The 56,431-nt window shown below is 71.3% G+C and carries 51 protein-coding genes and 1 pseudogene (2 of these 52 only partly in view); 18 read left to right on the top strand and 34 right to left on the bottom strand.

Annotation, left to right across the window (positions count from 1 at the left end):
• Window positions 1–273, top strand: partial view of a helix-turn-helix domain-containing protein gene (locus AB5J87_RS04495; protein WP_369374159.1) — the end only. 864 nt of this gene lie to the left of the window's left edge; the window shows 273 of its 1,137 coding nt (coding positions 865–1,137); its start codon lies beyond the left edge, outside the window; the stop codon is at window positions 271–273.
• A 104-nt stretch (window positions 274–377) separates the two neighbouring features.
• Here AB5J87_RS04495 and AB5J87_RS04490 read toward each other — a convergent pair whose 3' ends face one another.
• The 9 genes and pseudogenes from AB5J87_RS04490 to AB5J87_RS04450 all read right to left on the bottom strand — a co-directional run bounded on the left by AB5J87_RS04490 (window position 378) and on the right by AB5J87_RS04450 (window position 6,425).
• Window positions 378–998, bottom strand: a complete 621-nt coding sequence (locus AB5J87_RS04490) for a hypothetical protein (protein WP_369374157.1) — start codon at window positions 996–998, stop codon at window positions 378–380.
• Window positions 986–1,828, bottom strand: coding sequence for an SAM-dependent methyltransferase (locus AB5J87_RS04485; protein ID WP_369374155.1), 843 nt, complete (start codon window positions 1,826–1,828; stop codon window positions 986–988). Before AB5J87_RS04485 ends, AB5J87_RS04490 begins: the two co-directional genes overlap by 13 nt.
• Window positions 1,829–1,866: 38 nt before the next feature.
• Window positions 1,867–2,370: a GntR family transcriptional regulator gene (locus AB5J87_RS04480; protein ID WP_369374152.1), complete on the bottom strand. Its 504-nt coding sequence runs from the start codon at window positions 2,368–2,370 to the stop codon at window positions 1,867–1,869.
• Between the two features lie 20 nt (window positions 2,371–2,390).
• Window positions 2,391–3,257 carry a hypothetical protein gene (locus tag AB5J87_RS04475; protein WP_369374150.1) on the bottom strand — a complete coding sequence of 289 codons (867 nt, stop codon included), beginning with the start codon at window positions 3,255–3,257 and terminating at the stop codon, window positions 2,391–2,393.
• Between the two features lie 101 nt (window positions 3,258–3,358).
• Window positions 3,359–3,955 carry a class I SAM-dependent methyltransferase gene (locus AB5J87_RS04470; RefSeq protein WP_369374148.1) on the bottom strand — a complete coding sequence of 199 codons (597 nt, stop codon included), beginning with the start codon at window positions 3,953–3,955 and terminating at the stop codon, window positions 3,359–3,361.
• Between the two features lie 343 nt (window positions 3,956–4,298).
• Complete coding sequence (locus AB5J87_RS04465; protein ID WP_369374146.1) at window positions 4,299–4,520, bottom strand: hypothetical protein; 222 nt, start codon at window positions 4,518–4,520, stop codon at window positions 4,299–4,301.
• A 36-nt stretch (window positions 4,521–4,556) separates the two neighbouring features.
• Window positions 4,557–5,210: a hypothetical protein gene (locus AB5J87_RS04460; RefSeq protein WP_369374144.1), complete on the bottom strand. Its 654-nt coding sequence runs from the start codon at window positions 5,208–5,210 to the stop codon at window positions 4,557–4,559.
• Between the two features lie 130 nt (window positions 5,211–5,340).
• A pseudogene (locus AB5J87_RS04455) lies at window positions 5,341–5,889 on the bottom strand (transposase).
• Entirely contained in the window at window positions 5,886–6,425 is a 540-nt protein-coding gene (locus AB5J87_RS04450; RefSeq protein ID WP_369374142.1) for a winged helix-turn-helix domain-containing protein, read from the bottom strand. The pseudogene AB5J87_RS04455 and the gene AB5J87_RS04450 overlap by 4 nt, the downstream one beginning before the upstream one ends.
• 180 nt (window positions 6,426–6,605) lie before the next feature.
• On the opposite strand from AB5J87_RS04450, the gene AB5J87_RS04445 reads away from it, so the two are divergent.
• The 5 genes from AB5J87_RS04445 to AB5J87_RS04425 all read left to right on the top strand — a co-directional run bounded on the left by AB5J87_RS04445 (window position 6,606) and on the right by AB5J87_RS04425 (window position 13,225).
• Window positions 6,606–8,003: a Tat pathway signal protein gene (locus tag AB5J87_RS04445; RefSeq protein ID WP_369374140.1), complete on the top strand. Its 1,398-nt coding sequence runs from the start codon at window positions 6,606–6,608 to the stop codon at window positions 8,001–8,003.
• A 75-nt stretch (window positions 8,004–8,078) separates the two neighbouring features.
• Window positions 8,079–8,564 (top strand): TrmO family methyltransferase, encoded by a 486-nt coding sequence (locus AB5J87_RS04440; RefSeq protein ID WP_369374138.1) that lies wholly within the window; start codon window positions 8,079–8,081, stop codon window positions 8,562–8,564.
• Between the two features lie 676 nt (window positions 8,565–9,240).
• Window positions 9,241–10,551, top strand: coding sequence for an aspartate--tRNA(Asn) ligase (aspS, locus tag AB5J87_RS04435; protein WP_369374136.1), 1,311 nt, complete (start codon window positions 9,241–9,243; stop codon window positions 10,549–10,551).
• Window positions 10,552–11,642: 1,091 nt separating this feature from the next.
• The gene (locus AB5J87_RS04430; protein ID WP_369374134.1) at window positions 11,643–11,840 is read left to right on the top strand and encodes a helix-turn-helix transcriptional regulator; all 198 of its coding nucleotides are present in this window, start codon (window positions 11,643–11,645) and stop codon (window positions 11,838–11,840) included.
• Window positions 11,837–13,225, top strand: coding sequence for a tyrosine-type recombinase/integrase (locus AB5J87_RS04425; RefSeq protein ID WP_369374132.1), 1,389 nt, complete (start codon window positions 11,837–11,839; stop codon window positions 13,223–13,225). Before AB5J87_RS04430 ends, AB5J87_RS04425 begins: the two co-directional genes overlap by 4 nt.
• A 162-nt stretch (window positions 13,226–13,387) precedes the next feature.
• Here AB5J87_RS04425 and AB5J87_RS04420 read toward each other — a convergent pair whose 3' ends face one another.
• The 3 genes from AB5J87_RS04420 to AB5J87_RS04410 form a co-directional block, all read right to left on the bottom strand.
• A complete protein-coding gene (locus AB5J87_RS04420) occupies window positions 13,388–14,911 on the bottom strand; it encodes an aldehyde dehydrogenase family protein (RefSeq protein WP_369374130.1) in 1,524 nt (507 codons plus the stop codon).
• A gap of 115 nt (window positions 14,912–15,026) precedes the next feature.
• Window positions 15,027–16,292: a GAF domain-containing protein gene (locus AB5J87_RS04415; RefSeq protein WP_369374128.1), complete on the bottom strand. Its 1,266-nt coding sequence runs from the start codon at window positions 16,290–16,292 to the stop codon at window positions 15,027–15,029.
• A 127-nt stretch (window positions 16,293–16,419) separates the two neighbouring features.
• Window positions 16,420–16,995: an N-acetylmuramoyl-L-alanine amidase gene (locus AB5J87_RS04410; protein WP_369374126.1), complete on the bottom strand. Its 576-nt coding sequence runs from the start codon at window positions 16,993–16,995 to the stop codon at window positions 16,420–16,422.
• Window positions 16,996–17,270: 275 nt separating this feature from the next.
• Here AB5J87_RS04410 and AB5J87_RS04405 point away from each other — a divergent pair, with 275 nt between their 5' ends.
• Window positions 17,271–17,831, top strand: coding sequence for a hypothetical protein (locus tag AB5J87_RS04405; RefSeq protein WP_369374124.1), 561 nt, complete (start codon window positions 17,271–17,273; stop codon window positions 17,829–17,831).
• Here the strand turns inward: AB5J87_RS04405 and AB5J87_RS04400 are convergent.
• Together AB5J87_RS04400 and AB5J87_RS04395 are read right to left on the bottom strand one after the other, a co-directional pair.
• Entirely contained in the window at window positions 17,809–19,119 is a 1,311-nt protein-coding gene (locus tag AB5J87_RS04400; protein WP_369374122.1) for an SWF or SNF family helicase, read from the bottom strand. The two genes, AB5J87_RS04405 and AB5J87_RS04400, sit on opposite strands and share 23 nt — an antisense overlap.
• The gene (locus AB5J87_RS04395; protein WP_369374120.1) at window positions 19,116–22,094 is read right to left on the bottom strand and encodes an SNF2-related protein; all 2,979 of its coding nucleotides are present in this window, start codon (window positions 22,092–22,094) and stop codon (window positions 19,116–19,118) included. Before AB5J87_RS04395 ends, AB5J87_RS04400 begins: the two co-directional genes overlap by 4 nt.
• A gap of 320 nt (window positions 22,095–22,414) precedes the next feature.
• Here AB5J87_RS04395 and AB5J87_RS04390 point away from each other — a divergent pair, with 320 nt between their 5' ends.
• A complete protein-coding gene (locus AB5J87_RS04390; RefSeq protein WP_369374118.1) occupies window positions 22,415–22,594 on the top strand; it encodes a hypothetical protein in 180 nt (59 codons plus the stop codon).
• A gap of 241 nt (window positions 22,595–22,835) precedes the next feature.
• Here the strand turns inward: AB5J87_RS04390 and AB5J87_RS04385 are convergent, their stop codons facing one another.
• The 4 genes from AB5J87_RS04385 to AB5J87_RS04370 all read right to left on the bottom strand — a co-directional run bounded on the left by AB5J87_RS04385 (window position 22,836) and on the right by AB5J87_RS04370 (window position 25,842).
• Complete coding sequence (locus AB5J87_RS04385) at window positions 22,836–23,354, bottom strand: SAM-dependent methyltransferase (RefSeq protein ID WP_369383351.1); 519 nt, start codon at window positions 23,352–23,354, stop codon at window positions 22,836–22,838.
• 77 nt (window positions 23,355–23,431) lie between these two features.
• Window positions 23,432–24,445 (bottom strand): hypothetical protein, encoded by a 1,014-nt coding sequence (locus tag AB5J87_RS04380; protein WP_369383350.1) that lies wholly within the window; start codon window positions 24,443–24,445, stop codon window positions 23,432–23,434.
• A 476-nt stretch (window positions 24,446–24,921) separates the two neighbouring features.
• Window positions 24,922–25,191 (bottom strand): hypothetical protein, encoded by a 270-nt coding sequence (locus tag AB5J87_RS04375; protein WP_369374117.1) that lies wholly within the window; start codon window positions 25,189–25,191, stop codon window positions 24,922–24,924.
• A gap of 126 nt (window positions 25,192–25,317) precedes the next feature.
• Window positions 25,318–25,842: a PadR family transcriptional regulator gene (locus AB5J87_RS04370; protein WP_369374115.1), complete on the bottom strand. Its 525-nt coding sequence runs from the start codon at window positions 25,840–25,842 to the stop codon at window positions 25,318–25,320.
• A gap of 371 nt (window positions 25,843–26,213) precedes the next feature.
• Here AB5J87_RS04370 and AB5J87_RS04365 point away from each other — a divergent pair, with 371 nt between their 5' ends.
• Entirely contained in the window at window positions 26,214–26,903 is a 690-nt protein-coding gene (locus AB5J87_RS04365; protein WP_369374112.1) for an alpha/beta fold hydrolase, read from the top strand.
• 34 nt (window positions 26,904–26,937) lie between these two features.
• Here AB5J87_RS04365 and AB5J87_RS04360 read toward each other — a convergent pair whose 3' ends face one another.
• Entirely contained in the window at window positions 26,938–27,537 is a 600-nt protein-coding gene (locus AB5J87_RS04360; RefSeq protein ID WP_369374110.1) for a class I SAM-dependent methyltransferase, read from the bottom strand.
• Between the two features lie 252 nt (window positions 27,538–27,789).
• Between AB5J87_RS04360 and AB5J87_RS04355 the strand changes: the two genes are divergently transcribed.
• Both AB5J87_RS04355 and AB5J87_RS04350 read left to right on the top strand, forming a co-directional pair.
• Window positions 27,790–28,203: a roadblock/LC7 domain-containing protein gene (locus AB5J87_RS04355; protein WP_369374108.1), complete on the top strand. Its 414-nt coding sequence runs from the start codon at window positions 27,790–27,792 to the stop codon at window positions 28,201–28,203.
• 189 nt (window positions 28,204–28,392) lie between these two features.
• The gene (locus AB5J87_RS04350) at window positions 28,393–29,496 is read left to right on the top strand and encodes a DUF6397 family protein (RefSeq protein ID WP_369374106.1); all 1,104 of its coding nucleotides are present in this window, start codon (window positions 28,393–28,395) and stop codon (window positions 29,494–29,496) included.
• 57 nt (window positions 29,497–29,553) lie between these two features.
• Here AB5J87_RS04350 and AB5J87_RS04345 read toward each other — a convergent pair whose 3' ends face one another.
• From AB5J87_RS04345 to AB5J87_RS04335, 3 genes are all read right to left on the bottom strand, one after another.
• Window positions 29,554–30,693, bottom strand: coding sequence for a hypothetical protein (locus AB5J87_RS04345; protein ID WP_369383349.1), 1,140 nt, complete (start codon window positions 30,691–30,693; stop codon window positions 29,554–29,556).
• Between the two features lie 168 nt (window positions 30,694–30,861).
• A complete protein-coding gene (locus AB5J87_RS04340) occupies window positions 30,862–33,138 on the bottom strand; it encodes a discoidin domain-containing protein (protein WP_369374104.1) in 2,277 nt (758 codons plus the stop codon).
• Between the two features lie 355 nt (window positions 33,139–33,493).
• Window positions 33,494–33,982 carry a hypothetical protein gene (locus tag AB5J87_RS04335; protein ID WP_369374102.1) on the bottom strand — a complete coding sequence of 163 codons (489 nt, stop codon included), beginning with the start codon at window positions 33,980–33,982 and terminating at the stop codon, window positions 33,494–33,496.
• A 399-nt stretch (window positions 33,983–34,381) separates the two neighbouring features.
• Between AB5J87_RS04335 and AB5J87_RS04330 the strand changes: the two genes are divergently transcribed.
• Window positions 34,382–35,935, top strand: coding sequence for an MFS transporter (locus tag AB5J87_RS04330; RefSeq protein WP_369374100.1), 1,554 nt, complete (start codon window positions 34,382–34,384; stop codon window positions 35,933–35,935).
• A gap of 55 nt (window positions 35,936–35,990) precedes the next feature.
• Here AB5J87_RS04330 and AB5J87_RS04325 read toward each other — a convergent pair whose 3' ends face one another.
• From AB5J87_RS04325 to AB5J87_RS04315, 3 genes are all read right to left on the bottom strand, one after another.
• Window positions 35,991–36,887, bottom strand: a complete 897-nt coding sequence (locus AB5J87_RS04325) for an RNA polymerase sigma-70 factor (RefSeq protein ID WP_369374098.1) — start codon at window positions 36,885–36,887, stop codon at window positions 35,991–35,993.
• A gap of 304 nt (window positions 36,888–37,191) precedes the next feature.
• On the bottom strand, window positions 37,192–38,010 hold the full coding sequence (locus tag AB5J87_RS04320) for a serine hydrolase domain-containing protein (RefSeq protein WP_369374096.1): 819 nt from the start codon (window positions 38,008–38,010) through the stop codon (window positions 37,192–37,194).
• 85 nt (window positions 38,011–38,095) lie between these two features.
• Window positions 38,096–39,187: a phosphatidylinositol-specific phospholipase C domain-containing protein gene (locus AB5J87_RS04315; RefSeq protein ID WP_369374094.1), complete on the bottom strand. Its 1,092-nt coding sequence runs from the start codon at window positions 39,185–39,187 to the stop codon at window positions 38,096–38,098.
• Window positions 39,188–39,618: 431 nt separating this feature from the next.
• Between AB5J87_RS04315 and AB5J87_RS04310 the strand changes: the two genes are divergently transcribed.
• A complete protein-coding gene (locus AB5J87_RS04310; protein ID WP_369374092.1) occupies window positions 39,619–40,458 on the top strand; it encodes a neocarzinostatin apoprotein domain-containing protein in 840 nt (279 codons plus the stop codon).
• Between the two features lie 103 nt (window positions 40,459–40,561).
• Window positions 40,562–42,517 (top strand): APC family permease, encoded by a 1,956-nt coding sequence (locus tag AB5J87_RS04305; RefSeq protein WP_369374090.1) that lies wholly within the window; start codon window positions 40,562–40,564, stop codon window positions 42,515–42,517.
• Here AB5J87_RS04305 and AB5J87_RS04300 read toward each other — a convergent pair.
• The 4 genes from AB5J87_RS04300 to AB5J87_RS04285 form a co-directional block, all read right to left on the bottom strand.
• Window positions 42,507–43,835: a hypothetical protein gene (locus tag AB5J87_RS04300; RefSeq protein WP_369374088.1), complete on the bottom strand. Its 1,329-nt coding sequence runs from the start codon at window positions 43,833–43,835 to the stop codon at window positions 42,507–42,509. The two genes, AB5J87_RS04305 and AB5J87_RS04300, sit on opposite strands and share 11 nt — an antisense overlap.
• Window positions 43,836–43,862: 27 nt before the next feature.
• Window positions 43,863–44,645, bottom strand: a complete 783-nt coding sequence (locus AB5J87_RS04295) for a GntR family transcriptional regulator (RefSeq protein WP_369374086.1) — start codon at window positions 44,643–44,645, stop codon at window positions 43,863–43,865.
• Between the two features lie 128 nt (window positions 44,646–44,773).
• Window positions 44,774–45,250 (bottom strand): cupin domain-containing protein, encoded by a 477-nt coding sequence (locus AB5J87_RS04290; protein ID WP_369374084.1) that lies wholly within the window; start codon window positions 45,248–45,250, stop codon window positions 44,774–44,776.
• A gap of 62 nt (window positions 45,251–45,312) precedes the next feature.
• Complete coding sequence (locus AB5J87_RS04285) at window positions 45,313–45,540, bottom strand: hypothetical protein (protein WP_369374082.1); 228 nt, start codon at window positions 45,538–45,540, stop codon at window positions 45,313–45,315.
• A 311-nt stretch (window positions 45,541–45,851) separates the two neighbouring features.
• On the opposite strand from AB5J87_RS04285, the gene AB5J87_RS04280 reads away from it, so the two are divergent.
• From AB5J87_RS04280 to AB5J87_RS04270, 3 genes are all read left to right on the top strand, one after another.
• On the top strand, window positions 45,852–47,075 hold the full coding sequence (locus AB5J87_RS04280) for a carbohydrate-binding protein (RefSeq protein WP_369374080.1): 1,224 nt from the start codon (window positions 45,852–45,854) through the stop codon (window positions 47,073–47,075).
• 202 nt (window positions 47,076–47,277) lie between these two features.
• Window positions 47,278–47,754 carry an SsgA family sporulation/cell division regulator gene (locus tag AB5J87_RS04275; protein WP_369374078.1) on the top strand — a complete coding sequence of 159 codons (477 nt, stop codon included), beginning with the start codon at window positions 47,278–47,280 and terminating at the stop codon, window positions 47,752–47,754.
• Between the two features lie 254 nt (window positions 47,755–48,008).
• The gene (locus tag AB5J87_RS04270; RefSeq protein ID WP_369374076.1) at window positions 48,009–48,932 is read left to right on the top strand and encodes a carbohydrate-binding protein; all 924 of its coding nucleotides are present in this window, start codon (window positions 48,009–48,011) and stop codon (window positions 48,930–48,932) included.
• 56 nt (window positions 48,933–48,988) lie between these two features.
• Here the strand turns inward: AB5J87_RS04270 and AB5J87_RS04265 are convergent, their stop codons facing one another.
• Entirely contained in the window at window positions 48,989–50,071 is a 1,083-nt protein-coding gene (locus AB5J87_RS04265; protein WP_369374074.1) for a DUF6528 family protein, read from the bottom strand.
• 373 nt (window positions 50,072–50,444) lie between these two features.
• Between AB5J87_RS04265 and AB5J87_RS04260 the strand changes: the two genes are divergently transcribed.
• On the top strand, window positions 50,445–51,926 hold the full coding sequence (locus AB5J87_RS04260) for an MFS transporter (protein WP_369374072.1): 1,482 nt from the start codon (window positions 50,445–50,447) through the stop codon (window positions 51,924–51,926).
• Here the strand turns inward: AB5J87_RS04260 and AB5J87_RS04255 are convergent.
• The 4 genes from AB5J87_RS04255 to AB5J87_RS04240 all read right to left on the bottom strand — a co-directional run.
• Window positions 51,913–53,034, bottom strand: coding sequence for a M4 family metallopeptidase (locus AB5J87_RS04255; RefSeq protein WP_369374070.1), 1,122 nt, complete (start codon window positions 53,032–53,034; stop codon window positions 51,913–51,915). The genes AB5J87_RS04260 and AB5J87_RS04255 overlap by 14 nt on opposite strands.
• Before the next feature lie 284 nt (window positions 53,035–53,318).
• Window positions 53,319–55,121, bottom strand: a complete 1,803-nt coding sequence (locus AB5J87_RS04250) for a M4 family metallopeptidase (RefSeq protein WP_369374068.1) — start codon at window positions 55,119–55,121, stop codon at window positions 53,319–53,321.
• Window positions 55,122–55,451: 330 nt separating this feature from the next.
• Window positions 55,452–56,297 (bottom strand): tyrosinase family protein, encoded by an 846-nt coding sequence (locus AB5J87_RS04245; protein ID WP_369374066.1) that lies wholly within the window; start codon window positions 56,295–56,297, stop codon window positions 55,452–55,454.
• Between the two features lie 16 nt (window positions 56,298–56,313).
• Window positions 56,314–56,431, bottom strand: the end of a protein-coding gene (locus AB5J87_RS04240; protein WP_369374064.1) for a tyrosinase family oxidase copper chaperone. The gene runs 269 nt beyond the window's last position; only the last 118 of its 387 coding nucleotides appear in the window; its start codon lies beyond the right edge, outside the window — the gene reads right to left on this strand; it ends in the stop codon at window positions 56,314–56,316.

The following is a 56,431-nucleotide window of genomic DNA, read 5'->3' as shown; positions in this document are numbered from 1 at the left end:
ATAAGGCTGGTGGAGCGGGCCCCGGCGCCCTCTCTGACGGTGGCGCCGCAGTGGCGGGTCATCGAGCTGATCACCGTCGCGCACGTGCGGCTGCTGGCGGACGACCGCGACGGGGCCGGTACGTGCCTGGAGGCGGCCGTTGGCGAGGCGGCCAGGCAGCGGCTGCCGCACCAGTTGCAGCGGATCATCCGGGCGGCGGGCGACCGGCTCCCGGCCAGCCGTGACGCCGCTGCCCAGGCGTTGGACCGGCTGCGCCAGGAGATGGCGGCCTAACCCGGCGCCGGAGCGGTCACCGGGCAACCCGGTGGCGGGGGCTGGCCGGGGTCGGTGGGGGCAGGGCATCTGCGAGGGTCCCTTCAGCGATCGGCGAGGGGGGCTCATCGGGGCAGCAGGTCCGGCCGCGCGGGCGCATCCGAGACGGAGACGGACTCCAGGTCGGCCAGCGGCGCGGCGAGTTCGGCGTCGCTGGCGACCAGGTGAGGGAGACCGGGTCTGATCTGGGCGCGGAGTTGCAGGCGGTAGGACCGGTGCCCGTCGGGGTCGCGTGCGCCCCGGACCAGCTGCCAGCCGCAGACGTCCTTGAGATACAGGGCGAGTCGGCTTTCCCTCACTGCGCTGCGGACCCAGATCGGCGGGCCGGGCAGGCGGGCGATGTAGTCGGCCAGCCACAGCGAGGCGATCCGGGCGAGGTGCTGATCGTGCTGGGCGGGGTGGGCGATGGCCGTGGTGACCGACAGGGCTTCCTCCTGCCGCTCCTCAGCGGTCCAGCCGACCAGGCCGGGTTCACGGACCATCAGCGTGAGCATTCCGACCAGTTGCCCGTCCTCTTCCATCCCGATGACCTGGGCGCTCTGGTGGCTGTCGGCGAGCTGGCTGAGCAGCGCGGGGTTCTGGCCGTGGTGCGGACGCTGGTGCTGCTGGTCCCACAGGGTGCGGGCGGTGAGCAGCGCGTCGATGCGTGGCCGGTCCGCGTGCGAGAGCAGTCTCATGACGTACACGAGGGGTCCTCGGTGGTGGGGGCGGCTGGTTTGAGGGCGATGCCGGCGAAGGCGCCGGAGTGCGAGGGGGGAGTTCGCGCGTCGGGGTGCTCGGGGTGCCAGTGCGCGGTGGGGACGAGCCCGGGAGGGAGCAGGGGCCAGTCACCGAACAGGGCGGCGACCGCCTGGCGGGGGCGGGGCCGGAGCGCGACGGCTGCTTCTTCGGCCCACAGGGCCGTGAGCTTGGCCTTCGCGCCCGGAGCGTGTTCCAGGTCGGCGGTGGCATGAGTGATGGACAGGGCGCTGCGGGGCGGCAGCCAGTTCCGCAGCGCGGCGAGGGCGCTGTCCACCGTCTGGTCATCTCCGATCCACGGGAGTACGTCGTGGAGCAGGACGGCGATGGGACGCTGGGGGTCGAACCGGTGGGTGACCTGGGGGTGGGCGAGCACCTGGCCCATGTACTGGATGTCGGCCTGGAGTACGCCGCATCTGTCGTCGTCTGCGGGCCGGTAGACGTGAGCGTATGTGCCCACGACGGCGTCGATGTCCACGTGCAGGATCGTGGCCTGGGGGAGCACCTCCCGGATCAAGGGCGTGTGGGGCTGGTGGCCCGCTGGCCAGGGGGGATATCCACAGCCCAGGTCGAGGACCTGCTCGATGCCGAGCTCGGCGACCAGCTGCACGGTCAGCCTGCCGTGATCACGGTTGATGCGGGCGGCCGACACCAGCGTGTTGTCCACCTCCGACAGACGCCGCCCGAAAGCCCGGTCCAGCTGGTAGGAGTCCTTGCCGTCGCACAGCCAGTCGTCGACACGGGCGGGGTTCGGATGGCGCATCTGTGCGAAGGGCACATCCTCGGGTGCTCCCGGCCCCTTGCCTGGTGCGTCGCTCAGCATGGCGCGCTCTCCGCTCCCAGCTCGGCGGGCGGCGCGGGGGTGTGGTGGTTATTGATGACGATCGCGTTGCCCCTGACGGGCAGGGCCAGCAGTCCTTCGGCCGCCAGGTCGCACAGGGCCCGGCGGACATCACGCGGTGAGATGCCCAGCAGACGGGCGAGGTCGCGTCCCGGCGGCAGCGGGCGGTTCAGCCGGTAGTGCCCGGTGCGGATCTCCTCGCGCAGCTGCCGGGCGGCGGCGATCGCGTGCGGGCCGGGTTCGGTGTGCCGGATCTTCCACCGCTCGCGCGGCGCCACGACGAAACGGTGGCCGGACGCCCGGTCGAGGACCCCGCGGGCGTAGAGGCGGTCGAGGGCGGAGCGCACGCAGATCTCCGGCACCCGAAGCTCCCGGGCGAGGGCGGCCGGGGCGGGGAGCGCTGCGCCGAAGAAGTGGTCACCGCGGGCGATGCGGGTGAACAGGACGTGCCCGGTGCTGCTGAGGTCGGTGGCGGACACGGGCCGCACACCCCGCCGCGTCACCAGGCACCGTCCCCGGCGGGGCGCTGCGCCAGGAGGTCCTGGAGCGCGGGCAGCGAGAGGGTCACGAGGAGCGGCAGGTGCTCGGAGAGGTGTCCGACCTCGTCGATCCTGCCGGTCCCCACCGATGTGATCGCCTGGGCCAGCTCTTCGGACAGGTAGATCCGGCTGGTCCGTGACGGTGCCTCCCGGTGGGGCTGGAGCGGTGTGAAGCCGGTGGTCGGCTTCAGGGCCTGGTACTGGTCGAGGTTGCAGCTCGCCCAGCGGGCCGCATCCGTATAGCCCGCGCCCTGCATGGTGCGGTCCGGCCGGTCGTCGCCATAGCGGCGTCGGCCTTCGAGGAAGGTGCGCTGGGTGTAGAACACGAGGTCCTGCGTCTTGGCCAGGTCCGGGGGAATCTCGGCTTCGGGGTAGCTGTGCCGGTTGCCGCCGGTGATGCACAGTCCGGGCAGCCCGCTCGTGCGGTCGTAGGCGATGAGCGTGGTGGACCACTCGGCCTCACGGAGCCGGTTCTCGGCGGAGAAGGGACAGCCGTGCTCACTGACCAGCAGCAGTTTCCCGGTGCTCAACTGGCCCTCCTCGCCGCGCAGGCGGGCCGCGATCGCTGCCGGCGGGTGGTGGGGAGCCGGGGGATGGCAGAGGCGGTCGTGGAAGACGAGCGGCCCGTGGGCCCGCAGGAACACGCAGGCGAGCTCCAGGGAGGCGGCGGTACGGGCGGCCGGGTAGCCGATCACGTCCACGGTGTCCTCGACGAGCGCGAGGTCCTTCGGCTCAAGGCCCTGCCACAGCACCACATCCGGGGACAGCGCGGACAGGTAGTCCAGCGCCTCGGGCAGCTGCTCGTTGTGGGTGAGGTGCCAGGACACGACGGTCACCTCGGCAGGGGCCGTGGTCGAAGGGGAAGGCGGAGGGGGCATGGGTCCTCAAAAGCGGGAAAGGGGTGAAGGGGCTTGGGAGGGAGGGGTGTTCAGCTGGCGGGGCTGCGCAGGATCACGCAGGCGGCGCGCTGGCTCGTGAGGTCGTAGCGGGTGGCGTGGGCCCAGCCGTCGCCGAGCCGGTCAAGCTCTGGTTCCGTCATCCCGCCGCGCAGGGTCCGGGCCTCGTGGTCGGTGATGCGGATCTCGCTCAGGTACAACTGGCCGCCGGGCCGCAGCCAGTTGGTGCGGATGCGGTAGAGCAGAGCGGCGGGGTCGGCGAGCAGGGACAGGGACTGGCGGCACACGACCAGGTCGACGCTGCGCGCGATCAGCCCGGGAGGGTCGCCCAGGGAGAGGTCGTGGACGACGTACGGCAGCGGGCAGGGGGTGGCCTGGCGGGCCATGGTGATCGCGAAAGGCGACCAGTCGAGGCCCGTCACGTCCATCCCGGCCGCGTACAAGTGGCGGGTGAAGTCCCCGGTGCCGCAGCCCGCGTCGATGGCCCTCTTCCCACGGTGTCCGGGGAAGCGCTGCTCGAAAAGGCGGAGCTCCTCGGAGGTGAGCGGGTGCCGATAGACGCCGCTGGTGGTCGCCAGGTCCCAGAAGATCACGTCATGGGGAGCCAACCGGGGCGGGCTCGTCGTCATACGGACTGTCCTCTCGACCACCCCACAGAAGCGGGGCGAACTAGTTGTTTTCGGTCGGGGTGAGGGCGCGCCTGCCTCCGCGTTCCAGTCGCGCGGAGCCCGGGCGCCTGACGCGGCCTGGCACAGCGCCGACGGGCCATCTCGCGGCGCACCCTCTCCGTCGCGCTGGAGGCGCAACCCCAGCGCGCGCTCCGGGCCGAAGAGGGCCCCGGCTGGTTGGCCGCCTCCTGGGCGCGTCGCGGACGGGGAGGTCTCGACTGCGGCCAGGAGGCGGCCCGCTACGGCGGAGGCAGGTCGAACGGGCCGCTGAGCATGTCGAGGATCCCGACCTGGGGTGCGTCGGTCACGGCAGCCGCCCCGGGAACACCCAGATCAGCGACATCAGCAACAGGCATACGAGGGGGAAGCCCGCGCAGTGCTGGAGGAAGTGCCGCCAGAACGGGAGCGGGTCCCGGCGCGTGGCCGCAGGGGCCGTGGTCCTGCGGCGCGCAGCCTGCACCGAGCGGGCCAGCAGCACCGCGTACAGGGGGAGCAGGCCGTAGACGAACAGCGAGCGGACGATCATGATCCAGGCGTGGTGAGTGGGGGTAAGGCGGGAGGGTCATTGCTGTGCACCTGCCTCGGCTTCGGTGCGGCAGACCAGGCGTATGCCCCAGCCGTGCAGCCACGTCTCCAGCCCGTGCCGCCCCCACTGCGGCTCGCCCACACACATCGGCGGAACCAGGTCAGCAGCAGACTCCACCGTCAGCAGCGTGATCTGCCTGCCCTGGACCAGGCGCTGCACGTGCTGCCAGCCCGGCCGGTCCCACAGCGGCCAGTCCGACAGGTCACGGTCGTGATGGAACCAGCAGACCGACCCGCCGTGCGCCTCGGCCGTCCGCCCGAGGCGTTCGTGTATCTGCGCTGCCTCGGCGCCGTCGGGGAGGACGACGTACGTCGCGGCCGACACCCGCAGCGCCTCGACCCGCGCGGTCAGAGCACGCAGCGACCGTACATACGCCCTGCTGGGCCGGGCCGCATCGACGGGTTCCAGTTCCAGGAACTGCCGGGCCTGGATCACTGCCGCCGCCAGCTCCGGCGTGGGATCGAAGGCCAGCTCCAGGGTCCGAAGGAGGTTCTTGATCCGCTCGCGGTCCTCGCGCACCGCGCTGATGCACAGCAGCTGCCGGGCGATCTGTTCGAGGGAGCCGGTGCCCTCGTCTTCGGGATGGGGCTGGGCGAGCAGCGTCTTCGCCTGGGATAAGGGAAGTTGCACCCGGGTCACGGGCCCTCCGAGGAGATCAGGGCGGTGGGCTTCGGGTTCCTTGCTGCGGGGGCTGGGGCGCGTGGAGGTGGCGCCACTCAGCGGGTGGGTGTTCACCGGACTCCCCTCCTGGGAACGGCAGTTACTGAGGTTGGCGGCGTGATGTCGTGAGGGTGAGGCCGGTTCCGGTGAGGCAGCCGTCGAGGAGGTCGGGGTGGTACTGGATCTCGCGGAGTCTTGTGCGCAGGATGCGGATCAGGTGGTCGGGGTCGGCGAAGGCGGTGTTGCACTGACCCGAGCGGCGGATCAGGGACCAGATGCCCTCGACAGGGTTCAAGTCGGGTGCGTATGGCGGAAGTTGGAAGGAGGTGATCCAGTCGCGATCGTCGATGAAGGTCCGCAGACGGGCGTCGAGGTGCACGTTCAGGTTGTCCTATACAAGCACCAGCGGTGCGTCCAACTGTGTGTGCGCGGCGATCAGCAGGTCGCGGTAGTCGCTCCAGGCGAAGCTGCGTCGCCCTTTGCTCTTGTGGTCGGCATGCCGTCTGGGCCGGAAGATCAGGCGCGAGCGTTCGCCGGGCTTGTAGCAGGCCAAGGCGGCGATGGAGAAGCGGCGCTGCGAGCGTCCACGCACCCGGATCACCGGGGTGCGGCCGCGTTTGGCCCAGCTGCGACGGGTGGGCGGCGTCATCGAGAAGCCGGCTTCGTCCTCGAAGACGACGTAGGCCCCGAGCGCCGCCGCGGTGCTTCCACCTGCGGCCACGTGTCCTTCACCCAGCCACTGACCCTCTCCTCGTCTCGCTCCAGTGCCCGCCGGGCCGGGACCTGGTGGCTGAAGCCGTTGCGGTGGAGCATCCGCGCGATGGACGAGAGCGTCATCGTCTTGTGGAACCGGCGCCCGATCAGCGTCTTGATCCTGGCCAGGGTCCATGTCTGGTCGCCCCAGCCATGGGCTACCGGCCCTTTGGCCAGCTCTTCTTCCAGAGCCACGACCAGGGCCTGGCCCAGCTTCGGCCGGGCCGCCGAGCCCCTGGTCCGCAGAGCGGTGTCTCCGCCCCGCTGCCACGAGCGGCGCCAGCGTTGCACGGAGCGCACGCTGACCCGCAGCCGCTTCGCCACCTGCGCGTTGTCCTGCCCCGCGGCGAACATCCCGGCCGCCTCCATACGGATGCGCTCGCGAAACACCCGCCGCTCGGCCGTCAGACCACCGCCTTGCGGATACCTCATATACCGGATGTACCGCGACGACCATCACCTGTCAGCCCCAAACGACATCACGCCGCCAACCTCAGTGGTGGTTTCGTTGACCATGAGCCAACCGCTCGGGGCGGGGGGCCGGTATCCCCGCGTGGCGGGGGAGGCCGTCAAACCCGTCAAACTTTGTACCCTTGTGAACAGGGGCGTCTGATGCGCAGTGCCGCGCGGAAGCGGAACGAGGACCTGGCCGCTGTGATCGCCGAAACCGGCTGGTCGCAGACCAAGGTGGCCGCGGCGTTCGTACGCGTCGCTGCCGAGGCACGGGCCGGGGAACTGCTCGGCACCAGCCGGTCGCAGGTCGCGATGTGGGTCAGCGGCACGCGCCCGAGCGGCAGGGCGCCCCGTATCTTGTGCGAGACGTTGTCCCGACGGCTCCAACGCCCCATCACCCTTGCCGAGATCGGCCTCTGTATGCCGGGATCGGCGGCGGTCACGGCGATCGAATGGCACGTCGATACGCTGACCGAGCTGGTGGACCTGGGGAGAGCCAACGTGGATCTGGAACGTCGCCGCCTGCTGTCCGGGGCCGCCTACTCGGTGGGCGGGCTGGTCCTGCCCGGACGGCAGTGGTGGGACGAGGCCCCCGAGCGGGCCCGGCGCCGGCCTGCGGCGACCGGCCGCCGGGTTGGCACCGCGGAGGTCAGCGCGCTGCGCGAGACAACGGAGTTCTTCTCCCGGCGGGACCAGCTGCACGGCGGGATGGACGGCCGCACCGCCCTCTACCAGTACATCAGCGACGACATCGCGGCCTACGTCGGTGGCGTGTTCGCAACCGATCAGGTGCGGCGCAGTCTGTTCTCCGCCGCGGCGGAGGCGGTGTACGTCGCGGGGCGGATGAGCTTCGATGCCTCTCGTCACGAGGCGGCCAGGCGCTACTTCACCCTCGCGACGAAGCTGGCGGCCGAAGCCGGTGACGCCCCGCTGGGCGGCCACATCCTGCGCGCGATGGCCCACCAGGCCACCGACCTCGGCCACCCGGCAAAGGCCGTGGACCTGGCGACGGAGTCCATCGCACGCAAGAGGTACACGCTGGCCACGCCCCGCGAACGCGCCCTGCTCGGCGTGGTGCAGGCCCGCAGTCTCGCGGCGGCCTACCCAAGGCGCGAGGCCCTCGCCACGCTGCTCCGCGCCGAAGACGACCTCGCCTCGGCGACCCCGGGCGATGATGAGCCGTCGCGTGTCTGGTTCTTCGCCGAGGCGTCGCTGGCGCACGAGACCGCCCGCACGCTGTGGACGCTGGGCGACCTTGACGGCGCGCTGCGGGAGTTCCGCCGCAGCGTGCAGACCCGGAAGGCCGACACCTTCAGCCGCACCCACTCCGTAACACTCGGGTACATGGGCGCCGTACAGGCCCAGCAGGGCAACGTCGAGGCGGCGTGCGAGACTTGGTCGCGGGCCCTGGACGCGATGGACGGAATCCACTCCGGCCGGGCCCGCGAGACCGTGATCAACATGCGCCGGGTGCTCTCCCCCTACCGCAACCGAGGCATCCCGGCAGCGGCGCAGATCGACGAGCGCGCCAGGACGGTCCTCGCGGGCGTAGCCTGACCGGGCCATGATCGCGCGGGCGCAGGACTCGGAGGGGTCGGCGGCCCGCCACTGATTGAGAACGAGGGGGCGTCCGTGTCCGTGGAGCGCATCGAGTTTCCTGTCGTCGCCGACGTCGTCGGCGGCCACCTGGGCCGCCTGGACGACTACAAGGGCGGCGTGGAATCGATCATCCGTCTGCGCCCCGAGTACCCGCTGGAGACTCTGCAAGGGATCGAGGAGTTCTCCCACCTGCAAGTCATGTGGTACTTCAGCGCGGGCAGCGCCGCCGACGTCGCGCTGCACGCCCGCAGCCCCCGCGACAACCCCGCTTGGCCCGCCACGGGGACCTTCGTCCACCACAACCACCGCCGCCCAGCCCGCCTCGCCACCAGCTTCCCCCGACTCCTGCGCGTCGACGGCCGTGACCTCCACGTCGTCGACCTCGACGCCGACGACGGGACACCGGTCATCGACTTCGTCGCCTGCTTTAAGGAGATGCTTCCGCGCGGCCCCGTGACCCAGCCCGCTTGGCCCGGCGAGATGCTGGAGGACTACTGGAAGGACGCTCAGGAACGCTGAGACGAGCCATTCACTCCAGCTTCGCGTCGCCGCTTCCGCAGATCGTTCAGCCGCGCATGCCGTTGCTCAGTGTGGCTGCCAGCCAGAACGGTGCCCAAGCCATGGCCTCGCCGATCTCCCCAGGCAGGAGCGTGGCAGAGAGGAGCCAGATGACAGGCACCAGGGGAATCAGCAAACAGTAGTACCCGGCACCCTCATCTGCGGGCTTGCTCTTCGAGGTCGGGTCTGTATGCACGTCGCGAAGGCAGGGACCGCCGACGGGCCCACGCATGAGTACTAGAGGCCCGCTCGGTGGGGCTGCGGTGAGCCAGAGCTGCGGAGAGGATGAAGGCCAACTCCTTGGAGGCTAAAGGACGACGGCGGGGGACTATTCGATTGCGCCGGTGGTCGTGGGGTCCTAATCTTCCGGGCAACGCGTAGACGGAGACGAGTAGCCAGGGATCACGCGAGCAGAGAGAGCCGCCGGCAGCTGGGAAGGCGGTCTCGCACCCCGCGGTGAAGACCCTCCTGAGCGCGGGGAGGAACGACCTCGTGGTCCAATGCCCCGCCGGTCGGCCCCCGTGATCGGGCCTGAATGAGGCCGCCACCTGGTGGCGGTGAAAGTGCGGTGGTACCGCGAGTTCCCTTCTCGCCCGCACTCCCAAGGGATCATGACGACGTCCTCCGGAGGACCGAAATGATCCACAGCCGCGTTCACATCGCCGACCTGCGAGAACGCGTCGGCCGTACCGTAACCGTCTGCGGATGGGTGAACACCCTTCGCCTGCAGAGCAAGATGCAGTTCGTCATCGTGCGGGATGGCACCGGGATGGTGCAGGTGACCCACAAGCGCGACGGTGGGCCGCAGGAGGGCCAGCTCGAAGCCCTCACCCCCGAGTCCGCTGTGCGCGTCACTGGGCGTGTCGTTGACGCCGCCCAGGTGAAACTCGGCGGCCTTGAGATCGTCCCCGAGACGGTCGAGGTTCTGAACCCGGCCGCCACGCCCCTGCCGATCGACGAGCACACCGGGCTGGAACAGTGCCTTGACTGGCGTTTCCTGGACGTACGCCGCCGCCCTGCCGCTCAGCTGCTGTTCGCCGTACAGACCACCCTGGAACAGGGCATGCGCGAGTACGCCTACGCGCAGGGCGCCACGGAGATGCACACTCCCAAGCTCATGGGCACCGCCTCGGAGTCCGGAGCGGAGGTGTTCAAACTCGGATACTTCGACCGCAGCGCCTATCTGGCACAGTCCCCGCAGTTCTACAAGCAGATGGCGATCGCGGCCGGCATCGACAAGGTCTTCGAGATCGGGCCGGTCTTCCGTGCCGAACCGTCGTTCACCTCCCGCCACGCCACCGAGTTCACCGGTGTCGACGTGGAGCTGGCCTGGATCGACGGGGTCGAGGACGTGATGGCGTTCGAGGAGCGGATGCTGGCCCACGCCATCGGCAAGGTCGCTGATGCGCACGGGACAGCGGTCGCCGAGCACTTCGATGTCGAGATCACGGTTCCCACGACGCCTTTCCCCCGTATCAGCATGGCCGAGGCACACGAGATCCTGCGCAAGGGCGGCTGGGACCCGCAGGGAGTCAAGGAGGACCTCGACCCGGAGGGCGAGCGGAGCCTTTCGGCCCACATCGAGAAGATCACCGGGCATGAGTTCGTGTTCATCACGCACTACCCGGTTGGCATCCGGCCGTTTTACCACATGCGGCCGGCCGACGACCCGAGCGTGACCTTGAGCTTTGACCTTCTGTGGAAGGGACTGGAGGTCACCACCGGCGCCCAACGCGAACACCGCTACGACGTACTGCTGAAGCAGGCTGCCGAGAAGGGCATGAGTCCCGAGCCGTTGCAGGACTACTTGAACGCGTTCCGCTACGGATGTCCGCCGCATGGGGGACTCGGCATGGGCTTGGGGCGCGTGCTGATGGTGCTGCTCGGCCTGGACTCGATCCGCGAGGCCACCTTCCTCTTCCGTGGCCCGAACCGCCTCACCCCGTAGGCAGCAACGCCTGGAGGCGCCAGTCGAACCGGCGGCCGCCCCAAGGCGGATCAGTCTTCCTACGACACCGGTACCTTCCGCTCGTCCGCCTCCTCATGGCAGCTCCTGGCTGGCTGGGGGACCATCCCCGCGCACGTGGGGATGGTCCCTCTCTGTCGGACATGCGCGACTCTCTGATGAGCTGGGAGGGCGGCCGCGTGACATAGCCAATTGACACACGTACACCGGGCGCGGTGCGGGCTCGTGCTCTTCAACGTTTACCCCCTGTCATGGCAATGACTGCCTAGTGCCCGGTTCGCGTCACCACAGCCCCAGGGGGCAGCCTTCCGTCGCCGCCGCGCGGAAACCGAGGGCGATCTCTGCCTCGGACTCGCCCGTGGCACATCCGGTCCCAATAGCTAGCCTCAGCGATAGTCCGTGAACGCCCGGCCGGGCCGCTGATGGGTAGGTCGTTGCGGCTGGCAGCGGATGGATTCGCTGACGGCAGACGAGGAAGGTCCCGAAATTACTGGAATCTCTCCGAAGGCCATGTCAACGTACAACGTCCCGGGAACGATCCAGGTCAGCCACGGAAAGGCGGGCGGTAGAGCGATGTTCGCACCGGCGGTTTCACAGCAATCTGCAGTCACCACTTGTTGAGCGGAGGCGCCGATTCGTCCGTTGGGCTGCCCCGGTCTTCAACTCTTCGAGTCTGGACGCTCTGATTCTCTGAGCCTAGCCAGGCTGATCGGTGACGATCTGCGGTAATGGGGCTGCCGCCGCGACCATGAGTCTCTGAAAATGGGTGCTGGCTGCGGCACATCTATGTTCGGGAACTTCCCTCACTGCGGCCTGCTGGTCCCTGTCACGGGCACTATGACGAGACCTCCGACATTTGGATCCCGGCGAATCGATGATTGGGCGGTTGCTGCGCCGGAACTTGGAGACTCAACAGCATTGCGCAAGGCGATATATAGCAGACGATCCCCGGTTTCCGAAACCGGGGATCGTGGAGACCATTGATGCTGTTCCTGAAGAGGGTTCTGGCCCGTGTATTGCGGTGTGTTCCCGCCGTTCCGCATAAACGATTTCAAGTATGAAGGTGACATGGCATGGCTCGTCCTCCGGCGCTGAAGCTCGCTGAGGTTCTGGCGGAGATCCGCATGAGTCCGTCGGCGTTCTACCGCATGCGCGCTCGCGGGCAAGCCCCCCGCATGCTCAAGCTGCCCAATGGCGAACTCCGGTGCCGCCGCGCCGACCTGGATGCCTGGTGGGACATGTGCGAGAGAGACTCTGACACTTGGCGATGAGTTACAACGTCCGCTTCTGGGACATACGCGAGCGCCTCGATCGGCGCAAGCCCTACATGGTCCGGTGGACGGTCAACGGGCGTGAAAAATCCGAGTCATTCATGACCCTCGGTCTCGCCGACAGCAGACGCTCCAAGTTGGTGACGGCAGCGCGCGACGGCGAGCCCTTCGACGAACACACGGGTCTGCCGGCGTCCGAGCTGCGCGCCATCAAACAGCGGACGACGTGGTACGACCTGGCCCACGAATATCTCGACCAGCGGTGGGACCGCACGCCGGGAAACACCCGCCGCACGCTGGCCGACGCATTCGCCACGATCACACCTGCCCTGGTGCACCCCGGCGCGATCTATCCGGAGCCACGGGTACTGCGACGTGCCCTGTACTCGTGGGCATTCAACAAGAACGCATGGACCCGGGAACCGACCGAGGAGTGGCGCAAGGCCCTGGACTGGATGAAGCGCAACTCCCTGCCCGTAAGCGCCCTCGCGGAAGCCGATGTGCTGCGCCGCGCACTGGATGCCATGTGCCGCAAGCTGGACGGGAACGCGGCCGCGGCCAAGACGGCGCGGCGCAAGAGGGCTGCTTTCAACGAGGTCCTCAACACCGCTGTGGAGAAGGGTTACTTCGCGGAAAATCCGCTGAACGGTCTGCGGTGGAGCGCGCCGGCGGTCAACGAGGAGGTGGACCCGGCTGCCGTTCCCAACCCGGCCCAAGTCGCCCGGCTGCTTGCCGCCGTTGCCCAGCAGCGGGGGCGGGGGCCTCATCTGGAGGCGTTCTACGGCTGCATGTACTACGCGGCGATGCGTCCGGCGGAGGTCATTCACCTCCGCCTCGACCAGTGCCATCTGCCCACGACCGGCTGGGGGATGCTCAACTTGTCGGGCGGTGTCGTGACTGCGGGTAAGGAATGGACGGATGACGGAGTCGTGCACGAGGTGCACTCGCTCAAGCGCCGAGCGGAGACCGCGACCCGGCCCGTCCCGATCCCGCCGCAGTTCGTGCGCATGCTGCAGGCGCACGTCGACCGGTTCGGCGTGACGCCGGACGGACGGCTGTTCCGTAATCAGAAGGGCAACTATGTGGACGCCTCCGCCTACGGCTTGACGTGGGCGCGGACACGGAGAGACGTCTTGACCCGGACGGAACTGGCTTCCAAGCTCGCCAAGCGGCCGTACGACCTCCGGCACGCCGGCATCTCGTTCTGGCTGTATTCGGGAGTGGACCCGGCCGAATGTGCCCGTCGTGCGGGTCAGAGCATCGAAGTCCTCTTCCGTCATTACGCCAAGTTCCTGGACGGGGTGCGAGAGCAGGCCAACCGCCTCATCGAGCAGTCCATGCAGGAGTGGGACCGTGTCAGTCAGGGCTCCCAACCGGCCGGGTGAGCCGAGGTTTTGGTCCGTGACTGGTCCGGAAGCACTGGTCTGGAGCGGGACAGCAGTGGGATGAATTGGGAGTTACGCCATAAACCGGACCCCGCTATGAGTGGGCCGGCCGAAAGGCGCCTGACCGGGAAAACCCCAGGTCAGGCGCCTTTTTCTGGGTCCCTAGAAGAAGCCCAGCTTCTTCGCCGAGTATGATGTGAGTATGTTCTTCGTCTGCTGATAGTGATCCAGCATCATCCGATGCGTCTCCCGTCCGATCCCCGACTGCTTGTAGCCGCCGAAGGCGGCGTGCGCCGGGTAGGCGTGGTAGCAGTTGGTCCAGACCCGGCCCGCCTGGATCGCTCGGCCCGCGCGGTATGCCTGGCTGCCGTCGCGGGTCCAGACGCCCGCGCCCAGGCCGTACAGCGTGTCGTTGGCCGTTCGGATCGCGTCGTCGAAGTCCGTGAAGGACGTGACCGCGACGACCGGGCCGAAGATCTCCTCCTGGAAGATCCGCATGCGGTTGTCGCCCTCGAAGATGGTGGGCTGTACGTAGTAACCGCCCGCCATTTCCCCGTCGTACTGCACCTGCTGACCACCCGTCAGGATCTTCGCGCCCTCCTGCTGGCCGATGTCCAGGTAGGAGAGGATCTTCTGGAGCTGGTCGTTGGACGCCTGGGCGCCGATCATCGTGTCGGTGTCCAGGGGGTGGCCCGCCACGATGGCCTCGGTGCGGGCGATGCCCGCGTCCAGGAAGTCGCTGTAGTGGCCGCGCTGGATCAGCGCGCGCGACGGACACGTACACACCTCCCCCTGGTTGAGGGCGAACATGGTGAACCCTTCGAGCGCCTTGTCGCGGAAGTCGTCGTCCGCCGCCCAGACGTCGTCGAAGAAGATGTTGGGGGACTTGCCGCCGAGTTCCAGGGTCACCGGGCGGATGTTCTCGGACGCGTACTGCATGATCAGGCGCCCGGTCGTCGTCTCTCCGGTGAAGGCGATCTTCGCGATGCGCGGGCTCGACGCCAGCGGCTTGCCCGCCTCCACGCCGAAGCCGTTGACGATGTTCAGTACGCCCGGCGGTATCAGGTCGGCCACCAGGCTCAGCCAGAAGTGCACCGACGCCGGGGTCTGCTCGGCCGGTTTGAGGACCACGGCGTTCCCCGCGGCGAGCGCGGGGGCGAGTTTCCAGGTGGCCATCAGGATGGGGAAGTTCCACGGGATGATCTGGCCCACCACGCCGAGCGGCTCGTGGAAGTGGTACGCGACCGTGTCCTCGTCGATCTGGCTCAGCGACCCCTCCTGCGCCCGCAGAACGCCCGCGAAGTAGCGGAAGTGGTCGATGGCGAGCGGGATGTCGGCGGCGAGGGTCTCGCGGACCGGTTTGCCGTTCTCCCAGCTCTCCGCGACGGCGAGCTCCTCCAGATGGGCCTCCATCCGGTCGGCGATCCTGCTCAGGACGGACGCCCGCTCGGCCGGGGCGGTCCTGCCCCACGCGGGCGCCGCCGCGTGCGCCGCGTCCAGCGCGGCCTCGACGTCCTCCGCCGTGCCGCGGGCGATCTCGGTGAAGGGGCGGCCGTTGACGGGGCTCGGGTTCTCGAAGTACTGGCCGCGGACGGGCGGCACGTACTCGCCGCCGATGAAGTGGTCGTAGCGGGACTCGTACGAGACGATCGCGCCCTCGGTGCCGGGCGCTGCGTAACGGGCCATCTCCGTTGCCTCCCTCCGGCGCCGTCCGCCCTCGGACGGCACTCGGTGCGGAGGCTAGGCCCGGCTACGTTGCGCCCCCGTTGCGGGGCGAGTGCGTGCTCGCTGGTCCCGCGCCCTACAGGAACTCCCGTCCCTCCCCGAGCTCGTTCAACCTCGCCCACACCGGCCCCTGCTGACACTCCGGCAGCGCGTCCGCCAGTGCCCGCAACACCGTCGCGTCGTCCTCGCCCCACGGGCTGCGCGTCCAGTCGGCGAGCAGGCCCGGGTCGCCGCGTTCGACGAGGGCCGCGCGCAGCTGTCCGGCGAGGCGGGCACGGAGGCGCACCACCGCGGGTGCCTGTGAGCCGGGCAGCAGCGGGCCCGCGTACGCGCCCATCGCCGCCGCGACCGCGCCCGAGGCGAGTCGGCGGGCGACGGTGTCGAAGTCGGCGTCCAGGCGCTGGGCCAGCCGGTACGGGCGCGAGGCGAGCAGGTCGGGGCCCAGCAGGCGGCGCAGCCGGGAGAGCTCGGCCCGGATCGTCACCGGGGTGACCGTCTCGTCCTCGTACAGATCGATCAGGAGCTGATCACCCGTCAGGCCCTCGGGGTGGCGGGAGAGCAGGACCAGGAGTTCGCTGTGGCGGCGGCTGAGCCGGACCTTGCGGCCACCCGCGACCAGCAGCGCCTCGTCCCGGCCGAGGGCGCTGAGGTGCACCGCGTCGCCCGGGGGCGGGGTGAGCAGCGCGAGTTCCGCCTCCGCCGCGCGGGCCACCGCCTGGACGAAGGCCAGGCTGTGCGGATGCGCCAGGCCGTCGCCGCCGGTGATGTCCACCGCGCCGAGCAGCCGGCCCGTGCGCGGGTCGTGCAGCGGCGCCGCCGCGCAGGTCCAGGGGTGCACCGGGCGCCGGAAGTGCTCGGCGGAGAAGACCTGTACGGGCCGGTCCTCGGCCAGGGCGGTCCCGGGCGCGTTGGTGCCGACCTCGGACTCCGCCCACCGGGCGCCGGGCACGAAGTTCATCCGGCCCGCCTCGCGCCGCGTCGCCGCCGGGCCCTCGACCCAGAGCAGTCGCCCCTGCGCGTCGCAGACGGCGACCAGATGATCGCCGTCCCGGGCGTAGACGTCCATCAACTCCCTGATCACCGGCATCACCCGGGCGAGCGGGTGCTCGTCGCGGTAGGCCGCCAGCTCGTCCTCGCCGAGTTCCACCCCGGCCGTGCCGTCGGGGCTGACCTTGGCCCGCACCGAACGCCGCCAGGACGCGGCCACCAGCGGACGCACGGGCCGCACCACCCGGCCCGCCGAGGTGAACGCCTCGTGGGCGCGCCGCAGTTCGCCGGTGCGCTCGACGGGGTCGGCGCCCGCTTCCAGGGCGACCCACGACTCGTACCGCGTCTCGGTCAACTGGGGCCTCCGGGCCGATGGGACGCACTGGGAACCGGTCCATCGTCGGCCCGTCCGGCGTCCCCGGCAAGGCACCTCGCACGCCGGTCGCGCATCCGCCACCGGTTCCGGTACCGCCGATGGTCCGTCAGGCGAAGTTGACCAGGCGGATGTAGCGTACCCAGTCCCAGTTGCTCCCCGGGTCGGTGTGGTCGGTGCCGGGCACCTGGTAGTGGCCGACGATGTGCTCCCGGTCCTTGGGAATGCCGAGCCGGTCGCAGAGGGCGGCGGTGAGCCGGGCCGACCGCTCGTACAGCGCGTTCGTGAAGTAGGCGGGCTGGTCCACCCAGCCCTCGTGCTCGATGCCGATGCTGCGGGTGTTGTAGTCCCAGTTCCCCGCGTGCCAGGCGATGTCGCGCTCGCGCACCATCTGCGCCGTGTAGCCGTCGGCGGAGCGCACCACGTAGTGGGCGGACACCTTCTTCGCCGGGTTCTGGAAGATGGCGAGCGTGTTGCTGAACGACTCCTGCGTCACATGGATGACCACGCGGTCGATCCGGTACGAGGAAGGGCGCTGCGAGGCCGTGAAGTTGGAGGCCGAGGCCGGCACCCAGTGCGCGTCCGGATCGTCCGTGTCGGCCGCCGCCTGCGCGCGCGTGGCGGGAAAGAGCAGCCCGGCGCCCACGGTCGCGGCGGCGCCCTGGAGGAGTCTTCTGCGGTCCACGGGAAACGGCGCTCCTCTACGTCGTGGCTGCGGCGCCAGTGATGTCGTGCGTGTCCTGTTCAACCGGGTGGAACCTCGCCGAGGTTACGGTACGGGGAGGCGCACGGAGGTGGAAGGCCCGGCGCGCGGGCGGGTCGGGCGCGGGTCGCGCGCCCTTGGGCGATCAGGTTCGCGGCGGCCCTCGGCGGCCCCCGGCGGCTCCTCGCGCCGCGGACTTCTGGGCAATTTCCGTAGGGGGGCCGCGAGATGACCGCTTCGGCCCGACTCTGGGGGCTATGGCCACGCCGCCCGTTCCTCCGCGCCCACCGGTGCCGCCGCCCCCGCCCGGCGGAGGCTTCGGCCCGCCCGCCTGGCAGCCGCCGCCGGAGCGGCCGGCCACCCCGCCGGGCGGCAGCCGGAGGGGGATCTTCCTGGTGCTCGCGGTCGCGGTGGCCGGTGCCGTCGTCGCCATCGTGCTCGTCGTGAACGCGAGCGGCGGCGACAGCCCCGGCGGCGCGCCCACCGGCAGCCCTTCGGGCACGCCCAGCCCGGCGCCGTCACTGCGCCTGCCGACCGTGCTCCCGAGCGAGTTGCCCTCCGAGCTCCCCACCGGGCTGCCGTCGGGGTTCCCCTCGGACCTTCCGTCGCGGCTTCCCTCGGAGCTGCCCAGCGGCCTCCCCAGTGAGTTCCCGAGCGACCTGCCGGTCTTCCCGGACCTGCCGTCCGACCTGCCGGACCTGCCCACCGACTTCCCGGGCGGTGTGCTGCCCTCGGCGGTCTCCGTGCCCGACGACCTCCCGTCGGACGTACGGGCGGGCGGCGGCGGTGCTCCGCTCAGCCCTCCTCGGCACCTGTGACGCCCGCCAGCGCCGCCCCCGGATCGGCGTCCGCCGGTCCGGCCGGGACCCAGGCCCCGCCTTCCTCGCGGTAGGGCCACCACCGTCCGTCCCGGTCGAGCCGCAACTGTACGCCGCTGCCGAGCACGGTCCAGCGGTTCGGGCCGGCCGAGCGCAGGGCGGGCCGCTCCTCGTCCTGCCAGGCGCGGGCGAGGGCGTCGCGGGCACGGGCCAGGGCCTCCGGTCCGGGCGTCCACTCCTCCTCCAGTACGGCCAGGGCCGGGGCGCCGCCGTGCCGCCAGGCCCGCACGGCCACCTCCAACTCGGCCGCCCGCCGCCCCGAACCGGCCGCCAGCCGCTCCCGTACCCGCCGGTCCTCGCAACCCGCCGCCAGGCGCACCGCGTCCTGGGCCTCCGTCAGCTCCCACCCGGGCGGCTGGAGTTCATGCCCCGGAGCCAGCGCCTCCGCCAGGAGCGCCCACGCCCGGCGCGCCGCGTCCGCCGCCAGGAACTCCAGTGCGGCCGGATCGACGCCGGGCGCCGGGTCGGACTCGGTGTCGAGACGGGGAGGCGTACCGGGCTCGCGCGGTATCTCCGGCACGGGGGGCAGCGGCGGCACGATGTCCCGCGCAGCGAACGCGTCCACCGCCGCCACCCCGAGGGGCGCGACCGGCGGCGCGTACGACGAGGCGGGCGCCGCACTGCGCTCCTCCAGCTCTCTGAGCAGGGCGCGCTCGCCCCGCCCGCGCATCAGGAACAGGACGAACGGGTCCTCGTCCAGCAGCCGCGCCACCTGGTAGCAGAGCGCCGCCGTGTGCGAGCAGTGGTCCCACGCCTCGCAGCTGCACTCGGGCTCCAGATCGCCGAGCCCCGGCAGCAGCTCCACGCCCGCCGTCGCCGCGTCCTCCACCAGATGCGGCGGCATGTCGCGGTCCAGCAGCGCCGCGACATGTCCGGCCCGCTCGACCGCCATGGCCAGGAAGCCGTCCCAGCCGTCCTCGGAGAGCCGCTGGAGCATCACGTCGCTGCGGTAGGACGTGCCGTCGGGGTCGCGCACGACCGCCGTGATCCGCCCGGGCCGCACCGACACGGCGCCCACCGCGCCTTCGCGCGCGTAGCGGCGGCCCTTCTTGAGCTGCCGGCCGTCGAGTGCGGTCTCCTCCAGCGCCTTCAGCCAGGCCCGCCCCCACCACGTACCGGCGAAACCCCGTCCCGGCGCGGGCGCGAGGGCCGCGAAGACGCGCTCCTCCGAGTCGCCGTCCGCGTCGGGGTTCGGTCCCGAGGACCTCTCGCTGTCGTACGTGCTCATCGTCCGCTCCCTCGCAGTGCCACCAGATCCGCCAGCTCGGCGTCGGACAGTTCGGTCAGGGCTGCCTCGGCCGATTCCCCGGAGCCCAGGACCGCGTCCGCCAGCTCGCGCTTGCGCGTCAGCATCTCGGCGATGCGGTCCTCGATCGTGCCCTCGGCGATCAGGCGGTGGACCTGCACCGGCTGGGTCTGGCCGATCCGGTACGCGCGGTCGGTGGCCTGTGCCTCCACGGCCGGGTTCCACCAGCGGTCGTAGTGGACGACATGGCCCGCGCGGGTGAGGTTCAGACCGGTTCCGGCCGCCTTCAACGAGAGCAGGAACACCGGGACTTCACCGTCCTGGAAGCGCCGCACCATCTCCTCGCGCCGCGCCACCGGCGTACCGCCGTGCAGGAACTGGGTGGCCACCCCGCGTCCCGCCAGATGCCGCTCGATGAGCCGTGCCATCTGCACGTACTGGGTGAAGACCAGCACCGCGCCGTCCTCGGAGAGGATGGTGTCCACCAGCTCGTCGAGCAGTTCGAGCTTGCCGGAGCGGTCGGGGATGCGGGGCCGCTCCTCCTTGAGGTACTGCGCGGGATGGTTGCAGATCTGCTTCAGCGAGGTGAGGAGCTTGACCACCAGGCCGCGCCGCTCGAAGCCGTCGGCGTCCGCGATCTCCGCCAGGGTCTCGCGCACCACCGCCTCGTAGAGCCCGGCCTGCTCCTTGGTGAGGGAGACGGCGCGGTCCGTCTCGGTCTTGGGCGGCAGCTCAGGCGCGATGCCCGGATCGGACTTGCGCCGACGCAGCAGAAACGGTCTGACCAGGCGGGACAGTCGTTCGGCCGCCGCCGGGTCCCGGCCGCTCTCGACGGCCTGCGCATACCGGGTGCGGAATGTGCCGAGCCTGCCGAGCAGTCCCGGCGTCGTCCAGTCGAGGATCGCCCACAGCTCGGAGAGGTTGTTCTCGACGGGCGTGCCGGTGAGCGCCACGCGCGCGCGTGCGGCGATCGTGCGCAGCTGCCGCGCGGTCGCCGAACGCGGGTTCTTGATGTGCTGGGCCTCGTCCGCGACGACCATGCCCCACGCCGCCTCGCCGAGCTTCGCGGCGTCCAGCCGCATCGTCCCGTACGTCGTCAGGACGAACTCGCCGTCCGCCAGGTCCGCCAGCTGCCTGGTGCCGCCGTGGAAGCGGCGTACGGGCGTGCCCGGGGCGAACTTCTCGATCTCGCGCTGCCAGTTGCCCATCAGCGAGGTCGGGCAGACCACGAGGGTGGGACCCGCGGTCGTCGGCTCGCCCTGACGGTGCAGATGCAGGGCGATCAGGGTGATCGTCTTGCCGAGGCCCATGTCGTCGGCGAGACAGCCGCCCAGGCCCAGGGAGGTCATGTCGGCCAGCCAGTTGAGGCCGCGCAGCTGGTAGCCGCGCAGCCGCGCGGTGAGCGCGGCGGGCTGCGCCACCGCGTGCGCGCGCGTGGCCTCGGGTTCGGCGAGCCGGTCGCGCAGCGCGGCGAGCCACCCCGTCGCCTCCACCTCGACCCGGCGCCCGTCCACCTCCGTAGAGCCCGTCAGTACGGTGCTGAGCGCGTCGAGCGGGGTCACCTTGCGGTCCTGCGCGGCACGCGCGCGGCGGACGTCCTCGGGGTCGATGAGCACCCACTGGTCGCGCAGCCGCACCACCGGGCGGCTGGCCTCGGCCAGCCGGTCCAGCTCCGCGCGCGTGAGGCGGGTGTCGCCGAGCGCGAACCGCCACTCGAAGGAGAACAGGGCGTCCGCCGACAGCACGGACGGGCGCGCCGACCAGCCGTCGCCGCCAAGTCGCCGGGTGGCGTCCCCGGCACCTTCTTCCGCCTCCGACGTGTCCCCGGCCGGTTCCCCCGTGGCCCCGATCACCGCGCGCGTGGTGAACCCGCGCGCCAACTGCCGGGGCCAGTGCAGGGGAACGCCGATCGCGGCCAGTGCGCGCGCGGCCCCGCCGAGCAGCTCTCCCACCTCCTCGTCGGCCAGCTCCACGGCGTCCGGCACGGCGGCCGAGAGCAGTGGTGCGAGCGGTGCCCACGCGCGCGTGGCGCGACGCAGCGCGAGCAGCGCGTCCATCCGCGCGCGCGGGCCGAAGGCCGCGACGGCCGGGCCGGACTCGGCCCACACCTCGGCCGCGTCCGCCACCAGCGCCGGATCGCTGACGCTGTGCAACTGGAGCACGGCACGGAACGCCGGGGCCGCTGCCTCGGGCGCCAGGGACTCCAGGCCGGGCAGCTCCATCCGCAGCGAGATGCGTACGCCCGCGTCGTGCCCGGCGGCCACCTCCGCGGCCCAGGGCCGCTGCTCGGGCATCCGCAGGGGCGCGGCGGCGGCGTACGCGGGCGAGCCGGTGGCCAGCGGGGCCGCCGCAGTGCGCGGCAGCCCGTCCGCCACCGCGTCCAGGAACCGCCGCAGCAGCGCCTCGGGCTCCGCCAGCATTACCGCGTCCTCGGTGCGGCCGTCGAGCGGCACCGCGTGCGCCTCCGGCGGCATGGCGGCGGCCAGCTCGCGCACGTGTGCCAGTTCGTCGGCGCCCAGCGGCCCGATCCGCCAGGCGTCGTGGTCGGTGGCGGAGAGGCCGGGCAGCAGGAGTCCGCGCGCGGCGAGCTGCAGCGCGCGCAGGGTCGCCGTCCCCCAGAACGCGGCGGCGCGCGAGGCATCCGCCCGGGGCCGCGCCCGGGTGAGCACGGGCAGCGCCTCCCGTACGGGCAGCAGCACCGCCCGTACTTCGTACGGCATGGCGTCGGCCGCGACCACGGTCAGCTCCGCGATGTGGTCCGGGAAGGCTTGCGGGGTTGTGCCGTCGGCGTGCCAGAAGGCGATGCGGCCGGTACGGGCGGGGTCGCCGGGCAGGAAGGCGACGTCGCAGCGGGCGAGTTCATGGATCTCGGAGGGTGTGGGCGCGGGGAGCGTGTGTACGGCGATGACACATTCCTCAAACTTGACTACTGCGGACCGGGATCGCCGAGGGTACACCGCGAGCACCCCACCCGGACCGCCGCGCGCCGTGACGTGGGTCACTTGCGGGCTGGGGGCCGGTCCGCCGTCCTCGCCGCACGGCGGCAGCCGCACAGCCGGGGTAAGCCGCATAGTGGAGGCAGACGGTCGGCGTACGGAGACGGACGGGCGCGCGGTGCAAGGAGGACCTGCCGGGTGCCGGTGAGCATGCGGCGTACGAGTGGGTCGCGGCGCACGTGCGGAATCGGATGCCGGACCGTGGAACCTGGGGACGCGGCCGTGCGTTCCTTGTGCAGAGAGCGACGGCAGCGGTAGCGGCCGTGAAGGAGGCGACGGACATGTCGAAGCGCGTGATGATCGCCGCCGGTGGAGTGGTGGTGGGACTGATCCTGATCCCGCTGATCGGATTCCTGCCGGCGCTGCTGGTGCTGATAGGGCTGCCCGTCGTGGCCTATCTGATGCTCGACTCCGGGCAGCGCCGCAGGCTGCGCCACATCACCCGCAAGGAACTGCGCTGACCGCGGGGGCCACCGCGAGGAGCTGGGCTGACCCGAGCGTCGGCCGCGAGGAACTGAGCCGACCCGGGGGGGCGAGCGCGCGTGCGCGGACCCGTCGGCGGCGGTGTATGGACGCTGCCGAAGCGTACGGCCTGGACGGAGCCGCTCTGCTCGGGCCCAGAGCCGCATCGTGCTGTTCGATCCCCCCTCGCGGTCATGGGCTCCCGCCCTATGGGCAAGGGCGGGAAGGCATGTCGGGCTGCTACTCGCCGCCGCTGTAGTAGTCCCGCATCAGCTCCGTCGACCAGGCGGGCTGGACCGTTTCGCCGCGCGGGCCGAACTCCGCCATGTAAGGCTTGACGTCGAGGACGGGCGTGCCGTCCACCGCGTCCAGGCCGCTGACCCGGATGTCGAGGCCGTCGACCGAGACCAGTCGGCAGCGGGAGACGCCCAACCGGTTGGGCCGGTTCTTGCGGCGCTGCGCGAAGATGCCGACCAGTGGCCAGTCGGGGTTGCCGCGCGGTCGCCGCGCCCCTGACTCGATCTTGTCGGGCGACACCCGGTCGAAGTGGTAGACGACTTCCAGGTGGGAGAAGTCGGCCAGCCCGAACAGCGCCTCCGGGCCGAACTGTTCGGCATCGAGCCGGATCACCGCCGACTCGCCGCCCCACCGGTCGTCGGCCACCTCGACGCGCCCGCCGACCACCCGCCCCACCGGCCGGCACACCACGTCCGGGCCGTCCGTACCGCGCTCGCCCGCTCCACCGTCCGCGTCCGCCATGCGTACTCCGTCCATCGTCGATCCGTGCCCCGCGCGCGTCCCCGGAGTCCGCCTGAGTCCGTCTGTCCCGCTGCCCCTCAGTTCGGCCGTACGGCCATCTTGTCCAGGGCGGCCAACAGCTCCGGCAGCCTGGGCCCGCGTCCCACCGGAACCACCTCGCCGGGCTCGTCGTCCAGCAGGACGAAGGCTATGTCGTCGGTCCTGGCCACGATCGACCACCCCGGGCCGTCCGCCCGCAGCATCCGGGCCCCGCCCGGCGCGAAACTCGAACGCACCCGCCCGAGCGGGGGAGGGGAATCGAGGTACTGCCGCACATCGTCAAGGACCTGCTCGACACGCGCGTCGAGCTCAGCCAGGGCGGGGCTGGGGCCGGGGTCCGTGCCCGGAGTGGGGGCCGCGGTGGTGCTGCTGGTGTCCGGGGCGGTGTCGGTGCTGGTGGGCGGCGCAGCCTGGTCGGTTGCGGCGCCGGTGTCGTCGGGCTCGCTCGTATCGTTCGAGGCGCGGGACCCTGCCGGTGCCGTGGGTTCCGGTTCCGGCGAGGGGCCCGACCCCGGTCCAGATCCCGAATCCGGCGTCGGCTCGGGCGAGTCCGGTCCCGCGTCGGCCAGTTGGGCCCGCCACGTCGCCCACTGCAGGGCGACCTGGTCGGCGCCCAGACGTCGTTGCGCGGATCCCCAGACATCCGTGTCGGGCGGTGTGAGCGGAGGCCGTACGGCGCCGTTCTCGTCCGGTTCGGGTTCGGGATCGTGCGGCGCGGGCACCCCGGGCGCGGCCACCACGAGCTCCAGCGGCCAGCCCGCCAACGTGGCCACGACCGTGCGCTCGTTCGGCGACAGGTCGTACTCCATCCCGCAGTCCCACGACGCGATCGCCACAGCGACGAGCGAGGCGTCATCGACGATGACGGTCCACCGGGCGCCGTGCCCGTCCTGGCCGAGGATCATTCCGTAGCCGTCGAGATACGGTTCCAGGCCGAGCGCCGCGCACGCCTCGGGGAAGTCGTCGCCGAGCACGCTGGGGAATTGTGCGGGCGTGAGCAGTATCGCCGTCAGCACGTACAGCGCGCCTTCCTCGATCGCGGCTTCTTCCACCGCGCCGTCGTCGGCCGCGTCGGCCGCGACTGTGGCTGCCGCCGCCTCGTCCGTCCCGGTCACGGAACTCACCCCTTCGGATCGCTCGTCGGCGCACCATAACCAGTGGGTAACCCGGCCGTCGAGGGGTTGCGCCCGTGGAGGTCACGGGCCGGGGCGCGGGGGCTCCGGAGGCCGTCCGCGAGGAGCGCCGAGATGGGACGACATCGTCCGTGATCAGCCGAGATCACATCTGATCAGCCGAGACCGCGCCGCATCGCGCAGCGCGACGAAGGGCGCGGAGGGCGCGCCCAGGTCGGAGGCGTCGGATGACGTGGGTGGCGCGGAGGGTGCGCATGAGGCGCGTACGGGGGTGCGGCGGTCGACGGCCAAGCCCCCGACATCCCCCGCATCTCCACCGCATCCGACCGACGGCCGGGCGGGCGGGGCAAGGCTCGACGGGTCCCCGGGCGGCGCCCATCGTCCCGGTTGCGGCATCAGGCGACCGGCAGCCCCATCAGCGACCGCGCCACCGTCTGCGGCGACTCGTCCCGTTCACGGGCCAGCGCGATCACGGCTCGGCACGCGAGTTCCCGTACGCCGAACGACATCGCTTCCGGCGAGACCCACCCCACCGCCTCGTCGAGCCTCTCCTGGTCGTCGTCCGCGCACGCCGCGACATAGGTCGCCGCCGCCTCGAAGATGTTGTGCTGCCGAGCGGGCTCGCGCCGAACCGGCTTCCGGAATCTGCCCCACATACGAAACATCCGGACCGCCTTCCCCGTGGGTTGACCTCACCAGCCGTGGAAGCCGCAGTGGCGAGCTCCCTACTTCAACGTAGAGTTGACGGCCCGGTGAAAGAAGGGGGTGTGCACTCCGGTTCCGTGCGCCCCCTAGGAACCGAGGGAGCGGAGCGTGCTCCGCAGCCACTTCAACTCCGCCGCACTCGTGGCACGGGCCACTGTCAGGATCCCCTGCCGGAAGGGATCATCCAACTCCTCTGCCCTGAGCGGCCGTTCACCGTCGTAGAAGAAGCTCGCGGGCTCCTCCAGGAAGTGCAGCCGCCGTCGTAGAACCGCTGCCTGCCCGTCAGCCTCCGGCAGGTGCCGCAGGAACGCGAGCAGGGTGAACCAGCGGTTCTCGTCGGTGATCTCGACCTGCTCGGGCTGGGCGAGCCGCCGCAGGAGCTCCGCCCTGCCCTCCTCGGTGAGCGAGAGCGTGTGGCGCGGCGCCGCCCCGGCCCCCGGCTGCGTCTCGCGGGTCAGCAACCCCGCCCTCTCCAGCCGCTTGATCGCCGGATACAGGGTGCTCTCGGCGACCGGACGTACGTGCCCGGTCAGTGCGGTGATCCGTTTGCGCAGCTCATAGCCGTGCAGCGGCGCTTCATACAGAAATCCCAGGATGGCGAGTTCAAGCATGCCCCGCATTCTGCCCCATGTTCGTAGTACATCGCTGGCGTAATACTTCGATACCGATGTATTGTCACGGCGTCAGCCCGGCGGGACGAGCCGCCGGACCGAAGGAACGGGGGAGCGGGACCGTGCGACAGACGGCATTCGACGAGCAGGGCGGTCAGATCCGCTGGACGGAGTCGCAGGGGGCCGGAGGGAGCGGCTCGACCGGGGCAGGTGAAGGCGCAGGGGCGGGTCGAGGCGCAAGCCAAGAGGAAGGCGGCGGCTGGGGTGAAGGCGCCCATGTGTGCGGCGGTGTCCACGCGTGCGCGGGCGCGTGGACAGGGGCACGAGCAGACGCGGACGCTTCGGCGCACGCTGTCCAGCTGCCGCCCCTCGTGTACGTCCACGGGCTCGGCTCGGCGTCGACCGTCTACCACGCGCACATCGCCGCCGACCCCCGGCTCACCTTCCGCAGGCAGCTGTTCGTGGACCTCCCCGGCCACGGCATCAGTGACCGCCCGGCCCACTTCGGGTACTCCCTGGAGGATCACGCCGACGCACTGGGCGCGGCCCTCGACGCGGCAGGTGTCTCCGGAGCCGAGCTCGTCGGGCACAGCATGGGCGGGGCCGTCGCGATCGTGCTGGCCGCCCGCCGCCCCGACCTGGTGTCCCGCCTGGTCCTCACCGAGGCCAACCTGGACCCCAACCCCGCGCCCACGGCGGGCAGCAGCGGCATCGCCGCGTATACCGAGGAGGCGTTCGTCGACGGCGGCGGCTTCCAGGCGGTCCTGGACCGGGTCGGCCCGCTGTGGGCGGCGACGATGCGACTCGCCGACCCGCGCGCTCTCCACCGCACGGCGCTCGCCCTCGTACGCGGTACCGAGCCCACCATGCGCCGACTGTTGATGGCGCTGCCCATCGACCGCACCTACCTCGTCGGCGGCATCGGCGACGACCTCGTCGACCGTGCGGAACTGGTCGCCTCCGGCGTACGGGTCGAGGTCGTCCCGAACGCCGGCCACAACATCATGTTCGACAACCCGGAGGCGTTCATCAGGGCGGTGGTGGACGGCGCCGCCCAGTGAGCCGGGCTGTTGTGCGGCAGGCCCCGGGTACTGATCAGCCTTCGCGTACCGCGAGCGCGAGGTAGCGCGTGTCCTCGTCCACGTACGACGTCAACCGCCAGCCGGCCGTGGCGAGCAGTGGCCGCAGATGCGGTTCCGCCCGCAGGTCGTCCGGCGTGAGCTGACGGCCCTGGCGCTGGGCGAGGGCCGCGCGGCCGATGGGGTGGAAGAGGGCCAGCTGCCCGCCCGGCCGCACCACCCGCGCCAACTCCCGGAGATTTTCCGCGGGTTCCGGCAGGTGGGAGATGAGACCGGCGCCGAACACGGCGTCCAGCGCGTTCGCCCGCAGCGGCAGGCGGGCCACATCGCCCCGTACCAGCCGTCCGGCCCGGTCGCGTCCGGCCCGCGCCGCCGCGTCCAGCATCTCCGGCGTCAGGTCCACTCCGAGCACGGTCCCGCCCGGTCCCACGGCGTCCCGCAGCGGCGGCAGCGCGCGCCCGGTACCGCATCCGGCGTCGAGAACGGCGTCCCCGGCCCGCAGCCTCAGCTCGGCGACGGCAGTCGCGTAGGCCGGTCCGTCGTCCGGGAAGCGACGGTCCCAATCCGCCGCCCGGACACCGAAGAACTCCTGAACGTGCATGTGGTCATGGGGCATGGCCCCATGATCGCGCATCAAGGGTTTTCGGCGGGCGGGCGAGCGGGCGGGCGAGTGGGCGGGCGGGTCCGTCGGCGGGGCGGGCGGGGTTGGCCGGGGGCGGTGGGGCCGGTCGGGGCCAGCCGCCACGGGGTCTCGGGGCCCCGCCCGCGCGCTTCCCGCCCGGAAGATCTGCTTGCCCCCACGCGTACCTTGGGTAAGGCTTGCGGAGACCTGGGGGAACGGGGATGACATGAGCGGGGTGAGGCTGCAATGGCACTGAACAAGGAACTCGACTGGCTGCTCGACGACCTGACCAAGCGGGTCGAGCACGTACGGCACGCCATCGTCCTGTCCAACGACGGACTGGTCACGGGCGCCAGCGCGGATCTGCCCCGCGAGGACGCGGAGCATCTCGCGGCCGTGTCGTCCGGGCTGCACAGCCTGGCCAAGGGCTCCGGCCGCTATTTCGGCGCGGGGCAAGTGCGTCAGACGATGGTCGAGTTCGACGAGGCGGTCCTGTTCGTGACGGCGGCGGGCGAAGGCAGTTGTCTGTGCGTGCTCGGCACCGCCGAGGCCGACATCGGCCAGATCGCCTACGAGATGACCCTCCTGGTCAACCGCGTCGGAGAGCACCTGGGCGTCTCGGCCCGCCGCCCCGGCTCTCCGCCTCCTTCGAGCTCCTGACGGGCTTCCGCGACATCTGACGAAGAGTCGGGGCACGGTTCCATCCAGTTCGTTCCACAGCCTCTGAGCTGCGGTGATGGGGGAGGAGCCGGAGGGCCGACCAGAGTTTTCCACAGGCCGAGCGGGATGTCGGCGCGGGGAGTTACGGTCATCACCGAGAGTATTCAGGCACTCACGGGGGAGGACCTCATGGCCACCACGACGGCGGCCGAAGTGACCGGCAAATCAGTTTCCTTGGGGCGCGCGGCACAGCTGCTGGAGCTCAAGCGGGGCGAGTTGGAGCTGGCGGTCCAGCTGGGCCATGTCCGCGTCGTCCGCGAGGACGTCGCCGCGCGCCCACGGGTCGCGCAGGAGCATCTCGACCGCATCCGTTCCGCGGAGGGATTCCCGGACGCCCTGCGAGAACGGGTACGTGTGGTGGGCACGGCCGAGGCGTCCCAGCTCCTCGCGATCCCGGCCCACCGCTTCACCCGCCTCGCGCGCGGCGGCCACTTCACACCCGTCAAGTGCTATCTCAACCGCTATCGGGCCGTCGTCTGGCTTTACCTGGCCGAGGAGCTGACCGATATCGCCCTGCGCCACCCGGCGCTGCTCTTCGACCGGCGTCTGCCGAAGGAAACGCTCGCCAGGCTGGAAGCGGGTGACGACCGCCGCCCGCGCAACTGGCGGGGGCGCCGGGCCGCCATGCTGCTGCGCCGGACCGTAGACCCCTGGGAGCGGGCCGCGGGCATCTCCACCACGCTGGACGAGGCGCATCTGGCGGAGGTGGTCGGCGATCCGTACGAGCGGGCGTATCTGACCCGGCTGCGCCCGGATCCGTTCCGCGGCGGGCCGGATTCGCCCGCGGCTCAGGAGATCGTGGGGCGGTTGCTGCTGGCCCAGGACCCCGACGAGGTGCTGTGGTACCGGATGGATCTCGCCCGGACCCTGGAGATCGCCCGCGCGCTCCGCCCGGCGCCGCGCCCCGAGTGGGAGCGCCCCGTGCTGGTGCGGCCCGCCGGGGTGAGGCCACTCGCCGCGGATGCCGCCCAGACCCCTCGGAGTGCTCCGAGTGCTCGGATCTCTGGGAGTGATCGGATCCCCGGCCCTCGGCCCGTGCAGTCCGAGGGCGCGAAGCTTGAGAGCACCCCGTCCGGGGCGGCTCTCCCCGCTCCCGCCGCCTCCCCGACCCGCACCGCCTTGCTGCGCCCCGAACGTGTGGAGCGCGCCACGGGTCCTGGAAGGCTGCGGCGTGGGCTGGCGCGGATCAGGCGGCCCAGGGGCGCCGCCCGTTCGGCGTCCGCCAAGCGGTGACCGGTGGCGGCGATGAGGTCGGCATCAGGTGTGAGCTGGATGCGGAGGGCCGCGCGGTCAGTGCTGGGACGAGTGATGCGCGGCGGCCGGAGCTCTTCCCCGGCGGCCACGTCTGCGACCGCGTGTCCGGTCCCGCTGCGGCCACAGGAGAACGTAGGTGGTGGACACCACGACGAAGGCGAGCCGGATCAACCCGCGCGTCGAGTCGTCGGGTATGACGAAGACGCTGCCGTACAGGGAGATCAGCGCGAGCCAGCTCCACCACGGCACCAGGCGGCGCTGTCCGATCACGTCCCAGAGCAGCGTGCCGAGCAGGACCGACGCGGTGTAGTACGTGTAGACGCTGGGGTCGAGGACGATCCTGGCATTGGCGCCGAGCAGCACCACCGCGGTCCAGCGCCTGCGCCAGACCGCGATGCCGCAGAGGAGGAGGCTCAGCCCGGCCTGCGCCGGACGGTCCCACCCCGGTGTCTCCGCGTCGCCGACACCCAGCCAGCGCAGGGCCGAGGCGGGCTGGTTGGGTATCGCGAATCCGGTCGCGGCGAAGCTGTCCGCGTTGCCGATGAAGAACGGCAGCCAGGCCACCGCGACGAGTCCCGCGCACCACAGCCCGGCGCGCAGCCACGACTGCCGCGGCAGCGCGAACAGCAGCATGGCGAAGCCCAGCGCGGTCGGTTTGGAGTCCATGGCGAGGGCCAGCCACACCCCGGTCCCGACCGCGTTGCCCCGGGTGACCGACCGCACGGCCAGGGTGGTGAAGAACAGTGCCAGCACATCGTCGAGATGGCCGAAGCGGACGGAGACCTCGATCCACATCGGGATGAAGGCGAGTCCGGCGATGAGCACGCGCTGGCGCAGCCGCTGATGGTTGGTACCCGTGCCGAGGAAGTGCTGGGCGGCGCTGCGGCCGACCAGCACCACGATCACCAGACCGAGCACGGACATCAGTGCGGCGGAGAGGAACTGCCCGGTGGACTCGGGGAACGGGTTGAACAATCCGGCGATCAGGAAGCTGATCGGCCCCATCTGGAGCTCGGGGTGGTGGGCGTAGAGGTTGAGTCCGCCGGTGCCGTCGCCGGACGGCCCCTGGTAGATCAGCTCTCCACCGGTGCGCAGGTAGTGCCAGGAGAAGCCGCCGTTCGGCTCCACCACGGCGAACCACAGGACGGTCCACGCGGTGAGCAGCACGAGGTGCATCCGCTGGCTGATGGCCGGCACGTGTGTTCAGCTCCTGATTCCCCGCCGGGTACGTCGACAGCTCGCAGGGGCTTGCGGAGCCCCGCGAGGAAGACGGGACTCCGCGGTGACTCGTTCATCGCCGACCGAATTTGTGCCGCCGACCACACCCGAACGGTGACGAATCGGTCAGCTCACGGTGATCACCTTGGCGATACTCGGCACTCCGTCCGCATTGAGAGCAAACAGCAGGTAAGTGCCGGGAAGGGCCACTCCGGGGTCCTTGGGGACGGAGAGCTCGTACGACCCGTCGCCGGACTGCTGGAAGGCGAGCGGCACCCGGCGCTGGTCGTTGTCGACGGAGTGGGTGGCCGCGCCCGACCGCACCAGGGCGAAGGAGCTCACCGGCGATCCGGTGGTGAGCGAGAGCTTCGAGCCGAGCGCCACCCGGTCCGGGACGGAGCTGGTGATGACGGGGCGGGGCTTCTCGCTGCCGTCCGGATTCAGCAGATACGGCGGAGTGAAGACCGCCCCGTCGAGATGGTTGGTGGCGCAGTCCCCGCACAGACCGCCGCCTCCCGAGAAGATCCGGCCGTCGGGCAGGAGGTTGGCGGTGCTGTGGTAGTTGCGGGGGACCGCCATGTTGGCCAGCGGAGTGAAACGGCCGGTCGCCGGGCTCCAGATCTCCGGCGTCATCACCGAGGTGGCGTCGCTGAACGGCACGGGCATCTGCTGGCCCCCGAAGACAGCGACTTCTCCGTCGGGCAGGACGACGCTGTTGCTGAAGGCGCGCGGGGAGGCCATGTCGCCGGTGCGGTTCACGACGGGCTGTCCGCCGCCGTTGAGGTCGACGGTGTAGGCGCGCCGGGTGGCCGGGGTGTTCTCGTAGGCGGGCGCGCCACCGAGGGTGAGCAGCTTGCCGATGTCGTACGAGACCGCGTTGCCGTTCATCGCGTCGGCGCTGTCGGCCCGGGGGCCGGCGGGGGTGATGCTCCCGTTGCCCGCGGTGGTGATCCAGTTCATCTGCTTGCTGGGGCCGAGTTGGAGGACGCGTCCCTGCGAGGTGGCGTGCAGCCACATGTGGTTGTCCGCGCGGTAGGCACCCCTGGGGTCGGCGGTCATGGCGCTCTGGGCGGGGACGCCCGGGAGCTTGCGCCAGGTCTGGGTGCTCGCCGACCACACCTCGCCGTCCTTGGGCCCGTCGCCACCGCTCCAGGAGCCGCCGAGCACGAAGGCGTCGCCGTTGGAGAGCAGCGTCATGGCCTGGTAGCCGCGCCCGATGTTCATGTCGGCCGTCGAGGTCCACGCGTCGGTGCGCGGGTCGTAGATGCTGGCGCGGGTGGCGTTGCTGCCGCCGGTGACGAGCACCCGGCCGTCGGCGAGCATGGCGATGCCGGGACAGAACATGTCGTGTCCGGTGTTGTCGACGCGGCGCTGGGTGACCCGGCCGGTGGTCAGGTCCATGATGGCGGTCTGGGTGTATCCGTTGCTGCCGCCGTACCGGTCGACCGCGTAGGCCGACCAGGCCAGCAGCTTGTTGCCGGGAAGCATCGCGGTGGCGACGGGCACCAGCGGGAAGCCGGTGACCGGGCCCCAGGAGCCCGAGACGGACGGATCGACGGCTCCGCTGAGACGGATCTCCCCGGCCGAGCTCCACGTGCCGCGCTGGCCCGCCTCGCTGAGGGCGACGAGACGGACATAGCGAGCCGGGACCTGGGGGCTGAACAGCGCGGTTTTGACGGTGCTGTCGTCCGCCCAGTGGCCGCTGGCGACCGGGGTGCCGAACGAGACGCCGTCCAGGCTGGTGTAGATCGCGTAGGTGCCGATGCGGCCGTTCACTCCGGTGGGACGGGGTGTGTACGTCAGCGCCGAGACGGTGGTCGTACGGTGCATGTCGATGGTGAGGGCGTGCGGGAAGCGCGTGGCCTTCGGCGACCACTGGCTGTGCCACAGGGTGGCGGGGTCCCCGTCGAGGACGTTGGCGGCGCGGTCGTTCGCCTGGCCCGTCTCCTCGTCGGTCGCCTTGACCGTCCAGCCGGCGACGGGCAGGGATGCGGGCGCGCCGGCGAAGCCGGGGTCGCCCAGGAGCTGGATGTCGGCCCGGGTGTCGGCGGAGCCGACGGCCTGGTGGCCGATCTCTTCGGCGCCGGTGGCCCAGCCGCTGCGCCCACCGGCGGTCGTGGTGGCCGTCAGCCGGAGGTAACGGATGCCCTGGGGAGCGAAGTTGAGGGTCTTGGCGGAGGTGTCGTCGGCCAGGGTGCCGGTGGCGACCGGCTTGCTCCAGTGCCGCCCGTCCTCGCTGAGGCGGATGGAGTACTCGCTGAGGAGGCTCCGGCCACTGGTTCTGCGGGGCTGGTAGACGACGGCGGAGACCGTGGCGGTCCGGTGCATGTCGACGGTGAGCGAAGTGCCGCTGGTCGTGACGTTCCAGCCGGAGCGGGCCAGGACGGGAGCGGTGGGATGCATGGCGTCGGCGGGCGCTGTGCCGTGATGGGGAGACTGAGGAGGTGCGTTGGGGTCGACGACGGGTGCCGTGGGGCGGAGGCCGTCGCCGGTCGCGTCGTGCGGCGTGAGCAAGGGCAGCAGTGCCGCGGTCGCGGTGGCGGACGCGAACAGAACCAGCGCACGTGGTCTGAAGCGGGTGATACGGGATGATATGCGCGAGGATCTGAAAGCCAACGTGAGCCCCCCAGCTGAAACCGAGTGTGCGATGTTCCGGCCGAAAATAGGGCGTGCGGGGGCCGTGCCACAGCCAGTTGCGGCAATCGCCTCAGAAATGTGACCCATACACCGGTCTCGGTGTGCCAGGTCCGGGGAGGTTCTACGGGAGGGGCGCGGGCTCGATCTCCAGGTAGCGGTGACGGCGGGGGCCCCGGTACTCCAACGACTCCCAGCCAAGGGGACGCAGTGCCTCCGCGCAGCGGCGTAGCGCCTCGGGCTCCTCCTGGGCGGCACCGCTTCCGGCAGGGCCGAGCCACTCCACGCGGACCGCGCCCGGCTGCTCCGCCGGGCCGACGCGATAGCCGGTCGCGGCGCGCTCACCGGCGGAGTCCACGGCCGACGGCGGGATGCCGGCGGCTTCCAGAGCGAGGGCGACCGCGCGGACCATCTGGTTCCGCTCCCAGTCGGCGGGGATGGCGAGCGGGTCGGGGTGTCCGGCGTTCATCAGGCGCCGGATCTGGCACAGGCCCTCGAACGCGACCCGGACCGCGGCTTCCCGGCGGGCCGGGGGTTCGGCCGACGGCGTCTGGTCACCGGTCGCCGCCTCGAACGCCGAGGGCTGCTCGCTGGGCGCGGAGGGAGGTGTCACGGTGGTGCCTTTCAACGAGGGATCCGGTTGGCGCGGGCCCCGGCCCGGGGCGGGGGCGGCGCCGGTGGTGAGACGTCGGACGGTCAGTGTGGCGGACCGCGAGGCTCGTGGTCACCGTCGTATGGGCGGCGGCCATGGGGCGAGGCGGTATCGGTCGTTCACTCGAACGGCCGATGGGTGGCTGATGGTCTCGTGGCCCTCTCGTCGACATCTGCCGCCCTCTCGGATCCGGTGGTCCTGCGGTTCGTCGCGGTCGGGGCCGGGCCCGCCACCGGGAGGCGCGGCCGGAACTGGGTCATGCTGAAGGGGCTGGTCGACGTGGCCGCCAGGAGGCGGTGTCCGTGGGGGCGGGCAGGGTGTGCCGCGTGTGGTGTTCGTACTGCGTCGAACGGAACATGCATGCACACCCCAGTCTCACGGCCCCCGGCCGAACCGATCGAGGAGCTGGACCCCGGGCGCTGGATCGTCCTGGCGATCCTTTCCGGGAGTCTGCTGCTCATCGCGATGGACACCACGATCCTCAACGTGGCGTTCCCGTCGCTGGTGGCCGATCTTCAGCCCGGCTCGGTGGAACAGCTGTGGATCATCGACGTCTACGCGTTGGCGCTCTCCGGACTGCTCGTGACCGCCGGCGGCCTCGGTGACCGCTGGGGGCGCAAGCGGTTGTTGCTGGTCGGGTTCGGGATCTTCACGCTGGCTTCGCTGCTGGCCATGCTCTCCACCGAGGCTTGGCATGTCATCGCGGCCCGGGCGCTGCTGGGGGTGGGCGGAGCCGCGATCATGCCGTCCACGCTGTCGATCCTGCGGGACGTGTTCACCGACGCGCGGGAGCGGGCGCTGGCGTACGCGGTGTGGGCCGCGGTGCTCGGTGGCGGTATGGCGCTCGGGCCGATCATCGGGGGATTGCTCGTGGAGGACCACGGCTGGCAGTCGGCGTTCCTGCTGAACGTTCCCGTCGCCCTGCTGGTGATCGGGTTCGGGGCGTGGTTCCTGCCCGAGTCGCGGTCGCCGAGGACCGGTGCGTGGGACTGGTGGGGTGTGGGGCAGTCGGTCGTCGGAATGCTGGCTCTGGCGGGAGGGATCAAGCAGTTGGGCAAGAGCGGTGTCGGTGATCCGTTGCCGTGGGTGCTGTTGGCCCTGGCGGCGGTGGCGCTGACGGTGTTCGTACGGCGTCAGCTCCGGCTGGAGGTGCCACTGTTGCAGGTGAGGCTGTTCCGCAACCGGTCCTTCAGCCTCGCCGCCGCGGCCATCTTCCTCGCCATGGTGGGGATGGGGGCGGTGTTGTTCCTGGTGACGCAGTGGTTCCAGTACGCCCAGGGGTACTCGCCGTTGGAGGCCGGAGTGCGGCTGCTGCCCGCGCCGCTCGGGCTGATCGCCACCTCGATGGTCGCGCCCGCGCTGATGCACCGGTTCCCCATACGTCATGTGCTGGGCGTGGGGCTGGTGGCGATGGCGGTGGGGCTGGCGTTGCCGTGGGTGGTGCAGCGGTTCGCGGAGGTGGGGTATCCCGCGTTCGCGGTGGCCCTCGCGGTGCTCGGCCTCGGGGTCGGTGTGGCCACGACGGTGGCGTCCGTGACACTCATGGCCGCGTCCCCCACGAGCGACGTGGGCGGCGCGGCGGCGATCGAGGAGACGTGCTACGAACTCGGCGCCGCCATGGGGGTGGCCATCCTGGGCAGTCTCGCGACCGCGCTGTACTCGGGCAACCTGCCGACGCTGGACCTCGAAGGCCCCTCGGCGGCGAAGGTCCGCGACTCCGTCGGAGAAGCGGCCCATGTGGCGCAGGAGATGGGCGGCCCGGCGGGCAAGGCGCTGCTGGACACGGTCTCCCACGCGTACAGCACGGCCGTGACCCCGGCCTTCCTCGTCGGATCCGGGCTCGTGCTCGTCGCGGCGGCGATGGTGTGGGCGTGGATACCGAGAGACCTCCGGCCGACGGAGAACGCGCACTGACCGCGGGCGGGGCACGACGCCGAGGCGGGTGCGCATCGGCGTCGTACCGCATGCGTCAGACGCCGAGGCCCGGGCGGCGGAGGCCGCTGAGCTTGTCGGGGTTCACCTGGAAGCGCAGGCTGTGGATGCGGCCGTCGAGCAGGTCGTAGCAGAGGGCGCCGATCGGCCGGTCGTCCACGGTGAAGATCAGGCTCTGCTCGCCGTTGATCGTCGCCGGCCGGAACTCCAGGGCTTCCCGGCCGGGCTTGGCGAGGACGCCGAGCATCCACCGGGCCACATGGCCGGGGGAGTGCAGCGGACGGCGGGCCGCGGCGACCTTGCCGCCGCCGTCCGACCAGGAGGTGACGTCGGGGGCGAGGAGTTCCATCACGGCGTTGAGGTCGCCGCCCCGGCAAGCGGCGATGAAGCTCCGGGTCACCTGGTCGCGCTCGGCCGCGTCGGTGTCGTAGCGGGGGCGGCGCGCCTGCACATGGGCCCGGGCCCGGTGGGCGATCTGACGGACCGTGGCCTCGGGACGCTCCAGGACGTCGGCGATCTCGGCGTGGCTGTAGCCGAAGACCTCGCGCAGCACGAAGACGGCCCGCTCGACCGGGCCGAGCGTCTCCAGCACCACCAGCATGGCCATGGACACGCTCTCGGAGAGCTCGGTCTCGTCGGCGATGTCCGGTGAGGTCAGCAAGGGCTCGGGCAGCCAGGGGCCGACATAGGACTCACGGGTGGCGGCGGCCGAAGCGAGCCGGTTGAGGGCGAGGTTGGTGACCGTGCGCACGAGGTACGCCTTCGGGCTGCGCACCTCGCCGCGCCCGGCCCGGGACCAGGTGAGCCAGGCGTCCTGGAGGATGTCCTCCGCGTCGCTGACACTGCCGAGCATGCGGTACGCGGTGGCGAAGAGCAGACGGCGGTGTTCGGCGAAGGGGCCGAGGGCATCGGTTCCGACGGACGTACTGATCACGGCGGTCAGCGTGTCAGACCGCCGGGAGACGGGCAAGTGAGGGCACTTGGGGGGGCGGTGCCGCCCGTGGGGCGAGATGTCGCCCGCACGGGTCCGTGTCCCGCGGGCCGCCACCCGTCCCGGTTTCGTGTCCGGCGGACCGTCGCTCGCCCCGGTTCCGCTTCCTCCGGGCCGTCACCGGCCCGGGGCCGTGTCCGGCGGACCGCCACCCGTCGCGGTTCGGTGCGGTGCTGACTGGTCGCTGCCCTTTCACCGTCAACGGTCTGCCGGTCCCATGTCGTCGGCCGTCCCCCGTTCCGGCCTCTCACGCCGTGAGGTGGGCGACTCCCAGTCGGTCGGTTGTGTCGGCGTCGCCGCTCAGCCGGTGGACGAGCACCCACCGGCCGTCCGGCAGGGCGCCCGCGAAGACGGAGGCGTTCTTGGTCGCCCCGTTGTGCCAGGTCACCTGTCCGCTGTGCTGCCAGGAGGGGGCGGGTCCGCCGAGGCGTCGGTCGACGAGCAGGGCCTTGACCAGGTCGGCGGTGGCGTTCGCGGTGGCCCACAGGCCGCCCGCCGGGAGGATCGCGCCGGTCATGGTCCACGGCTTGCCGGGACGCCCGAAGAGCCCGCGGGCGACCAGACGCCGGTCGGCCGGGGGTGTGGCGGTGACCTCGGTGATGGCGAGGGGTGCCAGGACGTGGCGGCGCAGCAGCTCCTCGTAGGGCGCGCCTCCGGCGGCCACGAGTGCCGCGCCCAGTACCGCGTAGCCGAAGTTCGAGTACTCCTCGCGTTCGCCGGGGCGGGCCGTGAGCAGGGTGTCGAGGTGTCGTAGGAGGGCGTCGAGCGCCGGGGCGTCGAACGGGGCGTACGGGTCACGGGCGTTCAGGCCGGGTGGCAGCCGGGGCAGGCCCGAGGTGTGGGTGGCCAGGTGGCGCAGGGTGATGCCGGTGCCGGGCGGGACGGGAAGGAAGCGGTCCAGCGGGTCGTCGAGGGCGAGGGTACCGGCGTCGGCGAGACGCATGAGGACCGTGCCGGTGAGGGGCTTGGTCAACGAGCCGATCTGGACGAAGAGTTCGGGGTCGTGGCCGTGCTCGACGCGGGGAGGGGCGGAGCTGCTCAGTACGCAAAGAGGGACGGATCGCATCCGTCCATGATCACCCGAGGGGGCGCCGGGAAGCGGGCGGGCCCCCCGGAGGGGTGAGGGGGCCCGCCCGCACGGTGGGTCCGGCTCAGCCTCTCGGCAGTGCCAGACCCTGGACCTGGGGAAGTCCGGTCCAGTCGTTGGAGGCGATCGTCGCGTGGGCCTTGGCGAGCTGGGCGACGCGCGCCTGGGCGTCGGCCGCGGACGGGTTCTTGTCGTCCAGGGCCGGAGCGACGTTGTGGGCGTCGGTCATCACCACCAGGTAGTGACGCGTGTCGTACCAGGCTGTGTCGATGGTGCCGTTGAGGTAGGTGGCGGCGTCACCGTCGAAGACGACGAACCACGGGCGCAGCGAGGTGTCCGGGTAGCGGGTGCGCGGGTCGCCCGGCTGGGCGGTGTGGACCGTGGGGAAGATCTGCGCCTGCCCGGTGCGCCCGGCGCTGTGCAGGTCGCGCAGATAGGTCGCGTACTCCTTGTCCGTCCACAGGGTGTCGGTCGGATTGCCCTCCTCGACGGTGCCCGGGATGATCTCCAGGATGACCTTTCCGGCGAGTTGGGCGCGGGTGGGCCAGTTCCCGGCCGTGGCGGCCTCGTCGAGCGTGGCGTACTGCCCGCCGCCCGGCTTGGCCAGCAGGTCGGCGGGGCGGAAGACGGCCGAGCCGAGGTGGGTGCTGATGGCTTGGTCCAACTGGGCCGGTCCGAGGCCGAAGCGGGACTGGAATCCGGCCTTCATCTCCAGCTTGATCATGAGCGGCGCGTGTCCGGGGTGGGCGGCGAGCCACACCCGGACGTCGTCCAGGCAGCTCTCCAGGTTCTTGTTGGCGCCGCCGGTGTAGAGCTGGTCCGGGGTGCTGGCGTTCACACAGTTGTTGCTGTTGCCCAGGGGGTTGGAGTGGCTGACCTTCCACTCCTTGGTGATGAAGTCGTCCCAGACATCGAGCTCGATCATGGAGGTGCCGGTGTCGAGAGCCTGCGCGAGATAGCGGAACGCGGCGGGGTCGTACGTGTTGTGCAGGCCCGACGCCGTGGCCCCGGAGAGCGGCAGGGACTCGGGCCCGGCGGCGGCGGAGGCGCTGCCGCCACCGCCCGCGCCGACGAGGACGAGACCGGCGGCGAGGGCACCGGCCAGTGCGGTGCGTACGCGTACGGGGACGCGGCGTCTGGGCAGGGGTTCTGACACGGGGACCTCCGGTGGGGGGAGAGAGCGGAGACGGCTCTCCGTCGGGACGGTGACAGGAGAGTGTGAATCGACGGAGTCATGACAAGCAACACTCGGAGGACTCCGGTTGTCGGCGCCGCAACGCGCGGACGCGGTGCGACGGTTGGGCCACCCCGTCGCACTGGTGGCACCGGGTGACCTCGGTGACCCCCGTGACTCCAGCGGCCACGGCCGCCTCCCGGGTGACCGAATCCCGCTCTGGCCGTCGCGCGGCCGGGCCACCAGGATGCTGTGCGGCTTGGGGGCGCCAGCGGTGTCGCTCCCGTACGGCCGGGCAGGGGGGCGTGCCCCGGAGAGTGTTGTGACCCGATCTGTGCAGACCCCGCCCTGACAGACCCCGCCCGCACAGACCCGATCCGTACAGACCGCCGACCGGCTGGAGGCCGAGCCACATGACCCGTACCGCCGTGCGTACCACCGCACGTACCGGATCGCGCGCCGGGCGCGGGCGCGCGCTCCTCGGTGCTGCCGCCGCCTGCGGCGCCCTGGCGCTCGCACTGGTCGGCGCCCAGCCGGGCTCGGCCGCGCCCGCGCCCGACGGCCCGGCCCTCAAGGTCGACCGTACGGCCGGGATCCGCGACGGCGACATCGTCAGCTTCGGCATCACGGGCGGGCCGCCCAAGGAGTACGTCTGGGTCGAGCAGTGCGTGGCGCGCGCGGGCGGGGGAACGGCCTGCGACGAGAACACCGGGCGACAGTTCCGGATCTACCCGGACGGCACCTACCAGCTCTCGCCCAAGAAGCTCTACGCGCTCCTGGACACGCCGGCCGGATCCGCCGACTGCCGCACGGCGACCGCCGCCGACCGCTGTCTGCTGGCGCTCACCGACAACGCGGGCGCCGTGCTGACCACCGTGCCCCTGAAGTTCGCGCCGCACGCGCCCCTGGAAGCGCCCCCGACGCTGCGGGCGACGCCGAACAGCGCGCTCGCGGACGGGCAGAGCGTCAAGCTGAGCGGTCAGCGCTACGAGCCGCAGTACCACATCCCGGTCCTGGAGTGCCTGGCCGGCGCGACCGACACCTTCGCCTGCCGGCCCGGCTCGCGTCCGCCCGCGACCACCGACCAGGGCAGGATCGACCAGGACCTCACGGTCTCGGCCGCGTTCACGACCATCGACGGGCGCACGGCCGACTGCCGCAAGGACGCCTGCGAGCTGGTCGCCTTCGCCTCCCGCTACCACGGCCCGGCGACGGTCCGCACACCGATCGGCTTCGCCGCGGCCGTGCGCTGAGCCGGGCCGGGGAACGGCTCCGCGACATCGGACGCCACCCGGATGGACACCTGCGGCCGTGTCGTACGGCCGGGGGCGGACCCGTTCCCCGGATGATGCGCAAATGCGCAGGTTCAATGCCAAACAGGTACTGGTCGGCCGTCCGCTGGACACCTCGCGGCTGGGCGAGACGCTGCTGCCCAAACGCCTGGCCCTGCCCATCTTCTGCAGCGACCCGCTCTCCTCGGTGGCGTACGCGACCGAGGAGATCCTGCTGGTCCTCGCGCTCGGCGGGGTGACCCTGCTGCACCTCGCCTGGTACGCGGCGGCTGCCATCGTCTTCCTGCTGGTCGTGGTGGTGGCCTCGTACCGGCAGACCTGCCACGCCTATCCCGGCGGGGGCGGCGCCTATGTCGTCAGCGCCGAGAACCTGGGCGCCACCGCCGCGCTCACCGCCGCCAGCGCCCTCCTCGTCGACTACGTGCTCACCGTCGCCGTCTCGGTGGTCTCCGGAGTCGCGGCCATCACCTCCGCGATCCCCTCGCTGAGCGAGCACCAAGTGGCGCTCTCCGTCGGCTTCGTCACCATCCTCACGGTGCTGAACCTGCGCGGGGTGCGCGAGTCGGGGCGCATCTTCGCCATCCCCACCTACGGGTTCGTCGCCATCATCTATGTGATGTTCCTGGTCGCGGGCGTCCGGCTGGCGACCGGCGCCACCATCCGCGCCGAGTCCGCGCACCTGCCCATCCACGCGACGGGCAGCTACACCGGCATCGCGCTGGTGCTGCTCGCGATGCGCGCGTTCGCCTCCGGCTGTACGGCGCTCACCGGGGTCGAGGCCATCAGCAACGGAGTGCCGGCCTTCCAGAAGCCCAAGAGCCGCAACGCCGCCACGACCCTGGCGGCGATGGGGCTGCTGTCGGTGACCATGTTCATCGGGATCACCGCCCTGGCGCTGGTCTACAAGGTGCATGTGACCGCGGATCCGACCGAGTTGGGGCTGGCGCCCGGCACCGCGACCTCCACCGCGCTCGCCCAGATCGCCCGTGCCACCTTCGGCCACGCCGACCTGCTGTTCTATCTGGTGCAGACGTTCACCGCGGGCGTGCTGATCCTCGCGGCCAACACCGCCTTCAACGGCTTCCCGATGCTCGCCTCGATCCTGGCCAGGGACCGCTACGCGCCGCGCCAGCTCTACAACCGGGGCGACCGGCTCGTCTACTCCAACGGGGTGGTGCTGCTCGCCCTCGCCGCCGTCGCCCTGATCGTCGCCTTCGACGCGGAGCTCACCCGGCTGATCCAGCTGTACATCATCGGTGTCTTCGTCTCCTTCACGCTCTCGCAGGCCGGGATGGTGCGGCACTGGCGCAAGGAGCTGGCGGCCGGACCGGACGCGGCGCGCCGCCGTACGATCCACCGCTCACTGGCGATCAACGCGATCGGTGCGACCCTCACCGGACTGGTGCTGGTCATCGTGCTGATCACCAAGTTCACCCATGGCGCGTGGCTGGTGATCATCGCGATGCCGGTGCTGTTCCTGGGGATGAAGGGGGTGCGGCGGCACTACGAGCAGGTGGCCCGGCAGGTCGCCGTGGCGCCCGGCGAACGGCCGCGCAGACCCGCCCGCCACCATGTGATGGTGCTGGTCGCCACGGTGCACGGGCCGACGCTGAAGGCGATCGGTTTCGCCCAGGCGCTGCGGCCGACCACCCTCACCGCACTGACCGTGGCGGCCGACGAGGAGGCCGAGCAGCTGCGCCGGGCGTGGAGCGAGCACGATCTGGAGGTGCCGCTGAAGATCCTGCACTCGCCGTACCGGGAGGTGGTCGGGCCGGTGATCGCCCATGTCGAAGAGGCCACGGCGGCCGATCCGGAGGCGATGGTGTCGGTGGTCATCCCCGAGTACATCGTGGGCCACTGGTGGGAGCAGCCGCTGCACAACCAGAACGCGCTGCGGCTCAAGGCCCGGCTGCTGTTCACGCCCGGGGTCGCCGTCATCGACGTCCCGTACCTGCTGCACTCGGCCCGCCCGGAGAGCGGTGCGGGGCTCTCCGGGGCGGGCGGCGGCGTCAGCCCGTGATCGAGAAGACGACCCGGATGCCGGTGGTGGAGTTGATCCGCTCGTTGATGCCCCAGATCCGGCCGGTGTCCGGCGAGTAGCCCAGGTTCTGGGTGAGGACGGGGGACGTGGTGTACACGTGCGGGGCGTCGTCGGGCAGCGCCCGGTGGATGCACGAGTAGTCGATGGCGTCGCCGGAGCCGCCGCCCACCCCGGTGGGACAGGTGCCGCTCATGTACCAGTACGTGCCGTTCGTCGTGGCGCCCTGCATGGCCCACACCGGGGACGAGTAGCCCACGGTCGCATGGCTCACGCCGTGGCCGGAGGGGTCGGTGGTGGAGGGGAGCGCGGTGAGGTAGTTGAGCGGCCAGCGCACCACCCGGCCGCCCGCGCCGCCGGGCTTGTACTCGGCGGAGACCAGACCGTCCTGGCCGGTGCGGTCCAGGCTGAGCGAGTTGAGGCAGGGGCTGGTGCCGGTGGCGACCACGCAGGCGGTGTTGTCGTCGGCGGTGGTGCGGTAGCGGCCGATCATCGGCAGCGCGTAGTTGCTCCAGCGCGCCGAGGAGGCCGTGCCGTTGATCCCGACCGACTCCTGGCTGGAGTTGACCTTCCAGATGTGCTGGAGGTCGTACACCTGGAGCCAGCGGCCGTTGGCGACGAACACCTTGTTGCCGTACCAGACCACACCGTCGGCGTGGGTGCCCTGGACGGCCCGGAAGTTGCCGTCGCCGGCCGCCCGGGTGCCGGTCGGCTCGACGAGCAGCAGATGGTTGTACGCGATCTTGTTGTTGTCGGCGTTGACCAGGCTGACCCGGGCGAACTCGTTGTTCACCGGGTTGGCGCCGCCCAGGCCCCGGCTGAAGTGCCAGGAGGCCAGGAACGCCTTGTGACCGTCCCAGAGGCCGCCCGGCTGGGCGTCGTAGGAGCCGGTGAGGCCCTGCGGCGTCCAGCCGCCCGCGTCGGTGTACGAGTTGGACGTGTCGTCGGCCTTGTCCCAGCAGAAGCCTGCCGGGGCGAGGCCGGCGGACAGGCCGGTGCCGTGGCACAGGCCGTTGGTTCCGGTGCGCCCGCCGGAGGTGAGCACGTTCGTCGCGTTGAGCTGGGTGACCGCGCCCTTGGCCTCGACGGCCTTGATCGCCTCGTCGTAGACGTCGAAGGTGTTCTTCGGCTGTCCGGCGAAGTCGGAGACCGGGTCGAGCGCGAACTGGCCGACGACGGCGCTGTCCATCGACCCGAAAGGTGTCGCGGCCTGGGCGGGACCGGCCGTCACCAGGGAGGTGGCGACGGCGGCGAACCCGGCGGCCAGGGCGGCGAGCCCAGTTTTCCATGATCCTGTCATGGGCAGGAAGGGTATGCGACGCCGCGGCTAAAGCGGAGGGCGCACGTCCCTGGCCGGGGAGGTGAAGTGATAGACGGGTCCTTGTTCGGCGTGCGGGAAGGTGAGCAGGGTGATCTCCACGGTGCGGTGGTGCTGGTCGCGCACCTCGCGGTGGATCTCCAGCTGGGGCACGCCCTCCGACCGGTCGTCGCCGGGGGCCATGATCAGCTGTTCGTTGTGCTCCAGGCTGAGCCCCGCGTCGGCCGCCCAGGCGTAGAGCCGGCGCAGATCGCTGTGGGTGTGGTGGGACAGCGTGCGCTCGTAGCGGGCGAGGAGGGGGATCTGGCCGATGAGGCCGGGGGCGAGATAGCTGACCGCGTGCTGGATCACCCGGTCGCCGGCCGAGGCCGTGTAGTAGTGGACGAGGGTGCGCGCTCCCGGCCGCAGTCCGAGGCGGCCCGCGTACGTGGGAGGAGGGGCCTCCCAGACGAGCTTCGTTGCGGCGGCGATGCCCGCGCGGGGGCTCAGCGCCCCGAGCGGGAACTGGGCCTCCGGCGGCGCCTGGAGGAGGCGGGCGTGGGCCTCGCCGGGGCGGTCGCCGCGGATGAACGAGCCGCGCTTCTCGGTGCTGATGAGGCCCTCCTGGCGCAGGACGTCCAGGGCCTGGCGGATCGTCTGGCGGTTGCTGCCGTAGTGCTCGGCGAGGATCCGCTCGGCGGGCAGCCGGTGTCCGGGCTCCGAAGTGCCGGACTCTATCGTGGACTTGAGGTCGTGGGCGATCTCCAGATAGCGGGGAACGGGGGGCAGGGAATGACCATGTGTGCCGGGCATGTGTCTCCCTAGATCGATCACTGCGGGTGTCTGTGTGCTTCTGTGGAGCGACTGCCTTTGTATCATTGGTCTAGACCGCCGAGGCGATCCGGAGGGTCTGATTGGCGAGATTGCAACACGGTCGAAGGTCACCGTGTGGGGCGGGCGGACAGGAATGGCCGGAGCGCGTCGTTTGCGTCCGGAAATCCACGCAGGTCCCGCTCCGTCGCGAACTCGTGGTCCGCGTGGTCGAAGCCGGGGGTGACCACTTCGGCGACGAGGCCGTGTGCGGCGCCGTCGACCAGGTGGGACGCCTTCCAGTGGCCGCCGGGGACGAGGAGGAACCGCTCGTCGTCCGGGCCCAGCCGGACGCGGTCCAGGGTGCCGTCCGGGGCGAGCGTCACGTATTCGAGCGGCCCGCCGTCGATGAGGAAGTGCAGGATGTCGCTCTGGTTGCGGTGCAGACGGCCGCGCGGCGCGTCCCGGGTGAGCAGATAGTGGATCGAGGTGGCGGCGGGTCTGGGGCCCCGGGGCAGCGACAGGGTGTGTGCGCTGGTGTAGATCCGGCGGAAGTACCCGCCCTCCGCGTGGGGTTCGAGTCCGAGCTCGCCGACCCAGTCCCGCATGACGCGCACCTTTCCGATCGCCATCCCCCCGGAGCCCCCATAGTGGCAGGCCCGGCCGGAGCTCAGGGACCCGAGGCGCAGGTATCGGTCTGCAAGTCCTCCACCAGGGCGAACAGCCGGGCCTCGTTGCCCGCCAGGCCCGCAGCCCGCAGGGACTCCTCCGCCTCGGCCATCGGCCCGGCCAGCAGCGCGACCGCGCGCGGGGCCGTGGCCGGGTCGGCGAGCACGGCCTGCGCGGTGCGCAGCAGCCGGACGTACGCCTTGGCGGCCGTGCGTTCCGGATCGGTCATCTCGGCTTCTCCCTCGTGATGTCGGGCAGGGTGTCGGACCGTCAAGCATCCCCCGTGGCACTGACAATGGCCCGCAGGCGGCGCGCGGAAGCCCGTGCCGCGCACGTTCCGTACACCGCCGGTCCCGTACCTTGCTCGTCCGTTCCGTACCTCGCCGGTCCGTTCCGTACGTTGCCGGTTCAAAGATTCACCATGGTCTAGTCCAAGTCGTTGACGTGCCTCGGACACGGCTCGATTCTTCTGGGAACCCGTCTCCCCGGGGGTCCGTTCGCGGGCCCCCGGGGAACTCCCCCCACCCAGGAGACCTCGTCATGAAGCGTCTTCGCGCCCTCCTCTGCGGCGCCGCCTCCGCCGCGCTGGCCGCGGCCGGCCTCTCCGCCTTCGTCGCCGGGCAGGCGTCCGGGGCCGCCGCCGCCCCGGACGCGCTCAGCAGCCGCTGGTACGCCGCCGCGCCCTATCTGATGCCGCTCGACAACAACCCGCCCGACGCCGCCGCCATCATGGACGCCACCGGCCTCAAGGCGTTCCAGCTCGCGTTCGTGCTCGCCCCCAACGGCGGTGGTTGCAGCCCCACTTGGGGTGGTACGGCACCCGTCTCCTCCGACACGGCCGTCGCCGGGATCATCTCCTCCATCCGCGCCAGGGGCGGTGACGTCTCCGTCTCCATCGGCGGCTACGGCGGCACCAAGCTCGGCCAGAGCTGCTCCGACGCGGCGAGCGCCGCCGCCGCGTACCAGCAGGTGATCACCAAGTACCAGCTGAAGGCGATCGACTTCGACCTGGAGGAGCCGGAGTACGAGAACAGCGCCGCGATCGCGCACGAGATCGGCGCCGCCAGGATCCTCCAGCAGAGCAACCCCGGGCTGTACGTCTCGGTGACCACGGCCGGGACTGCCGACGGCACCGGCTGGTTCGGCAAGCAGATGCTGAACGAGGCCAAGGCCCAGGGGTTCGTGCCCAACAACTTCTCGATCATGCCGTTCGACGGCGGATTCAACGGCGCGTCCGCCCAGACGAGCGCCCTCACGAACTTCAATGCCATCCTCCAGTCCACCTTCGGCTGGAGCGCCGCCACCGCCTACGCCCACGAGGGCTTCTCGGGGATGAACGGCCGCAGTGACACCGGCGAGTACTTCCGCCAGGCCGATTTCCAGACGGTCCTGGACTACGCCACCTCCCACGGCATGGACCGCTTCACCTTCTGGTCGCTCAACCGCGACCGCCAGTGCTCGCCGCCCGACAACAACGGCACCACCTCCGGCACGTGCAGCAGCGTGGCCCAGGACGACTGGGACTTCGCCAAGTACTCGGTCCGCTTCGCCGGGGTCACGCCCCCCACCAACCCGCCGACCACGCCGCCCACTTCACCGCCCGGCAGCTGCCAGGTGGCGGCCTGGAGCGCGACGGCCGTGTACACGGCGGGCAACGAGGTCTCCCACGCCGGGCACAAGTGGAAGGCCAAGTGGTGGACCCAGAACGAGGAGCCCGGCACCACCGGGCAGTGGGGCGTCTGGCAGGACGAGGGGAGCTGCTGAACCACCGTTCGACGTAAGCATGTCCGGCGCGTCCCCTTGACCGGGGGGCGCGCCCGTGTGTTTCGAGCCGCGGATGGAGGCGGTTGAGTCCGTTCGGGCGCGCGGTGCGTATGTGAGGTGGTGGAATCCGTCACTAACAGCAGGGTCCATTTCGTCATAGAGGACATAGAGACGTCACCGTTGCCGTCCCGAGGGGGGAGACATGGAAGAGATCTGCGTACCGCTGTATGTGGAGCTGTTGCACGAGGGGGGTGATGCCATGACCCCGGTGGAAGCCGTGATGACCTACGACTCCGACGATCCGCTGGCGGTCTCCGTGGACTTCGTCTGCGGCAACGGCACCCACACCACCTGGACGATGGGCCGGGACCTGGTGGCCGAGGGACTCACCTCACGGCGCCCGGTGGGCCTCGGTGACGTACGTGTGTGGCACTGCGGCGACGGGGGGCTGCGGATCCGGCTGGATTCGGACGAAGGGAGCGCGGACCTGCTCGCCGGGCGCGAGGACGTGGCCGACTTCCTTTCCCGTACGTACCGGCTCGTACCGGTGGGCAGTGAGTTAGGCGGTTACGACGTGGACAAGGTCGTCACGCTGCTCCTGGCGGGCACGCCGTCGACGGCCCCGCCCTGTCGCCGGTGCGGCGGGGAGTGTCCCTGCCCTGACCACGGCGCCTGTTAGGGCCCGCCGAAGGATCCTTGACCGCCGTTCGCCGCCCGCCCCGGGCCCGGGGCGGGCGCGGCGGCTCGAAAACGCCGTGTGTCGACACGAGTGGCTCCTGCGGCTATTGACAGTCCTGTCAATGACATGGACATTACAGTCGCTTGTCCGGTTCCGCCGCGACGCACCACCCCCGCGCCGCCGCCGGACCGTGCTCCCACCCCCACCGTCGTACCCCATGACGTCCGGACCCCGGTCCGGTCTGGAGGAGCCACGTGAACAGACACACACCCGCCGCCGCGAGAACCGCCCTCGCCGCCGCGCTGCTCGTCGCCGCGGGCGCGCTCGGCACCGCGCACAGCGCCGGAGCCGCCACCCCGCCCACCGCGGCCCCCGGCGCCGCCCCCGCGCCGGACGCCCCGCACCGCGGCACGGTCCGCGCGGGCGCCGCCGCCCACGACCCGGGCCGCGACCGGGCCGTCGAGGCGCTCCGCGAGGGCCGCGCCGCCCGGCACCGGGCACCCGCCGCCCCCACCCACAACTGGTGGGGGATATTCCCGCAGCCCGGCACCCACGACGGCATCACCGCCACCCACAGCGTCGACCCCGCCTACCACGTGGCCGGCTCCGACAACTTCACCTACGCACCCACCACCAAGGCGCAGAACTCCTGCATGGAGGTGGTCACCGCGTACTGGAACAGCGGCAACGAACTGTGGGCCTGGGACTGGTGCACCCCCAACGGCGGACCCGCCAAGATCCTCCCGATCGACGCCGACTTCCGCGCCAAGTACACCAAGGACGTCGACGGACGGCCCGCGTTCAGCGTCCAGCTGGTGAAGGACACCGGCTCCGGCAACCGCTGGTCCTCGTACCTGTACAACTACCGCACCGCGCAGTGGGAACTGCTCTACCGCCAGTCCGGCACCGACCAGAGCGACCTGGACCACGGCTGGGACATCTTCGAGATATACGCCACCGTCAACCCGGCCACCGGCACGGGCTACTACTGCTCCGAGGCGAAGAACACCGTCTTCGACAGCAGCGCCATCCAGCTGCGCAAGAACGGCGTCTGGAAGCCCGCGCGGCCCGCCGACTCGCCGTGGACCGAGACCAACCCGTCCGGGCGCGACTTCCTCTGCCCCGCCCTGAAGTTCCTCCAGGCGGGCGCCAACGACCACTGGACCGTACGGCAGTGAGCGCCGTCGGCTGACCCCGCGGCCGTCCGGCCGCCCCGCCCCCGGGCGGCCGGACGTCAGGACGCGTCGGCGCTCCACCAGCGCGCCTTGTACAGACTCGATCCCCGCAACTCCTCCTCGCCGCCCGGACCGTGGAAGCGGATCCGCGAGGTGCACCAGGTGCAGGGCGCGCCCGGCTCCGGACTGACCGTCAGGATCTGCCCGCTCACCGGGTGCTGGCTGACGCTCTTGACCGAGGGCCGGTCGACCCCGTCCGCGTCCCCGAACGCGGTGAACGTCCCGCTGCCCGGGGCGAAGAGGCGCACATGGGCGCTGGTCGACACCCACAGGGGCGCGCCCGGGCCCACCGCGCGCGCCAGGTCGTGGCCCCCGGAGTCGGGCAGCGCCACCGTGCGCACGGCCCTGAGCCCGGGGTTCGCGGGGCTCCCCTCCACCGCCAGACCCACCAGGAGCGCGCTGCCGAGCGCCCACAGCAGGCCGTCGCCCGCGTCCCACAGCAGCCCGTGCGCACCCGGCAGGTCGAAGGAGGCGTACGCGGTGGCGCGTTCGCCCCGCGAGGCGGCGTAGAGCCGGACGAAACCGCCGGTGCTCGCCGCCACCGCGATGTTGCCGTCCGGCAGCAGCTCGACGCTGTGCGGGTTGGAGACGGCGGGCAGCGCCGTCGCCCAGTACACCGCCTCGCCCTCGCGGCGCACCGCCGCGACCAGGCCGCCGGAGGCGCAGGTGAGCAGCAGCGGGCCGTGGGCGGTGGGCCGCGCCTTGGCCTCGCTGACGTTCCGCCAGGTCCGCACCGGGTCCAGGTCGTCGAGCGTGGCGTCGTCGACGGGCGTCCAGGACCACAGCGACTGCAGATCGGCGGCGCGGGCGGAGTCGTCGGCGCCCCCCGAGCGCCAGTAGGCGCTGGTCGCGTCGAGCAGCAGCACCGACTGGGTCGCCTGGTCGCAGGCGAGGATCCAGGTCTCCGGCAGCCGGGCGAGCGGCGGCGGGGCCGCCGCGCGTGCGGCGGGCGCGGCGGGTGCGGACCGCCCGGCCGCGTGGGCCGCGCCCGCCGTCAGCGCGGTCAGGCCGCCCGCCACGGCCGCCCGCAGCAGGGTCCGGCGGGGAGCGGGGGCAGGGAGCGGTACGGAGGAGAGGGGCACGGGCCCCTACGCTGACAGGCGCCGTCAGTCCCGTGGCCGCACGCACGCCGGGCGATGCGCACTTCACCCGTACGGGTCAGCGGGAGGGGTACGGGGGTGGCCGCCCTCCTGCCCCGGCGGGGGCCCCTGCCGTACCGGACTCTCCCGGCCCACCCCGCGCGCCCCCGGATGCGTGTCCGCGCCGTCGAAAGCCTCCACCCGCCGGGTGCGGCGGGGCGCCGCCGGGGTGGCGACGCCATGGGGCACTGTCGTACGGCGAGGGCGCGTTCCGTGCCGGAAGCGCCCGGGATTGACCGTGATGACCTGGGGGTACCCGGGCGGGCAGGTCCGCAATCACCGGCCTTCCGACGGCCCGGCAGAGTGGAGGCACCGTATGGACAGTGTGACGACGGGCCGGGGAGCCTCCGGCCGAGGGGCGCCGGGCCGGAAGATCACCACCGAAGTGCCGGCGCGGCTGGACCGGCTGCCGTGGTCGCGCTGGCACTGGATGATCGTCATCGGTCTGGGCACGGTGTGGATCCTCGACGGCCTCGAAGTCACCGTCGTCGGCAACATCGCCAGCCGCCTCTCCGAGGACGGCAGCGGTCTGGCGATCACCGACGCGCAGATCACCGGGCTCGGCGCGGCCCTCTATGTGGCCGGTGCCTGCGCGGGCGCGCTGTTCTTCGGCTGGCTCACCGACCGCCACGGCCGCAAGAAGCTGTTCCTGGTCACCCTCGCGGTCTATCTCGCGGCGACCGCGATGACCGCGCTCTCCTTCTCCGCCTGGTGGTTCTTCCTCTTCCGGTTCTTCACCGGCTTCGGCATCGGCGGCGAGTACGCGGCGATCAACTCCGCCATCGACGAGCTGATCCCCAGCAAGTACCGGGGCCGCGTCGACCTCATCATCAACGGCAGCTACTGGCTGGGTGCCATGGGCGGCGCGTTGCTCTCCGTCCTCGCGCTGGACACCGACATCTTCCCGAAGGACCTGGGCTGGCGGCTCACGTTCGCGCTCGGCGTGGTGCTCGGCCTGGTCATCCTGCTGGTGCGGCGGCACGTGCCGGAGAGCCCGCGGTGGATGTTCATCCACGGGCACGAGGAGGGCGCCGAGGAGCTGGTGGACGACGTGGAGCGGCAGGTCCAGGAGGAGAGGGGCGAGCCGCTGCCGGCGGCCGGGCGGGCCATCACCATCGAGCAGCGCGAGAGCGTCGGGTTCCTGGAGATCGCCCGGACGCTGTTCCGCACCTACCCCAAGCGCGCGGTGCTCGGCTTCGCCCTCTTCATCGGGCAGGCGTTCCTCTACAACGCCATCACCTTCGGGTTCGGCTCGATCCTGGTGAAGTTCTTCGACGTCTCCAGCGGCTCCACCGGGTACTTCTTCGCGGTCATCGCGTTCGGCAACTTCCTGGGCCCGCTGCTGCTCGGCCGCCTCTTCGACACCGTCGGACGCAAGATCATGATCGCCAGTACGTATCTGCTCTCCGGGGTGCTGCTCTTCCTCACCGCCTGGCTCTTCTCCCAGGGGTGGCTGACCGCGACCACGATGACGGTGTGCTGGTGCGTGGTGCTCTTCTTCGCCTCGGCGGGGGCCAGCTCCGCTTATCTGACGGTGAGTGAGATCTTCCCGATGGAGACCCGGGCGATGGCGATCGCGTTCTTCTACGCGATCGGCACAGCGGCCGGAGGCATCTCCGGCCCGCTGGTCTTCTCCGACCTCACGTCGAGCGGCGTCGTCGACGACGCGGTGCTGGCCTTCTGCGTCGGCGCCGCGCTGATGACGGTGGCCGGGGTGGTGTCGGCGTTCTTCGCCGTCGACGCCGAGGGCAAGTCCCTGGAGGACATCGCCGTGCCGCTGTCGGTCAGCCGGGCGTAGGGCCCGTCACGTTGACGGCCGTCCAGGCGGCGGCCACCGCCGCGTACTCGGTCCGGCTCGTCCCGTACAGGTCGCGGGCGGCGGCCAGGGTGGCGGCGCGGGCGGTGTGGTAGGTGGCGTTGGCCGTCAGGTACTGGGTCAGGGCCCGGTACCAGATCGCCGCCGCCTTGGTGCGGCCGATGCCGGTGAGCACGGCGCCGTTGACCGTGGGGCTGTCGTAGGAGATGCCGTTGATGACCCGGGGGCCGCTGCCCTCGGCGAGCAGGAAGAAGAAGTGGTTGCCGACGCCCGAGGCGTAGTGCGGGTCCAGACTGGGCAGCGAAGGTGACCAGTAGTCGGCGGAGGCGCCGTCGCGCGAGGGGCGGTCCAGATAGCGCAGCGGGGTGCCGTCGCCGTGGAGGTCGGCCTTCTCGCCGATGAAGTAGTCCGGCACGTCGGCGGGGATGTTCGCCTGGAACTCCACCATGGTGGCGAAGACGTCCGAGGTGGACTCGTTGAGCGCGCCGGACTCGCCGCTGTAGCCGAGCCCGGCGGTGGCCGAGGTGACTCCATGGGTGATCTCGTGCGCGCCGATGTCGAGTTCGGTCATGGGGTGGGCGTTGCCCGCGCCGTCGCCGTAGTTGACACAGCCGCAGTCGTCGCTCCAGAAGACGTCGGGGTAGTTGGAGCCGTAGTGCACGACACTGCGCACGCCCTTCCCGTCGTTGCGCACGCCCAGCCTGTTGAACGAGGACTTGAAGTAGTCCCAGACCGTCACACCCGTGAACTGGGCGTCCACCGCCGCCGATTGACGGTTGGTGGGGAGCCCGTTGCCCCAGACGTTGTCGGCGTCGGTGAGGATGGCGTGGGTCTGTCCGTCGACGGTGTCGGTGTTGCCGCGCGTCGGGTCCTGGAGGAGATACGTACTGGCCGTGCGGGTGGTGGTGAGCGGGACCCTGCCGTCGAAGATCCCGGTGCCACTGCCGAGCGCGGGGGAGTCGGCGGCGGCCGGTGCCGCCGCGCTCACCCCGGTCGCGGTGAGCGCCGCGGCGAGCGCCGCCGCCGCGAGCGCGGCCCGGCCGCCCGCCCGGCCGGGCGGGGTGTGTCCGCGGGTGGGCTGACTCTGCATCGGAATACCTGCCCCTCGGTCGGCGGCGCGGACGCGGTGGCGCCCGTGCTCCTCGGGCGCCGGGTGGGCGCCGGGACGAAGCATGGGGGAGGGCTCCCGGCATGGGCAGGGTCCCGTCAGGAAATTGGCGCGGCTTCACCCCTGGCGGCACCGGATCCGGCCAACCCGTGCCCCCGCCCCTCCGGCGCCCCGCGACGCGGAAGGCGCCCCCGCGAGTCTCGCGGGGGCGCCTCCTCAAGGACCGCGCCGGGCCGGGGCGGACCCGGTGTCCGGCGTCGGCCGCGTCAGCGCTTCGGCGTGTTCGCCGCGGTGACGTTGACGGCGGCCCATGCCTTGTCCACCGTCTTGTACTCGGTGCTGGTCGCGCCGTACAGGTCCGAGGCCGCCTTCAGCGTCGCCGTGCGGGCGTCGTGGAAGTCGGTGGTGGAGACCATGTAGCGGGTCAGGGCGCGGTAGAAGATCTGCGTCGCCTTGTCCCGGCCGATGCCGGCGACGGTGGAACCGTCGTAGGTCGGGGAGTCGTAGTTGACCCCGTTGATCGTCTTCTTGCCGCTGCCCTCGGCGAGCAGGTAGTACGCGTGCGAGGAGACGCCGGAACCGGCGTGCACCTCGGTGTCGTACGACGCCGGGGACCAGTAGTCGACCGTGCCCTCGAGCTCGTCGAGGGACGGCTTGTCCAGCCGGCGCAGGAAGGTCTGGGCCAGGCCCAGCTTCTCGCCCACCAGGTAGTTCGGCGGGTTGGCCGGGTTGTTGGTCTGGAACTCGACGTTGCTGCCGAAGATGTCGGCCAGCGACTCGTTGAGCGAACCCGCCTCACCGAACTGGTTGCCCTGCGCGTCGACCCGGGTGGGCTGCAGGTTGGCCGTGGCGTCGACGACGCCGTGGGTGAGCTCGTGGCCCGTGACGTCGAGCACGACCAGCGGCTTGGTGAAGGTGTCGCCGTCACCGTCGCCGTAGAGCATGCAGCCGCACTCGGAGTACCAGAAGGCGTTGCCCACGTTGGAGCCGAAGTGCACCATCGCGTGGGCGCCGGCGCCGTCGTTCTTGATGCCGTTGCGGCCCAGGACCTTCTTGTAGAAGTCGAGGGTGCTGACGACGCCGTACTGGGCGTCCACGGCCGCCGACTGGCGGTTGGTGACGGCGCCGTTGCCCCAGGTGTTGTTGGTGCTGGTGAACGCCTTGCCCTGGGAGAACTGCTCCAGCTCGCGACCGCCCGCGTCACGCGTCTCGGTGTTGCCGCGCGTGCCGTCCTTGAGCAGGTACGAGGAGGAGCCGGTCTTCAGTGTGTTCAGCTGCACCTTGCCGACGAAGATCGACGAGCCCGTGCCGACGGCCGGGATGCCCGCGGTCTTCGGGGAGTTGAACGGCTTGCCGCCGGTCGCCGCCGCGCCGGCGGAGGAGGAGGCGCCCGCGAGGGGGGCGGCCTTCTGCCCGCCCTGGCGCAGCTTGGCCTTGAGGCGCGGCGAGATGAACGTGTCCGCGGCGGGGATGTCGGTGAGGACGGCGCCGGTGGCGGCGTCGATGACGACCGTGCGGACGCCGCCCGCCTCGGTGGTCTTGCTGTTGCTCACCTTGATCTGGTAGGCGAGCGTGGTGCGGCCGGCGCGCGCGTCGACGACCAGCTCCGCCGTACCGGCGTCGCCCTTCGCCACGGAGGCGGCCTTCGCCTTGGCCTGCTCGGCGGTGAGCTTCGGGGTCTTGGCGGCGACGGCGACCTCGTGGCGGGAGGCGCGGGTGACGTCCAGGTACTTCGACTTGGCGTCCAGGTGCACGACCAGGTCGCCGCCGAGGACCGGCAGGCCCTGGTGGGCGCGGGTGAAGCGGACGTGCTGCTTGCCGTCGGGGTCGATCAGCGCGTCGGTGGCCGTCAGGGTGTCGTCCTTGGAGACACCGGTGGCGGCGGCGTGCGCGAAGGCGGCGGCGCGCGCGGCGTCGACCACGGACTTGACGGCGGTGGCGGAGGCGACGGAGGACGTACCCGTGGTGGCGGACGTCGCGAAGGCGGTGCCGACGCCGCCTGCCGTGACGGTCGCGGCCGTGGTGACGGCCAGCGCGATCGCCAGGCTGCGTATGTGGGGTGTACGCACTGTGGAGGGTCCTTATGTGATGCGGGGGCAGCCGGCTACAACCGCCCGTACGCACGGTGCTGTTGTGCACCGCGGGGACTGTGTGGCCCCGGACGAACCCTGCTACGCCTGACATGCGCATGTAAAGGCGTTTGTTTGGCTTATGTTCTCCTGGAACTCAGATTTAACAATTGCTTGCACTTGGGCATCCGGAGAGCGACGTGCTGTGTTCTCTGAGTTCTGTGGGACACGTGAGCCTTTTGTGTTTCAACCGTCCAGATGCGCGTGCGCCCAGGATGGTTGCACCGTCCGCGCACTGTGCTCGTGATCACAGTGCGCGGACGGAACCGGCTACTCGTAGGTGTAGAAGCGCTGGTGGTCGAGCAGGTCGGCGGGGGTGATCCTCTCACCCTGCTCGATCCACGGCTTCATCGGCTGGTCCAGGGCGACGATGTCCCGCACCGGCCGCACGGGGAGGTAGCCCGAACCGGGGTGACGGCGCTGCCAGTCGGCCCACAGCTTGTCGATGAAGCAGTGGAGCAACCAGAACACCGGGTCATTCGGTGACATACCGGTGTTCATGTGTCCGCCGATCCAGCGGTGCACGGCGTTGTGCGGGCCGGTGTTGTTGTTGGCCCACCCCTCGATGGTGTTGCGGAAGCCGCCCGTGGACAGCGAGTTCCAGGGGGCCTCGTCGTACACCGGGATGGCGAGCGCGGCCTCGACGTCGGCGGCCGTGGGCAGCTGGCGGGCGCGCGGGTGCTTGCCCAGCTCGCGCATCAGGAACGGACGTTCGTCCGCCTTGTGGTAGATCGGCCACTTTCCGCCGCTGTAGGCGAACGGGCCGTCCATGACCTGGCCGTCCAGCTCGCGGCCGTTGCCTCCGAGGAAGGCCGGGCCGAACAGCGAGGAGGTGGCCGAGCGGTCGACGGTGAAGTCCCAGTAGGGGACCGTCACCGAGGGGTTGATGGCCTGGAGGTCCTGCTCGAACTGGATCAGGAACTTGCGGTGCCAGGGCAGGAACGACGGGGAGACGTGCCCCGTGCGCTCACTGTCGTCGAGGTCGCTCATCACGAACCGGTCGTGGGTGGCGACATAGGTGTCGTAGCCGCCGCGCCGCTTGAGCTCCAGCAGGGCGTTGACGAACGCCCGTCGCTCGGACGCGGTGAGCTTGGCCTGGTTCTTACGGACTGCCATGGAGATTTCGGACCTTTCAGGCCATCGTGACGAGGTTGGCGCCGCGCAGCGCGAGCACTGCGGCCCGCACGGTGTCGTACGGCGTGTCGAACACCTCGTAGTGGTTGATGACGCTGATCCAGCCGTGGGCCCGC

The organism is Streptomyces sp. cg36, assembly GCF_041080675.1.
In the GTDB taxonomy this organism is placed as follows: Bacteria; Actinomycetota; Actinomycetes; order Streptomycetales; family Streptomycetaceae; genus Streptomyces.
This window is presented reverse-complemented; position numbering and strand designations above follow the sequence as displayed.

Excerpts from the sequence above, each read along its gene's own strand:
- AB5J87_RS04400 (WP_369374122.1), bottom strand. The coding sequence starts at position 19,119 with ATGAGCACGTACGACAGCGAGAGGTCCTCGGGACCGAACCCCGACGCG.
- AB5J87_RS04275 (WP_369374078.1), top strand. The coding sequence starts at position 47,278 with ATGGAAGAGATCTGCGTACCGCTGTATGTGGAGCTGTTGCACGAGGGG.
- AB5J87_RS04285 (WP_369374082.1), bottom strand. The coding sequence starts at position 45,540 with ATGACCGATCCGGAACGCACGGCCGCCAAGGCGTACGTCCGGCTGCTG.
- AB5J87_RS04405 (WP_369374124.1), top strand. The coding sequence starts at position 17,271 with ATGGCCACGCCGCCCGTTCCTCCGCGCCCACCGGTGCCGCCGCCCCCG.
- AB5J87_RS04470 (WP_369374148.1), bottom strand. The coding sequence starts at position 3,955 with ATGACGACGAGCCCGCCCCGGTTGGCTCCCCATGACGTGATCTTCTGG.
- AB5J87_RS04260 (WP_369374072.1), top strand. The coding sequence starts at position 50,445 with ATGGACAGTGTGACGACGGGCCGGGGAGCCTCCGGCCGAGGGGCGCCG.
- AB5J87_RS04345 (WP_369383349.1), bottom strand. The coding sequence starts at position 30,693 with ATGCACCTCGTGCTGCTCACCGCGTGGACCGTCCTGTGGTTCGCCGTG.
- AB5J87_RS04385 (WP_369383351.1), bottom strand. The coding sequence starts at position 23,354 with ATGGCGGACGCGGACGGTGGAGCGGGCGAGCGCGGTACGGACGGCCCG.
- AB5J87_RS04450 (WP_369374142.1), bottom strand. The coding sequence starts at position 6,425 with ATGAGGTATCCGCAAGGCGGTGGTCTGACGGCCGAGCGGCGGGTGTTT.
- AB5J87_RS04465 (WP_369374146.1), bottom strand. The coding sequence starts at position 4,520 with ATGATCGTCCGCTCGCTGTTCGTCTACGGCCTGCTCCCCCTGTACGCG.
- AB5J87_RS04245 (WP_369374066.1), bottom strand. The coding sequence starts at position 56,297 with ATGGCAGTCCGTAAGAACCAGGCCAAGCTCACCGCGTCCGAGCGACGG.
- AB5J87_RS04320 (WP_369374096.1), bottom strand. The coding sequence starts at position 38,010 with ATGCGATCCGTCCCTCTTTGCGTACTGAGCAGCTCCGCCCCTCCCCGC.
- AB5J87_RS04420 (WP_369374130.1), bottom strand. The coding sequence starts at position 14,911 with ATGGCCCGTTACGCAGCGCCCGGCACCGAGGGCGCGATCGTCTCGTAC.
- AB5J87_RS04425 (WP_369374132.1), top strand. The coding sequence starts at position 11,837 with ATGAGTTACAACGTCCGCTTCTGGGACATACGCGAGCGCCTCGATCGG.
- AB5J87_RS04445 (WP_369374140.1), top strand. The coding sequence starts at position 6,606 with ATGCGCAGTGCCGCGCGGAAGCGGAACGAGGACCTGGCCGCTGTGATC.
- AB5J87_RS04370 (WP_369374115.1), bottom strand. The coding sequence starts at position 25,842 with ATGCTTGAACTCGCCATCCTGGGATTTCTGTATGAAGCGCCGCTGCAC.
- AB5J87_RS04305 (WP_369374090.1), top strand. The coding sequence starts at position 40,562 with ATGCGCAGGTTCAATGCCAAACAGGTACTGGTCGGCCGTCCGCTGGAC.
- AB5J87_RS04355 (WP_369374108.1), top strand. The coding sequence starts at position 27,790 with ATGGCACTGAACAAGGAACTCGACTGGCTGCTCGACGACCTGACCAAG.
- AB5J87_RS04330 (WP_369374100.1), top strand. The coding sequence starts at position 34,382 with ATGCACACCCCAGTCTCACGGCCCCCGGCCGAACCGATCGAGGAGCTG.
- AB5J87_RS04375 (WP_369374117.1), bottom strand. The coding sequence starts at position 25,191 with ATGTTTCGTATGTGGGGCAGATTCCGGAAGCCGGTTCGGCGCGAGCCC.
- AB5J87_RS04300 (WP_369374088.1), bottom strand. The coding sequence starts at position 43,835 with ATGACAGGATCATGGAAAACTGGGCTCGCCGCCCTGGCCGCCGGGTTC.
- AB5J87_RS04310 (WP_369374092.1), top strand. The coding sequence starts at position 39,619 with ATGACCCGTACCGCCGTGCGTACCACCGCACGTACCGGATCGCGCGCC.
- AB5J87_RS04295 (WP_369374086.1), bottom strand. The coding sequence starts at position 44,645 with ATGCCCGGCACACATGGTCATTCCCTGCCCCCCGTTCCCCGCTATCTG.
- AB5J87_RS04255 (WP_369374070.1), bottom strand. The coding sequence starts at position 53,034 with ATGCAGAGTCAGCCCACCCGCGGACACACCCCGCCCGGCCGGGCGGGC.
- AB5J87_RS04290 (WP_369374084.1), bottom strand. The coding sequence starts at position 45,250 with ATGCGGGACTGGGTCGGCGAGCTCGGACTCGAACCCCACGCGGAGGGC.
- AB5J87_RS04350 (WP_369374106.1), top strand. The coding sequence starts at position 28,393 with ATGGCCACCACGACGGCGGCCGAAGTGACCGGCAAATCAGTTTCCTTG.
- AB5J87_RS04390 (WP_369374118.1), top strand. The coding sequence starts at position 22,415 with ATGTCGAAGCGCGTGATGATCGCCGCCGGTGGAGTGGTGGTGGGACTG.
- AB5J87_RS04430 (WP_369374134.1), top strand. The coding sequence starts at position 11,643 with ATGGCTCGTCCTCCGGCGCTGAAGCTCGCTGAGGTTCTGGCGGAGATC.
- aspS (WP_369374136.1), top strand. The coding sequence starts at position 9,241 with ATGATCCACAGCCGCGTTCACATCGCCGACCTGCGAGAACGCGTCGGC.
- AB5J87_RS04280 (WP_369374080.1), top strand. The coding sequence starts at position 45,852 with ATGAAGCGTCTTCGCGCCCTCCTCTGCGGCGCCGCCTCCGCCGCGCTG.
- AB5J87_RS04360 (WP_369374110.1), bottom strand. The coding sequence starts at position 27,537 with ATGCCCCATGACCACATGCACGTTCAGGAGTTCTTCGGTGTCCGGGCG.
- AB5J87_RS04340 (WP_369374104.1), bottom strand. The coding sequence starts at position 33,138 with ATGCATCCCACCGCTCCCGTCCTGGCCCGCTCCGGCTGGAACGTCACG.